This is a genomic window from Micromonospora sp. LH3U1 (assembly GCF_028475105.1).
In the GTDB taxonomy this organism is placed as follows: domain Bacteria; phylum Actinomycetota; class Actinomycetes; order Mycobacteriales; family Micromonosporaceae; genus Micromonospora.
Genome location: NZ_CP116936.1, coordinates 683711 through 740161 on the forward strand (window position 1 = coordinate 683711; position 56451 = coordinate 740161).

The 56451-nt window shown below is 70.1% G+C and carries 56 protein-coding genes, 1 tRNA gene and 1 pseudogene (2 of these 58 only partly in view); 32 read left to right on the plus strand and 26 right to left on the minus strand.

Going from position 1 to position 56451, the window contains the following annotated elements; all coding sequences use genetic code 11:
- Together PCA76_RS03185 and PCA76_RS03190 are read left to right on the plus strand one after the other, a co-directional pair.
- Window positions 1–1820: the 3' portion of a sigma-70 family RNA polymerase sigma factor gene (locus PCA76_RS03185; protein ID WP_272615164.1), read on the plus strand. The gene continues 37 nt to the left of window position 1, outside the view; only the last 1820 of its 1857 coding nucleotides appear in the window; its start codon lies beyond the left edge, outside the window; the stop codon is at window positions 1818–1820.
- A gap of 14 nt (window positions 1821–1834) precedes the next feature.
- Window positions 1835–2506: a DUF305 domain-containing protein gene (locus PCA76_RS03190; protein WP_272615166.1), complete on the plus strand. Its 672-nt coding sequence runs from the start codon at window positions 1835–1837 to the stop codon at window positions 2504–2506.
- Window positions 2507–2586: 80 nt separating this feature from the next.
- Here the strand turns inward: PCA76_RS03190 and PCA76_RS03195 are convergent, their stop codons facing one another.
- Entirely contained in the window at window positions 2587–3147 is a 561-nt protein-coding gene (locus tag PCA76_RS03195; protein ID WP_272615167.1) for a GNAT family N-acetyltransferase, read from the minus strand.
- An 81-nt stretch (window positions 3148–3228) separates the two neighbouring features.
- Here PCA76_RS03195 and PCA76_RS03200 point away from each other — a divergent pair, with 81 nt between their 5' ends.
- From PCA76_RS03200 to PCA76_RS03260, 13 genes are all read left to right on the plus strand, one after another.
- Window positions 3229–3939, plus strand: coding sequence for a siderophore-interacting protein (locus tag PCA76_RS03200; RefSeq protein ID WP_272615168.1), 711 nt, complete (start codon window positions 3229–3231; stop codon window positions 3937–3939).
- Window positions 3936–5195, plus strand: coding sequence for an MFS transporter (locus PCA76_RS03205; protein ID WP_272615169.1), 1260 nt, complete (start codon window positions 3936–3938; stop codon window positions 5193–5195). The genes PCA76_RS03200 and PCA76_RS03205 overlap by 4 nt, the downstream gene beginning before the upstream one ends.
- Complete coding sequence (locus tag PCA76_RS03210) at window positions 5192–6691, plus strand: MFS transporter (RefSeq protein ID WP_272615170.1); 1500 nt, start codon at window positions 5192–5194, stop codon at window positions 6689–6691. Before PCA76_RS03205 ends, PCA76_RS03210 begins: the two co-directional genes overlap by 4 nt.
- Window positions 6692–6742: 51 nt before the next feature.
- The gene (locus PCA76_RS03215; protein WP_272615171.1) at window positions 6743–7912 is read left to right on the plus strand and encodes an ATP-grasp domain-containing protein; all 1170 of its coding nucleotides are present in this window, start codon (window positions 6743–6745) and stop codon (window positions 7910–7912) included.
- Entirely contained in the window at window positions 7909–9534 is a 1626-nt protein-coding gene (locus PCA76_RS03220) for an IucA/IucC family siderophore biosynthesis protein (RefSeq protein WP_272615174.1), read from the plus strand. The genes PCA76_RS03215 and PCA76_RS03220 overlap by 4 nt, the downstream gene beginning before the upstream one ends.
- Window positions 9531–11129 (plus strand): IucA/IucC family protein, encoded by a 1599-nt coding sequence (locus tag PCA76_RS03225; protein ID WP_272615175.1) that lies wholly within the window; start codon window positions 9531–9533, stop codon window positions 11127–11129. The genes PCA76_RS03220 and PCA76_RS03225 overlap by 4 nt, the downstream gene beginning before the upstream one ends.
- Window positions 11126–12280 (plus strand): alanine racemase, encoded by a 1155-nt coding sequence (locus PCA76_RS03230; protein ID WP_272615177.1) that lies wholly within the window; start codon window positions 11126–11128, stop codon window positions 12278–12280. Before PCA76_RS03225 ends, PCA76_RS03230 begins: the two co-directional genes overlap by 4 nt.
- A gap of 330 nt (window positions 12281–12610) precedes the next feature.
- Window positions 12611–13912: a cellulose binding domain-containing protein gene (locus PCA76_RS03235; protein WP_272615179.1), complete on the plus strand. Its 1302-nt coding sequence runs from the start codon at window positions 12611–12613 to the stop codon at window positions 13910–13912.
- A 324-nt stretch (window positions 13913–14236) separates the two neighbouring features.
- Window positions 14237–15298 (plus strand): CapA family protein, encoded by a 1062-nt coding sequence (locus PCA76_RS03240; protein WP_272615181.1) that lies wholly within the window; start codon window positions 14237–14239, stop codon window positions 15296–15298.
- Window positions 15299–15447: 149 nt separating this feature from the next.
- Window positions 15448–17652 (plus strand): HAMP domain-containing protein, encoded by a 2205-nt coding sequence (locus PCA76_RS03245; RefSeq protein ID WP_272615182.1) that lies wholly within the window; start codon window positions 15448–15450, stop codon window positions 17650–17652.
- Between the two features lies 1 nt (window position 17653).
- On the plus strand, window positions 17654–18931 hold the full coding sequence (gene pgsB, locus PCA76_RS03250; RefSeq protein ID WP_272615183.1) for a poly-gamma-glutamate synthase PgsB: 1278 nt from the start codon (window positions 17654–17656) through the stop codon (window positions 18929–18931).
- Window positions 18928–19413: a poly-gamma-glutamate biosynthesis protein PgsC/CapC gene (locus PCA76_RS03255; protein ID WP_272615184.1), complete on the plus strand. Its 486-nt coding sequence runs from the start codon at window positions 18928–18930 to the stop codon at window positions 19411–19413. Before pgsB ends, PCA76_RS03255 begins: the two co-directional genes overlap by 4 nt.
- Window positions 19414–19439: 26 nt before the next feature.
- Window positions 19440–20477, plus strand: a complete 1038-nt coding sequence (locus PCA76_RS03260) for an NlpC/P60 family protein (protein WP_272615185.1) — start codon at window positions 19440–19442, stop codon at window positions 20475–20477.
- Window positions 20478–20491: 14 nt separating this feature from the next.
- Here the strand turns inward: PCA76_RS03260 and PCA76_RS03265 are convergent, their stop codons facing one another.
- From PCA76_RS03265 to PCA76_RS03300, 8 genes and pseudogenes are all read right to left on the minus strand, one after another.
- Complete coding sequence (locus tag PCA76_RS03265) at window positions 20492–21310, minus strand: hypothetical protein (RefSeq protein ID WP_272615186.1); 819 nt, start codon at window positions 21308–21310, stop codon at window positions 20492–20494.
- 150 nt (window positions 21311–21460) lie between these two features.
- A complete protein-coding gene (locus PCA76_RS03270) occupies window positions 21461–22945 on the minus strand; it encodes a mannitol dehydrogenase family protein (RefSeq protein WP_272615187.1) in 1485 nt (494 codons plus the stop codon).
- Window positions 22942–23877 carry a PfkB family carbohydrate kinase gene (locus tag PCA76_RS03275; RefSeq protein WP_272615188.1) on the minus strand — a complete coding sequence of 312 codons (936 nt, stop codon included), beginning with the start codon at window positions 23875–23877 and terminating at the stop codon, window positions 22942–22944. The genes PCA76_RS03270 and PCA76_RS03275 overlap by 4 nt, the downstream gene beginning before the upstream one ends.
- A complete protein-coding gene (locus tag PCA76_RS03280) occupies window positions 23874–24425 on the minus strand; it encodes an SIS domain-containing protein (protein WP_272615189.1) in 552 nt (183 codons plus the stop codon). Before PCA76_RS03280 ends, PCA76_RS03275 begins: the two co-directional genes overlap by 4 nt.
- Complete coding sequence (locus PCA76_RS03285) at window positions 24383–25030, minus strand: orotidine 5'-phosphate decarboxylase / HUMPS family protein (protein ID WP_272615190.1); 648 nt, start codon at window positions 25028–25030, stop codon at window positions 24383–24385. The genes PCA76_RS03280 and PCA76_RS03285 overlap by 43 nt, the downstream gene beginning before the upstream one ends.
- Window positions 25027–25749: pseudogene (locus PCA76_RS03290) on the minus strand (ATP-binding cassette domain-containing protein); the annotation flags it as partial. The gene PCA76_RS03285 and the pseudogene PCA76_RS03290, both read right to left, overlap by 4 nt.
- A 43-nt stretch (window positions 25750–25792) precedes the next feature.
- Window positions 25793–26821, minus strand: coding sequence for an ABC transporter permease (locus tag PCA76_RS03295; protein ID WP_272615194.1), 1029 nt, complete (start codon window positions 26819–26821; stop codon window positions 25793–25795).
- 38 nt (window positions 26822–26859) lie between these two features.
- Entirely contained in the window at window positions 26860–27849 is a 990-nt protein-coding gene (locus PCA76_RS03300; RefSeq protein WP_272615195.1) for an ABC transporter substrate-binding protein, read from the minus strand.
- Window positions 27850–28119: 270 nt separating this feature from the next.
- Between PCA76_RS03300 and PCA76_RS03305 the strand changes: the two genes are divergently transcribed.
- The 3 genes from PCA76_RS03305 to PCA76_RS03315 all read left to right on the plus strand — a co-directional run bounded on the left by PCA76_RS03305 (window position 28120) and on the right by PCA76_RS03315 (window position 30161).
- Window positions 28120–29166: a LacI family DNA-binding transcriptional regulator gene (locus PCA76_RS03305; protein ID WP_272615196.1), complete on the plus strand. Its 1047-nt coding sequence runs from the start codon at window positions 28120–28122 to the stop codon at window positions 29164–29166.
- Complete coding sequence (locus PCA76_RS03310; protein ID WP_272615197.1) at window positions 29147–29797, plus strand: nucleoside/nucleotide kinase family protein; 651 nt, start codon at window positions 29147–29149, stop codon at window positions 29795–29797. The genes PCA76_RS03305 and PCA76_RS03310 overlap by 20 nt, the downstream gene beginning before the upstream one ends.
- A gap of 288 nt (window positions 29798–30085) precedes the next feature.
- A tRNA-Arg gene (locus PCA76_RS03315) sits at window positions 30086–30161 on the plus strand.
- A gap of 21 nt (window positions 30162–30182) precedes the next feature.
- Here PCA76_RS03315 and PCA76_RS03320 read toward each other — a convergent pair.
- From PCA76_RS03320 to PCA76_RS03345, 6 genes are all read right to left on the minus strand, one after another.
- On the minus strand, window positions 30183–30356 hold the full coding sequence (locus tag PCA76_RS03320; RefSeq protein WP_272615198.1) for a hypothetical protein: 174 nt from the start codon (window positions 30354–30356) through the stop codon (window positions 30183–30185).
- A 16-nt stretch (window positions 30357–30372) separates the two neighbouring features.
- Complete coding sequence (locus tag PCA76_RS03325) at window positions 30373–30804, minus strand: tyrosine-type recombinase/integrase (protein ID WP_272615199.1); 432 nt, start codon at window positions 30802–30804, stop codon at window positions 30373–30375.
- Between the two features lie 287 nt (window positions 30805–31091).
- Window positions 31092–31664, minus strand: a complete 573-nt coding sequence (locus tag PCA76_RS03330; protein ID WP_272615201.1) for an AAA family ATPase — start codon at window positions 31662–31664, stop codon at window positions 31092–31094.
- Window positions 31665–32069: 405 nt separating this feature from the next.
- Window positions 32070–32618, minus strand: coding sequence for an isochorismatase family protein (locus PCA76_RS03335; RefSeq protein WP_272615202.1), 549 nt, complete (start codon window positions 32616–32618; stop codon window positions 32070–32072).
- Window positions 32619–33693: 1075 nt separating this feature from the next.
- Window positions 33694–33936: a hypothetical protein gene (locus PCA76_RS03340; RefSeq protein ID WP_272615203.1), complete on the minus strand. Its 243-nt coding sequence runs from the start codon at window positions 33934–33936 to the stop codon at window positions 33694–33696.
- Window positions 33929–34186, minus strand: coding sequence for a hypothetical protein (locus tag PCA76_RS03345; protein ID WP_272615204.1), 258 nt, complete (start codon window positions 34184–34186; stop codon window positions 33929–33931). The genes PCA76_RS03340 and PCA76_RS03345 overlap by 8 nt, the downstream gene beginning before the upstream one ends.
- A gap of 221 nt (window positions 34187–34407) precedes the next feature.
- Between PCA76_RS03345 and PCA76_RS03350 the strand changes: the two genes are divergently transcribed.
- The 5 genes from PCA76_RS03350 to PCA76_RS03370 all read left to right on the plus strand — a co-directional run bounded on the left by PCA76_RS03350 (window position 34408) and on the right by PCA76_RS03370 (window position 39146).
- Window positions 34408–35787, plus strand: coding sequence for a helix-turn-helix domain-containing protein (locus tag PCA76_RS03350; RefSeq protein WP_272615206.1), 1380 nt, complete (start codon window positions 34408–34410; stop codon window positions 35785–35787).
- Between the two features lie 24 nt (window positions 35788–35811).
- Window positions 35812–36279: an NUDIX domain-containing protein gene (locus PCA76_RS03355; protein WP_272615208.1), complete on the plus strand. Its 468-nt coding sequence runs from the start codon at window positions 35812–35814 to the stop codon at window positions 36277–36279.
- A gap of 220 nt (window positions 36280–36499) precedes the next feature.
- Window positions 36500–37336, plus strand: a complete 837-nt coding sequence (locus PCA76_RS03360) for a CPBP family intramembrane glutamic endopeptidase (protein ID WP_272615209.1) — start codon at window positions 36500–36502, stop codon at window positions 37334–37336.
- Window positions 37336–38490: a sensor histidine kinase gene (locus PCA76_RS03365; protein WP_272615211.1), complete on the plus strand. Its 1155-nt coding sequence runs from the start codon at window positions 37336–37338 to the stop codon at window positions 38488–38490. The genes PCA76_RS03360 and PCA76_RS03365 overlap by 1 nt, the downstream gene beginning before the upstream one ends.
- Window positions 38487–39146, plus strand: coding sequence for a response regulator (locus PCA76_RS03370; protein WP_272615213.1), 660 nt, complete (start codon window positions 38487–38489; stop codon window positions 39144–39146). Before PCA76_RS03365 ends, PCA76_RS03370 begins: the two co-directional genes overlap by 4 nt.
- Window positions 39147–39253: 107 nt before the next feature.
- On the opposite strand, the gene PCA76_RS03375 is transcribed toward PCA76_RS03370, so the two are convergent.
- From PCA76_RS03375 to PCA76_RS03385, 3 genes are all read right to left on the minus strand, one after another.
- Complete coding sequence (locus PCA76_RS03375) at window positions 39254–40021, minus strand: hypothetical protein (protein WP_272615215.1); 768 nt, start codon at window positions 40019–40021, stop codon at window positions 39254–39256.
- Between the two features lie 84 nt (window positions 40022–40105).
- On the minus strand, window positions 40106–40705 hold the full coding sequence (locus tag PCA76_RS03380; RefSeq protein WP_272615216.1) for a ClpP family protease: 600 nt from the start codon (window positions 40703–40705) through the stop codon (window positions 40106–40108).
- A gap of 135 nt (window positions 40706–40840) precedes the next feature.
- The gene (locus PCA76_RS03385; RefSeq protein ID WP_272615217.1) at window positions 40841–41338 is read right to left on the minus strand and encodes a helix-turn-helix domain-containing protein; all 498 of its coding nucleotides are present in this window, start codon (window positions 41336–41338) and stop codon (window positions 40841–40843) included.
- A 190-nt stretch (window positions 41339–41528) separates the two neighbouring features.
- On the opposite strand from PCA76_RS03385, the gene PCA76_RS03390 reads away from it, so the two are divergent.
- The gene (locus PCA76_RS03390) at window positions 41529–42542 is read left to right on the plus strand and encodes a potassium channel family protein (RefSeq protein WP_272615218.1); all 1014 of its coding nucleotides are present in this window, start codon (window positions 41529–41531) and stop codon (window positions 42540–42542) included.
- Window positions 42543–42578: 36 nt separating this feature from the next.
- Here PCA76_RS03390 and PCA76_RS03395 read toward each other — a convergent pair whose 3' ends face one another.
- Window positions 42579–43058, minus strand: a complete 480-nt coding sequence (locus PCA76_RS03395) for a MarR family winged helix-turn-helix transcriptional regulator (RefSeq protein ID WP_272615219.1) — start codon at window positions 43056–43058, stop codon at window positions 42579–42581.
- An 82-nt stretch (window positions 43059–43140) separates the two neighbouring features.
- On the opposite strand from PCA76_RS03395, the gene PCA76_RS03400 reads away from it, so the two are divergent.
- A complete protein-coding gene (locus PCA76_RS03400; RefSeq protein WP_272615220.1) occupies window positions 43141–43785 on the plus strand; it encodes an FMN-dependent NADH-azoreductase in 645 nt (214 codons plus the stop codon).
- Window positions 43786–43854: 69 nt separating this feature from the next.
- Here PCA76_RS03400 and PCA76_RS03405 read toward each other — a convergent pair whose 3' ends face one another.
- From PCA76_RS03405 to PCA76_RS03415, 3 genes are all read right to left on the minus strand, one after another.
- Window positions 43855–44922 (minus strand): 2-oxoacid:ferredoxin oxidoreductase subunit beta, encoded by a 1068-nt coding sequence (locus PCA76_RS03405; protein WP_272615222.1) that lies wholly within the window; start codon window positions 44920–44922, stop codon window positions 43855–43857.
- A complete protein-coding gene (locus PCA76_RS03410) occupies window positions 44915–46762 on the minus strand; it encodes a 2-oxoacid:acceptor oxidoreductase subunit alpha (RefSeq protein ID WP_272615223.1) in 1848 nt (615 codons plus the stop codon). Before PCA76_RS03410 ends, PCA76_RS03405 begins: the two co-directional genes overlap by 8 nt.
- 312 nt (window positions 46763–47074) lie before the next feature.
- A complete protein-coding gene (locus tag PCA76_RS03415) occupies window positions 47075–48310 on the minus strand; it encodes a hypothetical protein (RefSeq protein WP_272615224.1) in 1236 nt (411 codons plus the stop codon).
- Between the two features lie 371 nt (window positions 48311–48681).
- Here PCA76_RS03415 and ndhC point away from each other — a divergent pair, with 371 nt between their 5' ends.
- A complete protein-coding gene (gene ndhC / locus PCA76_RS03420) occupies window positions 48682–49059 on the plus strand; it encodes an NADH-quinone oxidoreductase subunit A (RefSeq protein ID WP_272615225.1) in 378 nt (125 codons plus the stop codon).
- 67 nt (window positions 49060–49126) lie between these two features.
- Here ndhC and folP read toward each other — a convergent pair whose 3' ends face one another.
- On the minus strand, window positions 49127–49996 hold the full coding sequence (gene folP, locus PCA76_RS03425) for a dihydropteroate synthase (RefSeq protein WP_272615226.1): 870 nt from the start codon (window positions 49994–49996) through the stop codon (window positions 49127–49129).
- 155 nt (window positions 49997–50151) lie between these two features.
- Between folP and PCA76_RS03430 the strand changes: the two genes are divergently transcribed.
- Complete coding sequence (locus PCA76_RS03430) at window positions 50152–50769, plus strand: DivIVA domain-containing protein (RefSeq protein ID WP_272615228.1); 618 nt, start codon at window positions 50152–50154, stop codon at window positions 50767–50769.
- Complete coding sequence (locus PCA76_RS03435; protein WP_272615229.1) at window positions 50766–51263, plus strand: SRPBCC family protein; 498 nt, start codon at window positions 50766–50768, stop codon at window positions 51261–51263. Before PCA76_RS03430 ends, PCA76_RS03435 begins: the two co-directional genes overlap by 4 nt.
- Here the strand turns inward: PCA76_RS03435 and PCA76_RS03440 are convergent.
- Window positions 51208–52101: a sterol desaturase family protein gene (locus tag PCA76_RS03440; RefSeq protein WP_272615230.1), complete on the minus strand. Its 894-nt coding sequence runs from the start codon at window positions 52099–52101 to the stop codon at window positions 51208–51210. The genes PCA76_RS03435 and PCA76_RS03440 overlap by 56 nt on opposite strands.
- 137 nt (window positions 52102–52238) lie before the next feature.
- Between PCA76_RS03440 and PCA76_RS03445 the strand changes: the two genes are divergently transcribed.
- Window positions 52239–52820 carry a DNA-3-methyladenine glycosylase I gene (locus PCA76_RS03445; protein ID WP_272615232.1) on the plus strand — a complete coding sequence of 194 codons (582 nt, stop codon included), beginning with the start codon at window positions 52239–52241 and terminating at the stop codon, window positions 52818–52820.
- Window positions 52821–52833: 13 nt separating this feature from the next.
- Window positions 52834–53457, plus strand: a complete 624-nt coding sequence (locus tag PCA76_RS03450) for a hypothetical protein (RefSeq protein WP_272615233.1) — start codon at window positions 52834–52836, stop codon at window positions 53455–53457.
- Window positions 53458–53466: 9 nt separating this feature from the next.
- Here PCA76_RS03450 and PCA76_RS03455 read toward each other — a convergent pair whose 3' ends face one another.
- Entirely contained in the window at window positions 53467–54258 is a 792-nt protein-coding gene (locus PCA76_RS03455; RefSeq protein WP_272615235.1) for an enoyl-CoA hydratase-related protein, read from the minus strand.
- 2 nt (window positions 54259–54260) lie between these two features.
- Window positions 54261–55079, minus strand: a complete 819-nt coding sequence (locus PCA76_RS03460; protein ID WP_272615236.1) for a PaaX family transcriptional regulator — start codon at window positions 55077–55079, stop codon at window positions 54261–54263.
- Window positions 55080–55268: 189 nt separating this feature from the next.
- On the opposite strand from PCA76_RS03460, the gene PCA76_RS03465 reads away from it, so the two are divergent.
- Both PCA76_RS03465 and PCA76_RS03470 read left to right on the plus strand, forming a co-directional pair.
- Complete coding sequence (locus tag PCA76_RS03465) at window positions 55269–55436, plus strand: DUF3117 domain-containing protein (protein WP_007455245.1); 168 nt, start codon at window positions 55269–55271, stop codon at window positions 55434–55436.
- A 148-nt stretch (window positions 55437–55584) separates the two neighbouring features.
- A protein-coding gene (locus tag PCA76_RS03470) for a leucyl aminopeptidase family protein (protein WP_272615245.1) crosses the window boundary here: on the plus strand, window positions 55585–56451 show its 5' portion. It continues 630 nt past the right edge of the window; only the first 867 of its 1497 coding nucleotides appear in the window; it begins with the start codon at window positions 55585–55587; the stop codon falls past the right edge of the window.

Genomic DNA, 56451 nt, shown 5'->3' on the forward strand with positions numbered 1-56451 from the left:
TGGTCGTCGCGGCCCGGCAGGGCGACCAGCGCGCTCTCGACGACGTCGTCGCGGCCTCACTCCCGCTGGTCTACAACATCGTCGGGCGTGCGCTCCGCGGTCACGCCGACGTCGACGATGTGGTCCAGGAGACGTTGGTACGGGTGATCCGGTACCTGCCCGCGCTCAACGATCCGGCGGCATATCGGTCCTGGCTCGTGGCGATCACCATCCGACAGGTGCGCGACTGGGAGCAGCGCCGACGCGTCGCGCTCAACCGCGACGCCGGGCTCGACGTGATCCACAACGTGCCCGACCCCGCCTCCGACTTCGCTGGCATGACCATCCTCCGGCTCGGCCTAACCGACCAACGACGCGAGGTCGCCGAGGCGACCCGCTGGCTCGACCCGGACGACCAGGAGTTGCTCTCGCTGTGGTGGCTGGAGGAGACCGGCGAGATCGACCGGACCGAGGTAGCCGACGCGCTCGGGCTGTCACCCGGGCACGTCGCGGTGCGGGTCCACCGGATGAAGGAGCAGATCCAGAGCGCCCGGAGCGTCGTACGCGCGCTCCGCGCCCGCCCCGGTTGCCCGGACCTGCGCGCCGTGTCCGCCGAGTGGGACGGCACTCCCAGCTCGCTGTGGCGCAAGCGACTGGCCCGACACGTCCGCGACTGCGCGGTCTGCGGACGACTGGGCTCCACGCTCCTGCCGATCGACCGGCTGCTCGCCGGCATGCCGTTGCTGCCGCTGCCGGCGGGTCTCAGCGCCCACTTCCCGAGCGCGGCCGTGCCTCCGGCCGCCTCGCAGGCCGTCGGGTTGCCGTCGTCGAGCCCGACGGCCGGACCCACCGATGCGGGCGGCGGCCCGAGCGTCGTCGACCTTGCGGTGAACCGGCCCCGTGGCCTCGTTCCGTCCCTCGCCGCTGGTGTGGTCGCCGCCGTCCTGGCCATCACCCTGGCGGTGGTGATCCTGCCGGAGGATCCGGCCGCACCCTCTTGGGCTGCCCCGCCCACCGCAGCGCCCAGCGCCGTAGCCTCCCCGAGCGCCGCACCGTCGCCGAGCACACGACCCTCGTCGAGGGCTCCGGTCGCGCCGGCGGTCAGCTCCGCGCGTAAGGGCGTCGGGGCGTGGAACTTCGCCGGGGCCAGTCGGGCGTTGGCGAGTTCCAAGGCCGGCTGGTACTACACCTGGGGCACCCAGCACCCGGGGATCAGCACTCCGCAGGGTGTGACGTTCGTGCCCATGATCCGCAGTGCGGAGAACGTCACCGCAGCGGAGTTGGCCCGGGCCAAGGCGGCCGGGCCGTACCTGCTGACCTTCAACGAGCCGGACATGTCCGAGCAGGCGAACATGACCGTCGAGCAGGCGCTGGACCTGTGGCCGCAACTGATGGCGACGGGCAGCAGGCTGGGCAGCCCGGCGGTCGCCTGGGGCGCACCGGACCCGCAGGGTTGGCTGAACAGGTTCATGACCGGCGCCCAGGCCCGCGGCCACCGGGTGGACTTCATCACCGTGCACTGGTTCGGCGCGGACTTCACCACCGCCACCGCGGTCGACCAGCTCCGGCAGTACCTGCAGGCTGTCTACCAGCGGTACCGGAAGCCGATCTGGCTGACCGAGTTCGCACTGATCCGCTTCGACGGCGGCCGTCAACAGTTCCCCAGCCAGGAGCAGCAGGCGGCCTTCCTCACCGCGGCCACCGGCATGCTCGGCCAACTCTCCTACGTGCAGCGCTACGCCTGGTTCGGTCTGCCCGCCACGGACAAGGACCGGTCCGGGTTGTTCAGCGACGGCACCGAGGCGACCCTCGTCGGCCGCGCCTTTCAAGCCGCCCGTTGAGCGGAGGCAGACCTATGGATGAGCACCAGATCATGACCGGACGCGCCGCGTTCAACGTCCGTGCCTGGCGGATCGTCGGCGTCGTCGCGACTCTTGTCGTGACCGTGCTGGCCGTCGGTCTCACCCAGGGTTGGGGCCGCACCGACCAGACCGCCGTAACCCCGCCGGCCGTAACCCCGCCGGTCGCTCCGGCGCCGACCGCGTCCGTGCTGCTCAACAGCACCGATGACGCCTTCATCCAACTGCTGATTCCGATGAACGAGGGTGCGCTCGCGCTGATCAACCAGCTCGACGCCCGGCCAACGGACGCGGATCCGTCGCTGCGGGCACTCCTGGGCGACGTCCGGGTCGCTCACCAGGCGGAGTTGCGGGACCTGCGTGGGCTGTTGGCCGCAGGCAACGTCCCGGAGCTGAACATCCACGAGGGGCATCAGATGCCGGGCATGGTCACCGACGCCAGTCTCGCCGAACTGCGCGCCACGCCCGACGCCGAGGTGCCGTCCCGGGCGGCTGCGCTGATCCGGGCGCACCTCGCGCAGACCGTGGTGCTGTGCCGGGGCGAACAGACCGCCGGGGGCAGTCCGGAGCTGAAGGCGCTCGCCGGCCGGATCCAGCAGGCCCGGGCCGCCGAGTTGCGCGCTCTGGAGAGTCAGCCCGGCGCGACCGAGGCTCCACCGGTCAACTGAACATGCGGTGGACCGCGACCCTCATCGACTTCTGGAACGCCAACAGCTGACGCCCCTCCGGCTGCCGGCCGCGTCGGTGGTCAGGCCGACGTCGGGTGGTTCGCCTCGAACCGGGCGCGGGTCAGGAACGCGAGTTGGGCACGCTTGTCCGGCATGTCGATCTCCGAGTCGAAGGTGAAGCCCTCGATCTCCAGCCGGCGCAGAGCGAGGTGGTTGCGTACGTCCGGCTCGACGACGATCCGTTGGGCGGTCGGGTCACGGAACAGGAAGCGGGCGAGGGCGGGGCCGACGGCGTTGGTGAGGCTGTGGGCGAAGCGCCGGTCGGGGCTGAGTAGCAGGTGCATCCCCACGTCACCGGGCTGCACCGCGTAGCGCTCGCCGACCGGGTCCGCCTCGGGCTGGTAGCTCTGAAAGAGGCCGACGGGCTCCCCGTCGACCATGATCAGGTACGCGTGGTGCGTCGGCAGACTGTCCACGAAGGTGTAGATCTCGCGTACCTGATCCAGGGTGTGTGAACCCATGCCCCAGAAGGAGTTGCGGGGGAGGGTGACCCAGCCGTGCAGGAGTGTGGCGTCCCGGTCGGGCCGCACGGTCACCAACGACAACTCGCCGAGACCGGCGATCTTCTCCTGGTACGTCATGGGGCGCTGTCCTCTGTTCCATCCGGGGCGCGACTTAGGTTAACCTCCCCTAACCAAGGATCACCTTACCTGGAGGGGTGCGTGAAACGGAACTGGGAGGCCCTGGTCCTCAAGGCCATGGGAGGCCGGGACTTTCGGTTGACCGTGCTGAGCACCGAATCGATCGACGGGCACTACCAGAGGCTTCTCCTGGACGGGGGTGGCCTGCTGGAGGCGTGCGGCGTGCACCCCACGATGTGGATCCGGCTGTGGTTCGACAACGACGGCCGGGCACACCAACGCGCGTACACGCTGGTGGACCCCGATCCGTCCACCGGCCGGTTCACCCTCGAATTCGCCATCCACGACGGCCGCGCCGCCCGCTGGGCCACCACGGCCCAGGTCGGCGACACCATCGTCGCGACCGTGCAGGGCAGCGCGTTCGAACTGCCCGACCCCGCTCCCGAGCACCTCTACCTCGTCGGCGACGCGGCGTCCCTGCCCGCGGTGAACAGCCTGCTCGACGCCAGCGCCGACATCCCGGCGACGGTCTGGCTGGAGTACGCCCACGAGGGCGAGAAGGCTCTCGTACCTCGGGCCCGGGCGCACCACGACGTCACCTGGGTGCCTCGGCGCGACGCGGGCCAACATCTCGTCGACACGGTCTGCGCCGCACTGCCGGCCAGCGGCGCGGGTCACTACTGGGTGGCCTGCGAGGCGGCCACCACCCGTGGCATCACCCGGCACATCCGACGGACTCTGGGCGTCGACAAGGACCGGCTGACCTCCCTCGGCTACTGGAAAGCGGCATGAAGGGCCGGCTCGGCACCCTGACCGCTCTGTACGTCACCCAGTACCTCGGCGTCGGCTTCATCACCGTCGGGTTGACCGCCATCCTGCGTGACGGCGGCACCTCGCTGGACACTCTGGCGCTGTTGCAGATCGTCGGCCTGATCTGGCCCATCAAGTTCCTCTGGGCGCCGATCCTCGACCGGTACGGCTCGCGGCACCGCGGCCACTACCGATCCTGGTTGCTCGTGCTCCAGACCGCCCTGGTGCTCGCCCTGTTGGCGCTGCTGCCGTTCTCCCGCCCGGCCGACGCGCTCGGCCCGATCATCGCGATCTGCGCCGCGTATGTCTTCTTCTCCGCAACCCAGGACATCGCCGTGGACGCCGTCGCCGTCCGGATGCTCGCCGAGTCTGCCCGGGGGACCGGCAACGGCATTCAGGTAGCCGCGAGCTACCTCGGCAACCTGCTCGGCGGCGGTGCCTGCGTCCTGGTCTACGACCAGTTCGGCTGGGCGCCGGCGATCGGCCTGCTGGCCGCGATGACGGCGGTCGGCCTGGTGGTGGTGTGGCGGTTCCGGGAGCCGCCCCGTACCGATCGGGTGGAGCGGGTCGGCACGGCCTACCGGGCGCTGCTGTCGGTGTTCGGCCAGCCGGGCTGCCGGTGGTGGACGTTCGGTGTGGTGCCGCTGGTCTACGTCGGCGCGGGCATGGCGTACGCCCTGGTGACGCCTGCCCTGGTCGACGCGGGGTGGTCGTTGGGCCGGATCGGCGTGGTCACGGGGGTGGTCATCAGCGCCCCGGCCATCGTGGCGGGTCTCGTCGCTGGGCTCGGGATCGGACGGTTCGGGCGCAGTGGTGTGCTCGTGGTTGGCGGCGTGGCCCTCACGGTGTCGACGCTGCTGTTGCTGCCGCTGATGAACGGCCGTGCGCCGCTGGGCGGAACGGTCGCCGCGCTCTGCTGCTTCATGGTGGCCTACACCATCGCCAACGTCGTGCTCTACACGGTCAACATGGACTACTCGCGACCCGACACGGGCGGCACCGACTTCACCGTCCTGTCGTCGTTCGGCCTGGTCTGCTCGTTCGTGGCCGCGTCCGTCGGTCTCGCGGCGGCCGACCGGGTCGGCTACCCGGCGGTCGCGGTCGCCGCCATCGTGCTGGTGGCTGCCGGCGTCGCCCTCGGCCTCACCCACCAGCGGCGATTCCCGCACCAGCCCGGTCCGGTCGCCGACCCGGCGGCAGTGCAGCCGTCGGTGGGCGGGGTCAAGGCTGTGGCGTGACGACGGTTCGGCCGGCCACCGACACCACGACATCGGCGCGGCTGCCGCAGCGGTGGCTCATCCTGGCCGTGCTGTGCGTCGCGCAGCTCGTCGTGGTGCTGGACAACACCGTGCTGACCGTGGCGGTGCCGGTGCTCACCACCGAGTTGGGCGCCAGCACCGCCGACGTGCAATGGATGATCAACGCGTACGCGTTGGTGCTGTCCGGGTTGCTGCTCACCGCCGGCAGCGCGGCCGACCGGTACGGTCGTCGCCGGATGCTGCTCGCCGGTCTCGTCCTGTTCGGGCTCGGTTCGTTGGCGGCCGGGCTCGCCAGCACCAGCGGGCAACTGATCGCTGCCCGGGCCGGGATGGGCGTTGGTGGTGCGCTGCTGGTCACCTCGACGCTCGCGGTTGCGATGCAGGTCTTCGACGCCGCGGAGCGGTCCCGGGCGATCGGCATCTGGGCTGCCACCAGCGCGTTGGGCTTCGCCGTCGGGCCACCGATCGGCGGCACCATCCTCGCGCATCTGCCGTGGGGCGCCATCTTCCTGATGAACGTTCCCATCGTGCTGGTCTGCCTGCTCGTCGGTCGCGCGCTGATACCCGAGTCCCGCGACCCGGCCGGTGGCCGCCTCGACGTGGTGGGCGCGGCGCTCTCCACCGCCGGCCTGACCGCGGTCGTCTGGGCGATCATCTCCGGTCCGGAGCGGGGGTGGGCGTCGGCCGAGGTACTAGGTGTGGCGGCTGTCGGCGTACTCCTGCTCGGGTTCTTCGTTCGTTGGGAGCGGCGGATCTCCCACCCGATGCTGGACATGCACTTCTTCCGGGACCGGCGCTTCGTCGGCGCGATCTCCGGGGTCGTGCTGATCACCTTCGGCGCCACCGGTGCGCTGTTCCTGCTCACCCAGCATCTGCAGTTCGTCCGGGGCTACCCCGCCTGGGAGGCGGGCCTGCGGATGGCACCCTTCGCCCTGTCCATCGTGCTGCTCAACGTCAGCGGTGTCGTCGCCATCGTGATCCGCCGGCTCGGCCTGGCGGCCGCCATCGCGGTCGGCATGACGTTGCTCGCGGGCGGTCTCGCGGTGGTCACCGTCTTTCCGTCCGACGGGTACGGGGTGCTGCTGGGTGGGCTGCTCGTCATGGGTGTCGGTTGCGCGTTGGCGAACCCGGCCATCGTCGAGGCTGTGATGAGCGCGATCCCGGCGGAGAAGGCAGGCGCGGGCGCGGGTGTCGACGGCACCATGACCGAGGTCGGCAGCAGCCTCGGCATCGCGGTGCTGGGTGCGGTGCTGAACGCCCGGTTCGCCGCCCTGCTGCCGGCGGCCCTGGCCGGTGCCGGATCGTTTCCCGCGGCCCTCGCCGCCGCCGGTGAGGGGGCCGATCGGGAGGTCGTCACGGTCGCCTTCGCCTCGGCGCTGGAGACCGGGCAGCTGGTGGGTGCCGCTGCGGTGCTGATCGGCGGCTTGGTCGCCGCCGGGCTGCTGCATCGGGCAGACCGCCTCACACCCGTTTAATTAGGATAGGCTACCCTAAACACGACAATCGTCGTAGTCGAGGGAGTCGGTATGCGGCTGTACCTGACCGCGCTCAACCCCACCGACGCCGTCCTGGAAGGGTTTCTCCCAGCGGCGGCGGCGCTCGGGCTCTCGACCACCGTGCTGACCGACCGACCCGCGGAATGGCCGGCGGACGCGCCGGTGGTGCGGTGCGCGGTCCGGGACGCGGCTGCGGTGGTCGCGGCGACGGCACCAACCCGACCGGTGGCGCTACTGTCCAACAGCGACCATCTCCAGGAGGCCACCGCGATCGCCGCACGCAAGCTCGGCCTGCCCGGCAAGGACCCCGACGCCGCCCGTCTCTGCAAGGACAAGGCCGCGGCCCGCCGGGCGATCGCGGCTGCGGGGCTCGATCTGGTACGCACCATCACCCTCGACCCCGGTGTCGCACCGGAGGTGCCGGTCGGGATGTTCCCGGCGGTGGTGAAGCCCCGCGAGGGGGTGGCCAGCGAGGACGCGTACCTGGTGACCGATCATCCCGAACTGGTCGCCCGGGTCACCGAGATCCGCGGCCGGCGACCGGACGTGGCCCTGGTGGTCGAGGAGTATCTCGCCGGGGAGTTGCGGACCTTCGAAACCCTCGGCGACGGCACGGCGCTGGCCTCCCTGGGCGGGTGGCGCACCGGCCTCGGCCCGCCACCGACCTTCACCGAGGAGAGCCTCGCCTGGTCACCCCCGACCGAGCAGGCGAGCACCCAGTTGCGGGCCCGGCTCGACGCGCTCGGGGTCGGCTTCGGCGCCTGCCACACCGAGTACGTCATCTCCGACGGCAGGGTCCGCCTGATCGAGGTGAACTATCGCCTCATCGGCGACCGGATGGACCTGATCCTCGCCGAACTGCTCGGCGTGCCGTTGTTCGAGTACGTCATCCGGCTGCACCTCGGCGAGCCGTTGGCCGCCCTCGCCCTGCCCGCCACCGTGGACAGGTATGCCCAGGTCGATTACGTCTGCGCGGACCGGTCAGGGCGGCTCGCCGCCGCACCGGGCCGGCTGGACACCGTCCACGGCGATGTCCGGCTGGGTTGCCATCCGTTGCGTGCGCTGGGCCACACCGCCGACCACACCGGGACGAACCGCGACTACCTCGCCGTGCTGCACGCGGTCGGCCCCGACCAGGGCATCGTCCGGCAGTCGCTGGCAGCCTTCCGCAGCGGCCTCCAGTGGACCATCGTCGAGTGAGCGACGACTGCGAGCGGGAGGTGTTCGCCCGGGTGCTCGACGCCCTGCTGCGCGAGGATCACCTCGGTCTGCTCAGCGCCGGCCAATCCGACGGGCCCGACTGGTGGCAGGTGCCGCATCACGCCGGCCTGCTGCGCATCCCGGTTCGGGTGGACGGCCTCCAGCAGGCCCTGCGCAGCGCCGCGCCGATGGTGCTGCTGCTCGACAACGACGGCACCCACCGTACGGACACCCTGGAAGGGCTGTTGACACTGCTCACCCCGCACGGCAACGCCGAGGCCGAGGCTGGTTGGCGGGACTTCGGCGCCGAGTGCCGCGCCGACCTCCGCGCCCGGCGGCTCGCAGCCCGAAACCAGCCACGGGTGTTCGCCGAGGTGGCCGCCGAACGTGCGATCACCCCGACCGGTCTTCCGGCGGCGCTCCTGGACGACGTGCTCGCCGCCCACCACGGCCATCCGGTCTACCCCACCGACCGGTGCCGGCACGGTCTCAGTGACGACGAACTGCTCCGGTACGCCCCGGAGCACGCCCCGCGTCTCACGCTGCGGTGGTACACCGCCTCCGCCGAGAACGTCCGGCTCGCGGGCGAACTTCCGGCCTGGTGGCCCCGCGCACAGCGACCGGATCAGCTGTTGCTCCCGGTGCATCCGATCACCGCGGCACGCGACGCGCTACCGGTGACGGACCTGCCGGTGCTCACCGCGCGGCCCACCCTCTCCATGCGGACGGTGGCGCTCGACGACGACCCGTACGTGCACCTCAAGCTGCCGCTGCCGACCGCGAGCCTCGGCGCCCGCAACCGCCGTACGTTGCACCCGGGTTCGCTCGCCGACGGGGCGGCCGTCGCCGGGCTGCTCGACCGGATCGCCAGTGCGGAACCCGCCTTCGCCGGTCGGATCCGGCACGCTGACGAGAGCACCTGGGCGCACGTCGACGGCGACGAGCGGCGCAGCTTCCTGCTGCGCCGATTCCCCCGCGACCTGGCTGGCGTCCACGTGGTGCCGGTCGCCGCCCTCGCCGCGGCCGACCCGGTCGCGGGCACCGTCCTCGAACGGATCAGCCCCGAGCGGCCCGAAGCGCTGCTGGAGTCCTACCTGGACCTGCTGCTCGACTGGCACGTCTTCCTCTGGCTGCGCCACGGGATCGCCCTCGAGGCGCACCCGCAGAACATCCACCTGCTGGTGCACCCCGACGGTACGGTCGGCCTGCTCTACAAGGACAACGACGGCGCCCGACTCGACACGCGCCACGGTGGCCCGGGCGGGCTCGCCCTCGACGACGACCGGATGTGGGCACGCGATCCACAGGAACTGGCCGACGTGTTCATCACCATCACCCTGCACCTGGCCGCCGCCGCACCCCTGGTCGCCCTGGCCGCCCGAGGGCTGCCCGTGCCGTCACCCGCCGAAGCGCTGGCGCCCCGGCTCGCCGCCGCCCGGGACCGTTGGGGCGACGGACCGGCGGTACGAACCTTCACCGAGCGGGTCCTGCGGGCCGCCCACCTGCCCATCAAGGCGATGCTCACCGCCGGCACCCTGCTACCCAAACAGCGGCTGGGCTGCGCCGACATCAACAAGTACTACCTGCGTACCGGCCCGAACTACCTCCGGGAGACACGATGACGAGCGCGCAGGTGTGCTCCCGGCCGGCCACCGACACCGGCCAGCTCGCCGACCTGGCCGCCGCCCACGCCATCTTCGGCTGCCTGATCCGGGAACTCGCCCTGCCGGACGGCACCCCGACCGTGGTCGACGGCGCCGCACGGCTGCTGCTGCGGCACCTCGGCGTCACCGTGCGCTGTGTCGTCACGCGAGCCTCCCCGCTCTGTGCGCACCGCTACGCCGGCCCCGTGCAGCGGATGACCGACGACGGACGGTGGGATGACCTGGACGCGGACGGGCTGGCCTGTCTTGTCGCGGCGGAACTCACCACCCGTACCGGCCTCGCGAACGACGAGTTCATCGAGCAGGTCCGGGCCAGCCGGGACACCGTGGCCCGGCTGCTGGCCGACCGGCCGGCCGAGGATCCGACCCCCACCGGCGAGCCCGCCATCGACGCGTACGTCGACTCCGAACAGTCCCTGGTGTTCGGCCACCCGCACCACCCCACTCCGAAGTGGCGCAGCGGTGACCCGGACAGCTGGCGGGCGTACGCGCCGGAGCTGCGCACGTCGTTCCGGCTGCACTGGCTCGCCGTACCGGACGATCTGATCGCCGGCGACGGGCCGTTCGATCCGCTCGTGGCCGCCCTCGACCCGCCGCGCCCCCCGCACGGTCACCGCGTCCTGCCGGTGCATCCCTGGCAGCTGTCGCTCATCCCACCGACGCACCCGAGGCTGCGCGACCTGGGGGAGGCCGGTGTGCCGGTACGGCCGACGGCGAGCGTCCGCACCCTCTACGCACCGGACGCCGACCTGTTCGTCAAGACCAGTCTGCACGTACGGATCACCAACTGCCTCCGCAAGAACGCCCGGTACGAACTCACCGGCGCGGTGGCCCTGACCGACCTGCTGGCCCGGGTGCCGATGCCGGACGGGGTCGGGCTGCTCGCCGAGCCCGCCTACCGCACGGTCGACGTTCCCGGCCCGGACGAGGCGTACGGGACGATCCTGCGCAGCGGGCTCCGCCCGCACCTGCGTCCCGGTGACACCCCGATCCTGGCGGCGGCGCTGGCCGCCGCACCACTGGTCACAGCGGATCCGGTGGCCTGGTGGCGTGCGTACGTCGGGTTGCTGGTGCCGGCGGTGCTGCGCTGTTGGCTCAGCCACGGCGTCGTACACGAGGCGCACCTGCAGAACGTGGTCGTCGTGCTCGACCGCGACCGCCGCCCGGTACGACTGCTGTTACGCGATCTGGAAGGGGTGAAGCTCGACACCGATCGGTGGACCACCTGGCCGGACGGTGTCCCAGCGCAGGTCCGCTACGGCCCCCACGACGCCCGCCGCCGGATCGTCTACTGCCTGTTCGTCAACAACCTCGGTGGCATCTGCGGGGCCCTTGCCGACGCGCGACCGGGCATCGAGCAGCGGCTGTGGCAGGAGCTGAGGGCCGTCATCGAGGCGGTGGCCGCCGACCTCGACGACCCGCCCGAGTTGCGCGCGCTGCTGAACGGCGAGCCCCTGGTGGCCAAGGCGAACCTCCTGGTCCGCTGGCGGCGTGACGCGGACCGGGCAGCACCGTTCGTGCCGGTGCCCAACCCGATGGGCGGGCCACGGTGACGCGACCCGTGTACGTCCACGACCTCGACGCGCTGACCGCGCACGCCCGAGCCATCCGGGCGGCGTTGCCCCGGCAGGTCGAGCTGCTCTACGCGGTCAAGGCCAACCCGGATCCCGGCGTGCTGCGTACCCTCGCCCCGGTCGTCGACGGGTTCGAGGCGGCCAGCCGTGGCGAGCTGCGGAGGCTGGCCGAGGTTCTGCCGGGGCATGCTCCGGCCGCGTACGCCGGGCCGGGCAAGACCGACGAGGACCTCGCCGCCGCCCTCGCCGCCGGGGTGCACCGCATCCACGTCGAATCGCCCGCCGAGCTTCGGCGACTCGGCGCGCTGGCCGCAGCCTCCGGTGCGCCGGCCCAGGTGCTGCTGCGCGTGAACCTGCCGGTCGACGCGCCCGGGGCGAGCCTGGTCATGGGCGGCGGACCCAGCCCGTTCGGCATGGACCCGGCCGACGCGATCGAGTGCGCCCGCCGCCCGCCCGCCGGCATCGACGTACGTGGAATCCACGCCCACCTGGCCAGCGGACTGGACGCCCCACTCGCCGCCACGGTCGCCGATGCCGTGGTCCGCTGGGCAGTCGCCGAGATCGGTGCCGTCGAGGTCGATGTCGGCGGAGGCATGGCCGTCGACTACACCGACCCGGCGGCACGATTCGACTGGACGGGCTACGGCCGGGCACTGGCGGACGTCCTCGACGCGTACCCGGGCGTGCGGCTGCGCATCGAGCCGGGCCGGTCGGTCACCGCCTACTGCGGGGCGTACCTCACCGAGGTCATCGACGTGAAGCGCTCCTACGGCGAGTGGTTCGTCGTGGTGGCCGGCGGCACCCACCACCTGCGCACACCGGCGGCGAAGGGGCACGCACAGCCGTTCCGCGTGCACCGGCGGCGCGGCCTCGACGGCCCGCGCACCGACGGAGGACCGGTCACCGTGGTCGGGCAGCTCTGCACCCCGAAGGACGTACTGTCCCGGTCGGCCAGCGCCGGGCCGATCGGCGTGGGTGACGTGCTGGCCTTCGCCATGGCCGGGGCGTACGCCTGGAACATCAGCCACCGCGACTTCCTGCTGCACGAGCCGCCGCTGTTTCGCACCGGTGACCCGGACGCGTTCGCTGCCGAGTGGGCGGCTCCGCCGGCTGCTGCCAAGCCCTCCTGAAGGGCCGATCTGGATCGGCGTGTTATCGATAACATGCTATCTTTGGCGCGGGAGCGAAGGGCACGCTCCAGGTCACCTCAGCCAGCCGGCGAAGGCATGCCAAGGGCGCGTTCCTGGCGCCGCCTTCCCGGTCGGTGACCAGTCCGGGCCACTCCGTCGACGCCAGGCGACCCCAGATGGTCGCCGGACGACTCCGCCCCGGCCCCATGCCCTGCTCCTGACACCCCGCCGCAGGCAGTCCGGTGCGACCCGTCCCTCGGTCCGATGGACCGAGCGCGATCGACGACGCAGTACCACCGGCACGAGACGCCCACGGCAAGGAGTCAAGCAATGCTGAAACGTAGGCATCTATTACCGACCATCGCAGCGGCGGCGGTTCTCCTCGCGGCCACCGGCGGCGCGCTGAGTGGCAGCTTCCGCGGAGCGGCGGTGGCGGCGACAAACGGCACCCTCGCGGCGACCGCCGGCTGCGGCAAGGCCCCCACCCTGACCAGCGGGACGCGCACGATCCAGAGCAGCGGACAGAGTCGCACCTACAACCTGCGGATCCCGGACGGGTACGACCGGAATCACCCCTACCGACTGATCTTCGGATTCCACTGGTTGAACGGCTCGGCCAACAACGTCACCTCGGCCGGCTACTACGGGCTCCAACCGCTGTCGAACAACAGCACCATCTTCGTCGCGCCCCAGGGCCTCAACGCCGGTTGGGCCAACACCAACGGCCGGGACCTGACGCTCTTCGACGACATCTCCGGGCAGATCGAGAACGACCTTTGCGTCGACACGACCCAGCGCTTCGCCCTGGGCTGGAGCTATGGCGGAGCAATGAGCTACGCGGTGGCGTGCGCCCGGCCCACCGTCATCCGCGCGGTCACCGTCCTGTCCGGGGCGAACCTCAGCGGATGTAACGGCGGCACCCAGCCGGTCGCCTACTTCGGCATCCACGGCATCTACGACAGCGTGCTGAACATCTCCCAGGGTCGGCAGATCCGCGACACGTTCGTCAGGAACAACGGCTGCACCGCGCAGAGCCCGCGCGAGCCGAGCCGGGGCAGCCTCACCCACATCACCACCGCCTACTCGGGATGCCGAGCCGGGTACCCGGTGCAGTGGGCGGCGTTCGATGGTGACCACACCCCCAGCCCGGTCGACGGGTCTTCGAGCCCCAACGACTCCCGGACGTGGACGTCCGGTGAGATCTGGCGGTTCTTCAGTCAGTTCGAGTCCACCCCGCCCCCCACGACCCCGCCGCCGACCACCCCACCGCCGACCACCCCGCCCCCCACGACTCCGCCGCCGACCACTCCGCCGCCCACCGGTGAGCCGGGCACCTGCGCCGCCACCTACCGGGCGATCAACAGCTGGCCCGGCGGCTTCCAGGGTGAGGTGACCGTAGCCAACAACACCACTACGGCACTCACTGGCTGGACCGTGGGACTGACCCTGGCGAGTGGCCAGGCCATCAGCAGCCTCTGGAGCGGAACCAACACGGGCACCACCGGTAACGTCACCGTCAAGAACGCTGCCTACAACGGCACAGTGAACCCGAACGCCTCGACCACGTTCGGGTTCACCGCCACTGGCAACGGCGCCACCCCACCCAGCAACGTCACCTGCACCAGCCCCTGAGCGTGGCAGAAACCGGGCCCGGAGCCAGTTGGCTCTGGGCCCGCGGGTGACTGAGGAGTCAGCTCGCTTCCGTGGCCGGGCCACGACAGCCGGGTGTCACGGCCATGGAAAGGGCGCAAGTGTGGCTCCGGCGGCCAAGGGCCCTTGCGAACGTACTAGCCTGGCGCGGTGGCGAGCAATTCTCACTCGGGTGGGCGTGGGCTCTCGGGCCCGGTGCGGGCGGTTGTCAGCAGTGTGACCGTTGTGGTGGCCGCGTTGGGCGCCATCTATGCCCTCGGGCCCTGGTCTGCGGGAGCGCACCCGTCGGGTGGTGTCCCCCGTCCGGTGGGCGCTCCCGTGAAGGTCGACGGCCGTACCGTTTCCGTGCTCGGTGCGGGCGACATCCTCGTTCACCCCGAGCTGTGGGACCAGGCCCGGCGGGACGGCGGTGGTCAGCTGGATTTCGAGCCGATGCTGGCTCCGGTGCGTCAGGCCGTCAGCGGTGCCGACCTGGCCCTGTGCCACCTGGAAACTCCGCTCGCCCCGCCGGGAGGCCCCTACATCGGCTTCCCCAAATTCAGCGTCCCCCGCGAGGTGGTGCAGGCCATCAAGAGCGCCGGATACGACGGCTGCTCGACCGCGTCGAACCACAGCATCGACCAGGGGCAGGACGGCATCAAGCGGACTCTCGACGAGCTCGACCAGGCAGGCCTCGGGCACACCGGCACCTACCGGACGAAGCGAGAGTCCGACGTTCCCAAGATCTACCAGGCCAAAAACGTGAAGATCGGCCACCTCAGCTACACCAAGAGCTTCAACGGCCTGCGCCCGCCGGCTGGTAAGGAATGGGTGGCGAATCTGATCGACGTGGAGGCAGTCCGGCGCGATGCCGCAGCGTCCCGGAAGGCCGGCGCCGAGATCGTCGTGGTCAGCCTGCACTGGGGCACGGAGTACGAGCACGAGCCCGACGTCGACCAGCAGACCTGGGCGCGCCAGGTCGCCGCCATCGAGGACGTGGACGTTGTCTTCGGGCACCACGCGCACGTCGTGCAGCCGATTGAGCGGATCGGCGACACCTGGATCGTCTACGGCATGGGCAATCAGATCGCCCGGCACGCCGAGCCGCTGAACGTGAACCGGGACGGCGCGATGGTCCGATTCACCTTCGGCCCGGCACCGGAGACGAAGAGGTGGAAGGTGGTGGCTGTTGAGGCGCTTCCGACCTTCGTTGACCTGAATCCGGAGATCCGCTTGGTGGATCTTGAGCAGCGGTTGGCTGATCCGACACTCTCTCCCGGTCGGCGCAGGATCTACGAGGCGGCCGTCGAGCGGATCCAGGGAAACCTGCTGACCAGGGCGGCGGACTCGGCGGGCCTCGTGGTGCGCGGGATCGCCCCGCCTCGCTAGCCGACGGCGTCCCGCCAGCGGCGGCCGAATATCGCCGGCCGCCATCCATCAAACTCTTTGCTAGCATCTCGCGGCGACCGCCTGCCGGTCGACAGGTCAGGCGGTCGCCGCGAGATCTGGCGGGGCTGCACCGGGGAAGGTTGTCGTTCATGTCAGGCAGGTCGGCGCCGCTCGCCTTGCGGGACTTCGATGCGGGGTCCGTCGAAGATCAGAGACAACTGGTGGCCTGGCGGCTGCGGGCCTTGGATCAGCAGTTGCCGGCGGCGGCGTTCCCGGCCGGGACGAGCGCGCCGTCCCTGGTCTTCCTCTGGACCACGATGTTCGTGGTCGCCGTGGCCGTCCTGGGCTTCGCGCTCAACGAGCAGCGCGGTGTGCTGCCGGCCGTGGTCGACTCGCAGCGCGACGTCGTGACGAAGCTGGCCAGCGGCCTGCAGCTCGACGCCGGCCGCACCATGGCTGAACTGGAGCGCTTGGTGTCGGCGCGGGGGAACGCGACCGACGCGGAACTGCTGGCTCGGGTGGTCGGCGACGGCACCGGGACCAGCGGCGCGGCGGTCGTGGAGACGACGTCCCGGCAGACCCTGGCCGTCAAGGGTGCAGCGCCGCCCATGGACCTGCTGCCACCGGTGCTTCCGACCGATCATGTCTTCGCGGTCACCACGGCGGACGGCCCGCTACTGGTGTATCCCACCGTTCTGGACGGCACGCGGGTCGTCCTGGCGACGCGGCCCGTCACCATGCGCAACCTGCGGCTGAACCCGGACGCGGGACACGGCGTCCACATGCTCACGGCCGACGGCCGCAGCAGCCTCATGCAGGGAGCGAACACGGTCGACCCCACTCACCTGCCGAGGGTCTTCGAGGGGTTGTCCGGGGCCGACTCGCGACAGAGCCGTGAAATCGTGGTCAAGGAGTGGGCGGATCGCCGGCTGCTGGTCTCGTCCGCGCCGGTCGGCAACACCGGGCTCGTGGTCGTCTCCCTGCTCAAAACGGAGGTCAGCGAGGGGACCTCGGGTGTCGGCGGGATCCTGCTCGGGGCCAGCCTGCTGGCCACCTCCCTGGCCAGCTTCGTGCTCATGCGCAAGTCGTTGGTCCGCCCGGTGCGGGCACTGCTCAGCCAGGCCAGGGCCGATGCCTGCGGAGCCCAGACGCCGCACCGCGCTCCGATGCGGATCCGCGAGGCCCACCGGATCGCGCGGGCGCTGGCGCTGACCTCCGGCGATCAATTCCCGTCAGCCAATCGGTGGCGGCCGACTGTGCTCCAAGGACTGACCGTCGCCGTCGTGGTCGCACTGCTCTGGCCGGCGGCGGCCACGACTGTCGCGTTCCTGGCCGCCGAACCGACGGTCCCCCTCCAGCTGGTACGGGACGAGGAGAGCCGGGCCGAGGAGGCCAGCAGCGCCCTCGGCAACCTGCTCAACGACGGGCTGGCGACGGCCACCCGTGTCTCCCTGGCGGTCGACGTGCGAGACGTGGCGAAAACCAGGCGGATTCTCGACCGGGAACTTGGCGATGAGCGCCGGTTCCGGGCGCTCTACCTGGTGGATCGGGACGGAAAGTTGGTGACCGGGGCCGGCCGGGAACCGCTACGTACCGTCGAGCCGGTACCAGGCGAGGTGGGCGTCCACCTCGACGACGCGGTGGACCGGCTGCCGGTGGTGTACGCCGTCAACCAGCTCGACGACGGCCACGCGGTGATCGGGGAGTTCGACCCCGACCGCCTCCTCGGTCTGGTCCGCCGGGTGGACGGTCGGGTCCGGGTCGTCGACGCGGAGCTGCGCACGATCCTGGACTCCGAGGGCTTCCAGGTCTTCCAACCGCTACAGGGCGACCTGGCGCGGGACGTCGCCGTCGAGGTCTTGCCGGGCACGACCTCCGGCCGGTCGACCACCGCGGACGGAAAGCCCGCGCTGATCGCCGGCACTGGTCTGACCACGCCGACGACGGTCGCGCACCTCGAGTGGGCCGTCGTGGTCGAACAGGACGTCGCGGCCCTGCGCCTGCCGGCGTCGGTCGAGCGGCGCTGGACGCTGTTGCTGGCAGGCGCGGTGCTGGGCATCATCCTGCTCACGCACGTCTGGCAGCTCTACATCTTCGTCCGGCCGCTGCGGCGTCTCGCGTCCTTCTCCGACCGGATGAGCGAGGGGAAGCTCGACCTGCCGGTGCCGCCGCAACGCCATGACGACATCGGCGCGATCGCGATGTGCACGGAGATCTGCCGCCAGGTTCGCCACACCGGGTCCGTTCGGTTCGGCGGGGCGCTGCGCCTGCGCGGTGCCGGAACCGACCGCACCACGGTTCTGCCGCGTGTCCGGCGAACTGCGGGGGCTCATAGCCGGGCGACGAAGGGCTGACATGTTCTACCTCTACACCGTCTACAGCCTCTGCTGCCTCGCGCTCGTGGTGGCGGGGGTGATCGAGCAGCGCAACCACTACCGCAACCTCAACACCATCCCGCACCGGGTGCTGGTCAACGGGATCCGGGGCAAGAGCTCAATCACCCGGCTCTGTGCCGGCGCGCTGCGCGGCGGCGGGAAGGTGGTGGTGGCGAAGACCACCGGCACCGCCGCCCGGTTCATCTTTCCCGACGCCAGCGAGGAACCGGTGCACCGCAAGTTCGGGATCGCCAACGTCGTTGAGCAGATCGGCATCGTCCGGCGGGCCGCCGTCTACCACCCGGATTCCCTGGTGATCGAGTGCATGGCGGTGATGCCGGCGCTTCAGGAGATCAACCAGAGCAAACTGATCCGGTCGAACCTCGGGGTGTTGTGCAACGTCCGGGAGGACCACCTCGCCGAGATGGGCCCCACCCTCGACGACGTCGCGCGGTCGCTGAGCAGGTCGATGCCCGAGGGCGGCATCTGTATAACCGCCGAGAAGGACAGGCTGTCGATCCTGGAGCAGGAGGCCGCCAAGCGGAACTGCCGGCTGATTGCGGTGGACCCGGAGTCGGTGACGGATCAGGAGATGGCCGGCTTTGGGTGGATCACGTTCAAGGAAAATGTGGCCATCGCGCTCGCCGTCGCCGCTGAGCTCGGGGTTGACCGGCGCAGCGCGCTGACGGGTATGTGGTCGGCGCCGCCCGATCCCGGGGTGCTGTCGGTCGCCCGGGTCCTGCACGGCAGCCAGCGGGTCCGGTTCGCCAACATCTTCGCGGCCAACGACCCGGAGTCGACGTACATGAACATCGAACAGCTTGAGAAGCAGCAGCTGATCGGCCGGCCGTTGTCAATGGTGATCAACTGCCGGCCAGACCGGATGGAGCGGAATGGACAGATGGGTACGCTCGCCGGTCGGGTGCAGCCCCAGAGCGTCGTGCTGATCGGTGAGATGACCCGCAGCGCCCGGGTCAACGTGCCTGCGGAGCTGCAGAACCGGGTTGTCGACCTGGGAGGCAAGCTCCCGCCGGAGCGGCTGCTCGCCGAAGTCATGGCTGCGGCGGGGGAGAACGCGTCCGTGGTGGCCGTTGGCAACATCCACGGACAGGGCGAGGTGCTGTTGCACGAACTGGCCGCGCTGCCGAGCTGGGAGCCGCAGGACGGCGCCCGCGGCGAGTCGATGCTCCGGACGCAGACGTCGCCCGGTTTCGAAGTGGACGGCAAGACCGTCTTCCTGGATTGGAGCCGTCGGTGACGTTCGGAGGAGAACTGAGTGCACAGCTCGCTACCGCCTGCCTCGGCATCGGCCTGGTCTTCGCGCTGCTCTGCTACCTGACCACCAACCTGTCGCCCGGCGGCATGATCACACCTGGTTGGATCGCGCTGGCACTGATCGAGGACCCGTTGCAGGCCGGGGTGATCGTCGTGATGACCGTCGTCACCTACGGCCTCACCCAGCTGATGCAGCGGATGGTGATCCTCTACGGCAAGCGCCTCTTCGCCGCGATCGTGCTGCTCAGCGTCTTCCTCCAGCTGACGCTTTTTGTGATCGTCCAGCGTGACCTGCCGCTGCTCTTCGCGCACCAGACCCTGGGCTTCGTGGCACCGGGGCTGATCGCGTACCAACTCGTGCGGCAGCCGCCGAAGGCCACCGTACTGGCCACTCTGATGGTCACCGCCATCACCTACGGCGTAGCTTTCAGCGGCGTCGTGGCCGGCTTCGTGCCGGTCACCTGACTGAGGTCCATCTACGAAGGATCGGCATGAACTACCGAACCTATTCCCGTACCCAGGCGATGCTGATGACCGTCGCCGCCTTCACACTTCTGGCGGGTGGCAGCACCTTCACTTACGTGGCCATTCGCCACGCCGCCCCCGAGCCGGTCGAGCTCAGTCTGGGCGAGCAAGCCTTGGTCAGCACGACCGCCGGCAACAGTTACCGCCGGTTGACCAGCCCGGACCGGACCCAGATGCTCGATGCGGAGGGTCAGACGGTCGCGATCATGACCGATGGTGCCCGCACGGTGCACATTGCCGGCCCACGACGCACCTTCGCCGAGCCACGGTTCACGAAGGCGAAGGTGGAAGCCGATCTCTGGGTGCGGCTCGCCCCGAAGGAGTGGCGGGCGGGCGCGGAGAAGGAGAAGTGGTTCGTCGACTGGCTGGCGAAGGCCCGCAAGGACCGTTCACCGGATGTGCTGGCGGTGGCACGGGAGTACACGTACGTGGCGCAGTCGAAGAAGGACTCCGAGGGTCGTCAGTACTCCGGCGATGCGGCCTTCGGGCCGCTGTCGGACAAGGACCCGGACGGGCGCGCGGAGAACTCGGACTTCTACGACTACCTCGGATTGCCGTGGACGTTCCCCGACAAGAAGGAAAAGCCCTCCGCGTCGCACATCCGGAGCCTGGACTGCTCGGGCTTCCTGCGGATGGTCTACGGCTACCGGCTCGGCTACCCCCTGCGCGGCACCAACACCGCCGGCCCGGGTCTGCCCCGCCGCGCGTTCGCGATGGCCGCCGTGGGACCGGGCGCTCTGCTGATGCCGAACACCGGCAAGCGGGCGCGGGAACTCGACCGGCTGCTCCCCGGTGACCTGCTCTTCTTCAACGCCGGCCCGGTGCAGGGCGCCAACATCGAGCACTCCGGCATGTACCTCGGCGTGGACGACCGGGGGCACCACCGGTTCGTCTCCAGCCGTACCACCGCCAACGGGCCGACCATGGGCGACCTCGGCGGCGAGTCCATCCTGGACGGTACGGGCTACTGGGCGCTGCGCTGGCGGACCGCCCGCCGAATCTGACGCGGCCGGCGGGGTCAGACCGAGGTGAGCTGCTCCGCCAGCGCGGCCGCCACCCGGTCCCTAGCCTCCCCGTCCTGCCGGATGGACCAGCTCAGCTCCAGGTGCACGAAGGCGCTCTCCAGCTCGGCGGTGGCGAGGCCCTGTTCGTTGCGCTTCCCCTCCAGTTGACCGCACCGGTTGACCCACGCCTGGCAGACCTTCAGGCCGGCCTCCGAGAGGCCGCTGGCGATCCGTCGGGCGACCGGGCGCACCGGGGCCGAGCCGGTCGACACCACGGCATCAGAGGACGGCAGGTTCCGGTCGGCGAAGCCGTGCAGTTGGACCTGGTCGAGGCCGTTCTCGGCGAACTCGACCGCGAGGGCGTGGAACAGGGATTTGTTGTTGTGCGCCACGTCGGCATCGCCGTTCCCGGCCTCCCGATGGGCACCGGCGATGAGAAGTACGCTGGCGGGCACCTGGCGGTGCAGCGACAGCCCCAGCTTGTCCGTGTTGATGTCAAACCCCGGATGCGGTACCTCGATCACCGTGCGTGGCGTCGCGCTGCGGTCCACCAGTACGGCACCCCACGCCCGGTCGTCGGAGCCAGTGGCGAGGTAGAGGCTGAACGGCCTGCCGGTCGCTGGGTCGGCCCCGTGGTGGGTGTCCAGGCCCAACGCCTCGAAGAGCGGATCCACGTCGGCGGTGGTGCTCCGATCGTCGAGCAAGGCGCGCGCCGCCTGCCGGGCCGCTGCGCGTTCCCTGGCGTCCGGGTCGCGGTAGCGGTCCTCGGGAGACATCCCCTGAACCAGTTCGCCGATCAGGAACTCCGGATTCGGGCCGGGCTGCCGAGGCACCGGAGGGGCGTCGGTACACGCCCCCGCGCCGAGGAGCACGACGGTTGCCGCCGCCAACACCTTCCGGCGGTTCGGACTCGCGCTCGGAACCGATCTTCGCACCCGTGCAGGTTAACGGACCCTCGCGCCTGCGCCGCCAGCCGACCTCGCTCAGGAAGAAGGTGCTGCCACGATCTGCCGGAGGGCGGCCCGGACGCCGTCGGCACGGATCAGCCGCAAGGCCTCGGTATAGGCCTCGACGAACCGGGCGGACTGCGCGAGGGTGCCGAACAGCGACCGGTCCTCGATGAACGCGGTGGGGTTGTCGCCGTTGTGTCGGGCGGTCGCCATGAGACGGTCCCGGCGCGGATCCACCACCTCGATGGGCCGGCCCTGCTCGTCGACGCCCTCGGCGTACCGGGCCCAGGCCGCCACGACCGCGGCGGAGATGCCCACCGGTCCGCCGCTGTTCAGCTGTGCCGTGACCACCGGCAGCAGGAACTTCGGGATGCGGTCCGAGGTGTCAGCGCAGATGCGGGTCAGCGGATCGCTCATCTCCGGGTTCGAGAAGCGCTCGATCACGGTGCGGCCGTAGGCGCGGAAATCGACCCCGGGGATGGGCTTGAGGGTCGGCACCGCCTCCTCGTCGACGTAACGCAGCAGCATCGCTCGGACGTCCGGATCGGTGATGGCCTCGTGCACATACTGGTGTCCGAGCAGGAAACCGAAGTAGCACAACGCCTGGTGAGTGCCGTTGGCCAGCCGCAGCTTCATCAGTTCGTAGGGTTCGACGTCCGCCACGATGTCAACGCCGACGTCCTCCAACGGGGGGCGGCCGGCGACGAACGTGTCCTCCAGCACCCACTGGTGGAACGGCTCACAGGTGACCGGCCACCGGTCCCGGTAGCCGTAGGTGCGCTCCAGGTAGGCGCGGTCGACGTCCAGGGTCGCCGGCGTCACCCGGTCGACCATCGAGTTCGGGAAGGAGAGCTCCTGCTCCATCCAGCGGGCCAGTTCGGGGTCCTTCATGCGGGCGAAGCCGAGGAACGCGGTGCGGGACACGGCACCGTTCTCCTGGATGTTGTCGCAGGACATGATGGTCAGTCCGCCCGCACCGCGGTCGCGCCGCAGGCGCATCGCCTGGAGCACCAACCCGAAGGGCGTTCCGTTCGGCACCTCAGCGCGCAGATCCGATTGAATCTCCGCGGATTCCCCGGTGAACTCGCCGGTCACCTGGTCGATGCCGTAGCCGCCCTCGGTGATGGTCAGCGACACCACGCGGGTTGCCGGGTCGGCGATCCGCTGTGCGACGCCAGCCGGGTCCTCCGGGGCGTACCGGACGTCGAGGAGCGAACCGATCACGCGGTTGCGCCGGTTGCCGTCGGGTTCCTTCACCGTCAACGTGTAGAGGTGGTCCTGGGCGGCGAGCCGGTCCCGGCCACCCTCGTCGGCGGGTCGGACGCCCACGCCGTGGATCGCCCAGTCCGTGGCCTGGCCGCGGCGCATCAGCTGGTCCAGGTACATCGCCTGGTGCGAGCGGTGGAAGTGCCCCACACCGAAGTGCACTATCCCGCCGCGCAGCGCCGTCCGGTCGTACCGGGGCGCGTCCACCCCGGCGGGCAGCGCGGCGAGGGTGGCGTTGCTCAGTTGCTTCATCGCTCTTCCCGTTCTGTGAGCCGCAGGGCGGCCAGGTTTCCGCCGGAGATCCGGCAGACGTCGGCCGCGAGGTCCATCGCCTCGCGGGCCAGGTCGCTCCACTGGGATGTGTCCAGGTCGATCCCGTACTCGGCAAATCCGCAGACCAGTCGGGCGAGCGTCGCATCTCCCGCGCCCATCGTGTCGACGACCGGCCCGAGCCGTACCGGCACCGGCGCGGTCGCGACCACCCCGTCCGCGGTGTGCACGGAGACTCCGTCGGCGGCCCTGGTCAACACGACCGCCCGCACGCCCGAGCGCAGCAGGTCGGCCACGAACTCCGCCGGGTCACCGACGTCCAGGCCCGCGATGTCCTGCAAGCTCAGTTTGACCACGTCGGCGACGTGGGCGAGCTGGCGGAATCCCGACCGGTACGCCGGCACGTCCCGGACCAGTGAGGGCCGCACGTTGGGGTCGACCACGAAGGTCCGTCCGGTTCGGCGGACGACATCGACGAGCGCCGCCACCTGGTCGGGGTCGTGCATCGGGAACGAGTTGACCACCACGACGGAGCCGGCGGCGATGGCCGCGACGTCCCCCGGGGTGTACGAGTAGCGCCGTTCGTGGATCGCGGCGGAGAACTCGTAGACCGGCTCGGCGGCCACCCGTCGGGAGATCGCCGTCCCGGTCGGCAGCGAACAGGCGAGCGGCACCAGGGTGACGCCCGCGTCGGCGATCGCGTTCCGTAGCCACCCGCCGAGGTGATCGGCGGAGACCGGTGCCGCCAGCACCGCCGCCGTCCCGAGCCGCCGTACGCCGACGGCGAGGTTGAGCCCCGCACCGCCCGGATGACGGGTGCGGGTCCCGTCCGCGTACTCGATGATGTCGACCAACGCGTCGCCCACCACGACCACGCCGGGGGCCGGCGACCTGGGCCCTACTGGCGTCGTCATTGCAGGTTGGTGTGGTTGTAGCTCATCGTGACGTCCGGGTCGGGCAGCGTTCGCATCAGCTCCAGCACGACGGAGTCGAGCAGGATCAGCGCCGACTGCTCGAACAGCGTCCCGCCGAACTGCTGGCTGGTGGCCGCGGGGAGCACGATCGAGGAGTCCGCCAGGTCCCGCAGCGGGCTCTCCCGCTGGTGGGTGACCAGCAGCACCCGCGCGCCTTGCGACTTGGCGATCCGCGCGAAACCGACGCTGACCGGCGTACGCCCGCTGCCCGACACGATCACCAACGTGTCGCCGGAGCGCACCGACGGTGCGGTGGCCTCGCCGACGAAGTGCGACGCCAGGCCGAGGTGCATGAAACGCATCGCCGCCATCTGCGCGGCGAGCCCGGATCGGCCCTGCCCGGAGAGGAACAGCCGACCGCTCGTCACCTGGTCGAAGCCGGCGACGAACCGGTCGTACTCGTCGGCCGGCAGCCCGGAGAGGACCGACCTCAGTTCGGTGCCGCTCAGATGCCAGGAGTCAACGCGTCGACCTGGGTCCTGATCCATGCCGCTTCTCCTTCCGGGTCGGTGGCCTCGGTGACGCCGGAGCCGATCACCACGATCTCGGGGGCCACGGCGAGGGCACGGGCCAGGTTGGCGCGTCGGATCCCGCCGGCCAGGGAGACCAGGAACCCGCGCTGCCGCCGCTGGGCCACCCGGTCGATGTGGTCCTCGGTCCCGACGCCGGCCCGCCTGGCGTCCGACGGGGCGTGCAGGGCCAGCCAGACGTCCTGCGGCGGGCGCCCGTCGAGCAACGGTTCGACGTCCAGGTCACCGTCGAGGATGGTGTCCAGCACCACCTCTCCTCCGTACCGCCGGGCGACCTCGTCGGCGTTGCGGCGGGTGGCGAGCGAGGCGTGCGCGAGCACCGTCATCATGGCGGCCCCGGCGGCGAAGATCATTTCGGCCTCGAACGCCCCGCCGTCCGCCGTCTTGGTGTCGGCGAGCACCGGCTTGCCGCCACCCAGTTCCCGTACGGTGCTGATGGCGGCGAGCCCGAAGCGCTTGAGCACGGGCGTGCCGACCTCGATGACGTCGAAGTATCGACCAACGCGTGGGATGAGTGCGAGGTGCTCCGGTGCGTCGATGGCGAGTTGCAGTCTCACGGTCATGTCGTGGGCCCCGTCCCGGTGGCTTGCAGTCCGGTGATCACCTTCAGCAGCGAGTCGGGGGTGAAGGAGGACGTCGGCTCGTCGGCGACCACCCGGCCGAGCCGCAGTACGACGATCCGGTCGGTGACCTGGAGTACGTGCGGGAGCGTGTGGGAGATGAAGACGACGCCCAGGCCACGTTCCCGCGCCCCCGCGACCACCTTCAGCACCTCGCCCGACTGTCGCGCGCCGAGGTGGTTGGTCGGCTCGTCCAGGACGATCACCTTGCGGGCCCAGGCGACGGCGCGGCCGATGGCCACGGCCTGCCGCTGCCCACCGGAGAGCTGGTTCACGTTCCGGCGTACTCCGGTCAGGCCAATTCCGGCCCGTTCCAGTTCCTCGTGCGCGACGCGGGCCATGGCCTTGTTGTCGAGAAACCCGAGCTTGCCGAGCAGCCCCGACCGCAGCTTCTCCCGACCGAGGAACACGTTGCCGCTGACCGTCAGGTCGGGGCAGAGGCCGGAGTCCTGGTACAACGTCTCGATGCCCGCCTCAAGCGCCTCGTGCGGCGACTTCCACGCCCGCGCCTCGCCGTCGAGGTAGACGCTTCCGGAGTCCGGCTGGTGTGCGCCGGAGAGCACCTTCACCAGGGTCGACTTGCCGGCCCCGTTGTCGCCGACCAGTCCGACGATCTCGCCGGCCCGGATGGAGAGGTCGACGTCGGTCAACGCCTGCACGCTGCCGTAGGACTTGGTGACCCCGCGGGCCTCGTAGATGGGCGCGTCAGCCACGGCCAGCTCCCTTCCTGGTACGAACGTTGATCTGCTGGACTCCGACCGCCACGGCGATCAGGAGGCCGATGACCACCTGCTGCCAGTTCGGCGCGACGCCGATGAGGATCAGGCCGCTCAGCACCGCGGTCGTGATGAGCGCGCCGAGCACGGTGCCGGACATCCGGCCGCTGCCGCCGATCAGGCTGGTGCCACCGATCACGGCCGCCGCGATCGCGGCCAGCTCCTGGCCCTGCCCGGAGGTGGGCGAGCCCGAACCGAGCCGGAAGTAGACGAAGAGACCGGCCAGGCCGGCCATCAGCCCGGCCAGCATGTAGACCTTCAGCAGGTGCCGGTCGACGCCGATCCCGGCGCCCCGGGCGGCGAAGCCGTTGGAGCCCACCGCGTACGTCCAGCGACCGAACCGGGTGAAGCTGAGCACCAGCCAGGCGACCGCCAGGACGGCGAAGACGATGACCAGTGGGATGGTCAGCAGGTTCAGGTACTGCGTGTTGCCGAGCCGGATCACCTCGGCCGGGCCGCCGGCGACCTGGACCCCACCGGTGAGCACCAGGGTCAGGCCGGCCCCGGCGCCCATGGTCGCCAGCGTGGCGATGAACGGTGCCAGCTTGGCCCGGGTGATGAGCAGTCCGTTGACCAGGCCGACCGCGAGACCGGTGGCCAGGGCCACCACTACGCCGACGGCGATCGTCGCGCCGGTGGCGGTGCCGCCCTCGTTCAGGGATCTCATCGTCATGGCGGCGGCGACGCCGCTCAGCCCGAGCGTCGACCCCACCGACAGGTCGATGCCGCCGGTGATGATGACGTACGTCTGCCCGATCGCCAGCAACATGACAGGCGCCCAGTCCTGCAGGATGTTGGCGAAGGCGAAGCGGGTGAAGAAGAGCGGGTTCATCGTCGTGAAGAAGGCCACCATGACGACCAGCACGCCGAGCAGGATCACGTCCTGCCGCAGTAGTACCGCCCTCAGGCGCGCGCCTCGGGTTTCAGTCGCGTCCTGCTGCATCGTGTCGGCCGTCATGGCAGTCCCTCCTCGTGACGATTCGCCGCTGTTGCCGATTACTTGGCCGGGTACTGGTACTGCTCTGTCTCGGCCAGGTTGTCGCTGGTCATCACCACGTTCGCCATCACGACGTTCTTCTCGATCTTGTCGACGTTCTGGTTACGGATCGTGTCCACCAGGTTCTGCAGCGCGAGTGCGGCCTGGTCGCCGGGCTTCTGCGCGACGAGGGCGCTGAAGGCTCCGGCCTTCAGGTCGGCCACCTGGTTCTCGTAGGCGTCGTAGCCGATGAGCTTGACCTGGCCGGGCTTGCCCGCGTTGCGCAGCGCGGCGACGGTGCCGGTGCCGGACGTTCCGTCCACGGCGAAGATGCCCTTGAGGTTCGGGTGCTTCAGCAGGATCGTGTTGACGGCGGAGGTAGCCTTGGCCGGCTGGCTGTTGGCGTACTCCTTGCCGACGAGCGTGATGTCCGGGTAGTTCTTCAGCTCCTCGGTGAAGCCCTTCTCCCGCAGCTGGTTGGTGGTCGCCGTCGGCGAGCCAGACATCAGGAAGACCTCACCGGACTTGCCGATCTGCTCGGCCAGGGTCTTGGCCGCCTGTCGTCCACCCTCAACGTTGTCGCCGGTGATGGCCGAGGTGAGGTAGCTCTGGTCGGTGACCGTGGTGTCGACGGTCACGACCGGGATCTTGGCCGACTGCGCCTTGGTGACGCTGGGCTGGAGCGCGTCCGGATCAGTGGGGACGAGGACGAGCCCGTCCACCCGCTGGGTGAGCATCGAGTCGACGAACGGGAGCTGCGACTGGGGCGAGTACTCGTCCGGCGCTCCCTGCCACAGCAGCTTGATGCCCAGCTCCTTGGCCTTCGCCTCAGCACCGATCTGCATCGCCTTGAAGAACGGGTCGGAGGCGATGCCCGGGACGAACCCGATGGTCAGCTGCTTCCCGTCGCCACCGTCGTTCGCGGTCGAGTCGTCGCCGCAGGCGGCCATCGAGAAGGCGAGGGCGCCGGCCATGGTTACGCCGATAACTGTCCGGAGGGTTCTCTTCATGCCATGTGCTCCTTTGTCGGTTGATCTGGCCGACCGCAGGGAGTTCGGCCCCCCTTGTCCATGCGGGCCGGACTGAGCCGTCGGATAGCGCCCCCACCAGCACTTCTCTTCTGCGCAACCGCTTGCGCGCCGAGATGATGGCGGAACTCTATCCACGCGCAACCGCTTGCGCAAGGGCTTGCGCTTGGCTAGATTGAGGCTCCTCGCAGTAAGCCGGCATCCGCAGGACCGGTAGCCGCACGGAGAAGAGGCAGAGCGCGAGTGGCAACGATGGCAGAGGTCGCACGGATCGCCGGGGTGTCGACGACGACCGTGTCGCATGTGCTCAACAAGACCCGGAAGGTCGCCCCGGAAACCGAGGAACTCGTCCGCAAGGCGCTGGAGTCGACCGGGTACCGACACAACCTCGCAGCCCGAGCCCTGGCCACCCGGTCGACGGACACCATCGGGCTGGCGATGTCCGTGGTCACCAACCCGTACTTCGCCGCGCTCATCCGGGACATCGAGCGGCACCTGCGCCGGGCCGGGTACACCCTGATCCTGGCCGACACCAACGACGACCCCGAGGTCGAGTTGGACGTGATCAACCACCTGCTGGCGCGGCGGGTGAGTGGGCTCATCGTGAATCCACTCGAAGGCAACGAGGAACTAACCCAGTGCCTGCGAAAGCTGCTTGACGACGAGTTGCCGACCATCTTCCTCGACCGCCGGTCGACCCTGCCGGGCGATCAGGTGTACTCCGAGTGCGTGGACTCGATCCACCACCTCACGGCCCACCTTGCGACGCAGGGACATCACCGGATCGGCTACGTCAGCGGCGCCATGAAGGAGATGTCCGCCCAGGACCGGCTCACCGGGTACCACAAGGCCGTAGCGGAGCTGGGGTTGGCGACCGATCCGGGCCTCGTCATCGCCGGTGAGTCCGACGAACACGTCGCGGAGCAGCGTCTCGTAGAACACCTCGCCTCGGACGAACCCGCCACCGCCCTGGTCGTCTCGAACAACCAGATGACTCTCGGGGCGATGCGAGCCATCCGCCGTGCCGGACTGAAGGTGCCCCGGGACATCGCCGTGATCTGCTACGACGACTTCGAGTGGGCCGACCTGTTCGATCCCCAGATCTCGGCGATGGCGCAGGACGCCGCCAGTCTTGCGTCGAGCGCCGTCGAGCTTCTGCTCGCCCGGATCCGGCAACCAGACCGCCCGCCGCAGTCCGTGGTGGTGCCGGCCACCTTCCGGCACCGAGACTCGTGCGGCTGCGGACGCGAGAAGCACCAGGAACACGGGAACGTGGAAAATGTCCAGGCCACCCGCTGAGACGCTCACGCTCGCCGGACTCGCCGACCGCGCCCGGGCGTTGTCGGCGGGATCCGACCGGACGCTCATCGGGATCGTCGGACCACCCGGTGCCGGCAAGAGCACCGTGGCGGAGGCCCTCGTACATCAGCTCGGTTCGGACGCCGTCCTGGTCCCGATGGACGGCTTCCACCTGAGCAACGAGGTTCTCGAAACGCTGGGACGCCGGGACCGCAAGGGCGCTCCGGACACCTTCGACGCGGACGGCTACATCGCTCTCCTCCGCCGGCTGCGCCAACAGGTCGACGAGATCGTCTACGCTCCGGCGTTCCGGCGCGACATCGAGGAACCGATCGGTTCGAGCACCCCGGTGCCCCGGGCGACACCGATCGTGGTCACCGAGGGCAATTACCTGCTGCTCGACACGCAGCCGTGGAAGCTCATCCGCGACCTTCTCGACAGCACCTGGTACCTGGAGGTGGACGAGACCGTACGCCTCGAACGGCTCATCGCCCGCCACGTCGCCTTCGGAAAGGCCCCCGACGCGGCCCGAGCCTGGGCCGAGGGCAGCGATCAGGCCAACGCGGCCACCATCGCCGAATCGAGCCGGTACGCCGACCTGCTGCTCCGCCTCGCGCCGACCGCCACCTGACGACGCGTCATCCTGCGTAGGGCCTCCAGCCGAGGTAGTGCCCAGGACCAACAGGTCGGATTATCGGGGCTGGGCAGCCGAGGCATCCCTCGCTCTCCAGCGGATGCCAATTAGGGTCAACCGGTACCAACGCGGGCCACTGCGGCCAACCGCCGGTCGCAAACATGGGTTTGTGTGTTCGGGTTTTGGTCCTGGGCTGGGAGAACAGGGGCCCGGGTGATGTGGGCCAACGTGGGCCACTCCCTGCCACCCCAGGTGTACGCCCAGGTCGCTAGACTAGGCCCTCGCGCCCCCGTAGCTCAGGGGATAGAGCATCGGTTTCCTAAACCGTGTGTCGCAGGTTCGAATCCTGCCGGGGGCACCAGGTCACAGCCTTGATCACCGATCACTGTTCCGTCTTCCGGGGCTTGCGTGCCCGCTGCGTGCCCGATCGCTTCGCCACCTTCGCCCTGCTCGCGTCCAGGTACTGAGCGACCTCCGCGTCCCGGCCGTCGACGGCACGGGCGTAGTGGCGAGTCGTCACGCTGGCATTGGCGTGCCCGAGACGACGAGCTGCCACCAGGACGCCGTGTGAGTCAGCGACCCAACTCGCGTGCGTGGCCCGAAGGTCGTGAGGCGTCACGTCGACCAAGCCCAGCCGAGCGCACCGCCACCAGGAAGCGGCGGCGGAAGCCGTGGTAGCTCTGCTGCCGGTCGGCGGTGTGCGCCTGGTGCCCGGGGAAGACGAACACGTCCGGCCCGTCAGGCAGCGTCGCAAGGCGCTCCCGGAGCAGCTGCACGACGAACGCCGGCACGGCCAGCTCCCGCCGTTGATGGTTCTTCGGGGTATCGATGACCGGACCACCGGGCACCTGCGGCATCGCCTCGGCGACGGTCAACCGACCCGAGCTGACGTCAATGTGACGACGGCGCAGCGCGAGGGCTTCCCCGATCCGCAGCCCGCCGTCGGATAGGTCACCGGCCCACCGCGCCACGCCGCTGTCTCGACGGGGTGGGCGTTCGGGCACCGGCCGTCGTGGCTGCGGTTCGGCTGGTGGCCGGTCCTCTCGCGCTACCGGCGGATGGTTCAGCCGTCGATCTTCGGTCCCTGCTTGCAGTGACCCTCCGCCAGGCACACGAAGCGATATCTGAGTTTGACGAGGTATTCGGAGGTCGAGCATAGGTTGGTGGCGTACTGGCCGAATTGCGCTCTTATGAATCAAGGCAGCCTGCAAGCGGGCCGCGCCGGCCCGGCCGGCCACGCTGACTGGCAACCTTGCGTATTCGTGTAATGCGAGTTCGATGGTCTGTGGCCTCAGCAACAGCCGTCTGTAACCGTCTTCAGATCTCGGCAGGACAGAGCCTGAGCTTCCCCGCTAGCTCGGAGGACGATCTGCAGAGCGGCTTGGGCAGGGGTGACGTGCGTGGTGTCGATGACCTCGGCCTCGGCATGCAGCCACGTGCGGGCCGCCTCGGCGTAGGGCTCGAGGTACTTGAGGCGGAACGGGGAGGGGACGGGGTGTTCTCCCTCGATACGCCTGCGGAGGGTCTCTTGGTCAGCGTGGAGGACGAAGTGCCTTACCGGGATGGCATGGTGGGCGAGGCCCGTGCTGATTTCGCGCCAGTACTGCTCGACCAGGACGGTCATGGGTATCACCAAAGTGCCGCCGGTGTAGTCGAGCACGCGGCGGGCGGTCTCGACGACGAGCTGCCGCCACGGCGGCCAGTGCTGGAAGTTGTCCGTCTCGGGCAGCCCTGGCGTGATGTCCATGAGTGTCTCGCCGACCTTCTCGGCGTCGAATACCCGTGAATCCGGGATCAGTTGCTGCACGAGCGCGCTGGTCGTCGTCTTGCCCGCGCCGTGGGTGCCGTTGAGCCATACGATCACGGGACACATTAACGCGCGTGAGCAACCGGACGGCGTTATGGACGAGATCCTGAGGCGGGACGATCGCCGTCGGGGTCCCATTATGAAGCTGAATGTGATCAGTCTGGCCAGTGGGTTGTCCAACTGTCGTTCGAGAAAGATGCTGTGGAATCGGTTGTTGTGCTACCTGCGCTGGTCGCGCAACCCGAATCGATCTCTGTGCTTTTGCGGAAGAGTGAGTAAACCTCGGCTCGCCAGGGAGAAGGCGAGACTTGAAAGCGTGGAGAGGGCGCAGCGATGATGGCAGGGCGGAGCGATCCACTTTGGCCGATCAAAGCGATGGGCTGGACGAGATCCTCGGGCACAAGCCGGTGAGCGTGTTCCTGCCGGCAAGCAAATAGGCCTCTGCGTGAGCCGGGAGCCGGTCTAATCTCGCGAGATCGGTTCCGGTGCCGCGAAGTCAACCTCCATCGCTGACAGAACCCGAACGCTGCGATCGGGGAAGTCGATGTGCCGGTAAATCTCGTTGTGGTGGGCGATCGATTGGTTTGGCGGAACGAAGTCTGTCGGTTCGGAGCGAATGGATGTCGTGTGCCCGTCCGCCACGAGTACCAGGTCGTAGCCGTGGCTGAGAGCCTGGCGCGCGGTCGTCTCCACACAGTTCTCCGTGGCGAAGCCCGTGACCAGAACCTCGGTCACGCCAACACGACGCAGCATCGCATCGAGTTCGGTGCCCAGGAAGGCGTCCGCGGTCGTCTTCGTCACTATCGGCTCACCTTTCTGTGGCGTCAGTTCGGGCAGGACGCCACCGCATTGGTGCTGCTTGATGGTGACAACAGGAACGCCCGAGGCGCGCGCCCTGGAGCTAAGGCTCGCGATGGTTGCGACGGTGCGGTCAGGGCAGTGCATGATCGACAGCATGTCGTCCTGCATGTCGATGACGAGGAGCGCAGGGCGGTGTGGCTGCGGCGGCATGAGCACACCGTAGCTTTGGAGAGTTGGCCGCAACCAACATCAGAAGCCGCCAATCTCCGAGCGGGGGAGCCAGGTGCCACAGCCCTAAGTTCCTTCGCCGCCTGGACGGCGAGCGCTGGACTGACGAGATCATCTGGCACAAGCCGGGCACAACCGCCGCCAACAGGGGCTGTCAACCGCTGTGAGGCAACGCAAGGTCTCGCCTCGCCCAGTTGAGGACGGCGAGCCGCCCGATCTGACATGGTCGACGCCTCGCCGGATGAGTTCAGGGTTCAAGTCTCAGCATTGCCGAAACGTTCTCTCTTAATTCAAGGCGGCCCGCAAGCGGGCCGCGCCGGCTCGGCCCCGGCCTGCTGGCGATCTCCGGCCGGCATCGGCCGGGCCGGCCGGCCGCACTGACGGACGAGAAGACCTCGGGGCTCCGCCGAAGAACCCCGGCCTGGGCCGGATATCCGAAACGATGGGCAGTCGCCACCGCGTACACAGGTGAGGCGCTGAACGACGACCCTGAGATCGACTTGGCTGTCCGTGACTCCGCTAGCTGATCGCGGTGTGCTCAACGCTCAACGCGCTAGAGCCGTTGCCATGGGGCGAGCGCCCTGCGGTGGCCACGCGCGGGTCACAAACTCGGTCGAGCGGTTCGCCTATGCGGGCCTGGAGGCGCACCGCGTCCACTCGATGCCACGGAAACGGATGATGCGCATCGGTCACGGTGAGCCTCCACCACAGACGGGCAACGTTGGTCCATTCCGGTCTGAGCGTCAGCACCTGACTCGACTCATCATGCGTCTGCGAAAGCGGTCTGACTGACCTTCCGTGGAAGCCAGCGAAGGCGGCGACGGGGCGGGCACCCGTCAGTAGAAAGTCAGCAAACGCCACGACAGCGGTTGTTAGTCGACGGCATCCCGCCTTCCTAAACCGTGTGTCGCAGGTTCGAATCCTGCCGGGGGCACCTCGAAGATCAGCCAAAACGCCAGCTGAGCAGCCGATACATCACCGCGTCGATCGGTCGACCTGATCGCGCTGCGCATGTGCCGCCCGACGCTGATCAATACGGCGCTCAACAGATTGGCGCTCACTGAGCAGGCCCTTCGGGCGGGAGCTTGTTCGCGCGCACCAGGATCTGCGTTTGCGCACCCCGATGACTAGACGGACCGAGCCTGATCCCCTCGACCCAAATCCACTCATCGCGCGGAGGGCGGTTGGCCACCAGCCGAACCCCGGTTACCCACAACCGCACCGGCCCGTCCGCCGGCAGAAGACGGTCGGCCGCGTCGATCTCCAGTACCGCGCCGAGTCGTACCCGAACGTCAAACACCGCGTCTCCTCATCACCGGCGCCGCATTGCTCGGCGGCGCGCTGTCGGTCGTGCCTGGCTGGATCTGAAGGCCGCCGATCTGCACGAAGACCTCCCGCCGCGTCAGCGCCTTGCCGCTTGCCGGGTCGATGGAGTAACCGGTCAGCCATACCCAGCCGTGGTACGTCGGCTTGTCGCAGACCGTGGTCACCCGCAGCCACAGCGCCCGATCGCTGCCGAACTGCACCGACGCCCGTCCGTCGATCAACACCAGGTCACCCGGTACGGGGACACCCGGCCGGCGTGTTGCCGGTGCGCGAAGTGCCGAGGCGGACGGGCCATTCCCAGGCCGTCGTTCGGATCGCAGCCCCACGCCAGCACCCACCCCGGGCCGGCCTCAGCGGGTCGTCGAGCGACCGGAAGCCACGCCGTGCAGGCAGGTACAGCGGGACTAGGGGTCGAGTTCGCCCTCGGCCCACCCTCGGGATGGCCGTGCGGGCAACGGTGTACTTCCTGCCCGTGCATGAGCAGGATTGGCAGTTGCTAGATACGTTCAGCATCGTCATGAGCACAGGCTGTGACACATTCAGCCCAGCGACCCGGAAAATCCTTCCAGGGTCGCTGCCAGCCGAGGGAGACAGTGAACCGGTGCGGGAAAGAACCAGCAACCTGACCATCGGCGAACGCGTCGCCTGGTACCGCTACCGACGCGGCCTGTCGCAGGAAGTCCTAGCCGGACTCATCGGCCGTACCGCCGGCTGGTTAGGCAAGATCGAGAACAACAGAATCGAGCTGGATCGGCTCTCCGTTATCAAATCCCTCGCCGACGTCCTGGACATCTCCCTCGGCGACCTGCTCGGCGAACCCTCACTGCTCGACTGGACCGGCGATAGCGGCACCGAAACCGTCCCCACACTGCGCGCCGCCCTGATGAACTACCGCGCCCTCGGTCCGTTCGGTGGCGACACAGACGCGGAGCCGACGAGCGTCGCTGTGCTCAGGAAGGAGGTAGGCGCCCTCTGGGACGCCTACCAGGACTCACGATTCGGGTACGTCACCGGCCGCCTACCCGACCTGCTGCACCGCGCCCAAGCCGCCGCCGACCACCGCCACGGCGACGACCAGGATCGGGCCCGCTGGCTCCTCGGCCTGGCGTACCAACTCGCCGCCACCCAGCTCACCAAGCTCGGCGAGAGCGACCTCGCCTGGATCGCCGCCGACCGCGGACTGGCCGCCGTTCGCCCCACAGGCGACCCGCTCATCACCGGCTCCTTGTTCCGCTCCGTCGGCCACGCCCTGCACGCCACGGGCCGCTACGCCGAAGCAGTACGCCTCACCGAAGACGCCGCCGGTTACCTTGAGTCACACCTCAAGCACGCCACCCCAGCGCTGCTCTCTGTCTACGGAACCCTGTTCCTGTCCGGCTCGATGGCCGCCGCCCGATCCAACGACGCCGCCACCACCCGCACCTTCCTCGCCGCCGCCGATCACGCTGCCGATCTGCTCGGTGCCGACGCCAACCACCTTTGGACCGCGTTCGGCCCGACCAACGTCGCCATCCACCGCGTGGCCACTGCCGCTGAGTTGGGAGACCTGCAAGTCGCCATCGACCTCGGCCCGCGAGTCGACACCGCCGGCCTACCGATGGAGCGTCGGGTACGGCACGCCCTCGAACTCGCCCGTGCCTATAGCTCGTGGAACCGGGTCGATGACGCCCAAGCTTTGCTGTTCGACGCCGAACAGATGGCACCCGAGCAGGTTCGCCACCACTTCCTCAGCCGACAACTCGCCCTGACCTGGATCCGCCGACAGCGGGGCAAGCCCTCGGTTGAACTTGTCGTACTGGCCCGGCGGCTCAACGTGCTCGACTGAACCCAGCCAATCTAGGCTGGCTTGGTGACGGCAAACGAGATGCCACCCATGGCAACCCCACATGTTGCCGCAGGCGCCCTCTTCTTCGACAACGAAGGCCGCGTGCTCCTCGTACGCCCCAGCTACAAGGACCACTGGGAAATCCCCGGCGGCTACGTCGAACCCGGCGAGTCACCGCATGCGGCCTGTGTACGTGAGATTGAGGAAGAACTCGGCCTCACTACTGGCGTGGGGCCCATGCTCCTGGTCGACTGGGCACCGGCAGAGCACGAAGGAGACAAGCTCCTCTTCATCTTCGACGCTGGTTCTCTCACTACGGAGCAAGAGCAGGCCATCCGCTTCGCGGACGGTGAACTCACCGAATGGCGTTACGTGGCAGCAAACGATCTGGAGCATTACGGACCGCCTCGACTCACTCGCAGACTCCGCGTAGCGATCACCGCACGTAACAGCGGCAACGCCACTTACGCAGAGCACGGTGACGCCGCCTAGCCCGGAGTTCCGACACGAGTTAGGGCGGCCCTGAACGGAGGGCCGCATGTGCGGCTCGGACGGGCTGGTGGCGACCGGCCCGAACAGGTGCGCAGGTGCTTGCCCCCCGTGCGAGCTACCCGCAAGTGTCCACCGCACGGTGACGATTCCTGACCGGCGACTCCATAGCGTTTGACGTGGCCGCTGCGCTCTCGCCGCGGACCTCGTTGAAGGAGTCGTCATGCGTTTGTTGAAGCAGTTCGTGGCCGTTTTGGCGGTCGCCTTCGTCGGTAGTCAGGCCATCGCCGCGGTGGAGGGGAACGCCTGGCTCACCCTGGCCCTGGGTGTGTTGACGGCGGTGGCGGCGATCCTCGTGTATGCGTGGGTGGTGCGGCGTACCGAACGCCGTTCGCCCACGGAGGTGTCCCGGGCCGGGGCCGGCGCCCGGATCGCCCGGGGGGCGCTGATCGGGGTCGGGATGTTCGCGGCGGTCATTGTCAACATCGCCCTCATCGGCGGCTACCACGTCAACGGCCTGGGCTCGGTGTCGGGCGCGGTGGCGCTGTTCGGGTTCATGGCCGCCGCTGCGGCGACCGAGGAGCTGATCTTCCGCGGCGTCCTGTTCCGTGTCGTCGAGGAACGCATGGGCACCTGGATCGCGTTGTTGCTGACCGGCGTGGTGTTCGGCCTGATGCACCTGCTCAACCCGGACGCCAGCCTGTGGGGCGCGGTCGCCATCGCGGTCGAGGCCGGGTTCATGCTCGCCGCCTGCTACGCAGCCACCCGCAACCTGTGGGTGCCGATCGGCCTGCACTTCGGTTGGAACTTCGCCGCCGGCGGCATCTTCAGCGTCGTGGTCTCCGGCAACGGCGAGTCCAAGGGCCTGCTGGACACGACGATGTCGGGCCCGACCCTGCTCACCGGTGGCGACTTCGGGCCGGAGGGAAGCCCGTATACGGTGGCGGCGGGTGTCGTGCTGACCGGAGTGTTCCTGTGGCTGGCCCACCGCCGCGGTCACCTGGTCCCGCGTCGCCGCCGCGCGGTCGGCGTCGAGCCGGCGACCGCTACGGTTTCCTGATGGTCGGCCTTCGGATGGTTCCGGACTCGTGGCGGCGGTGGGACGTCACGGTCCGGGATCTCCCGTTGGCGCTGCTGTTCGCCCTCGCGTCGGTGGTGCCGGCGCTGCACAACCACGGTACGCAGCTCGGCGACCTGCCGGGGCGCCCCTTCGACGCGCTGACCGTCGTGGTGGTCGCCCTGGAGTGCCTCCCGCTCGCCGTCCGCCGGCGCTGGCCGGCCCTCTGCCTCGCCCTGGTGTCGGTCGGCTTCGCGGTCGACCAGCTCCGCGGCTATCACACGGTCGCGGGCTCCGCGCTGGCCATCGCGCTGCTGAGCGCGGGCGTCCACCTGGAACGTCGTCGGCGCACCACCATGGTCCTGGCCTCCGTCGCGTACGTGGCGCTGGCCGTCGCTCTCGACCGGCACGGGTCGACCGAGGGCGTGACCGGGTTCGTCACGTTCTACCTGGCAGTGGCCCTGGCGTGGGGCATCGGAGCCTGGCTGCGGCAGTCCCGGGCCGTCGAGGCCGAACGCCGCCGCCACGTCGCCGTGACCGCACGCGCCGCCGAACGCACCCGCATCGCCAGCGAACTTCACGACATCGTGACCCACCACGTGACGGCGATGGTCGTGCAGGCCGAGGCGGCCCGCTACCTGACCGCCGCGCCCGAGCGCCTCGACACGACCCTGACCGCCATCACCGACACCGGCCGCCGGGCCATCACCGACCTGCGTCACCTGCTCGACCTGCTCAACCCCGACCACAGCACCGATCCGCGTACGCCGTCCGTCGGCGAGCTCCGCGCTCTCGTGGAGCAGACCCGACAGGCCGGGCAGCCGGTGGAGTTCACCGAGGAGGGCAGCCCGGAGGACACGACCGGCGGCGCCGAGGTGACGGCCTACCGAGTGGTGCAGGAGGCGCTGACGAACGCCCTCAAGTACGCCCACGGCAGCCGCACCATTGTTCACGTGCACCACGGCGAGAGGGAGACCACTGTGCGGGTCAGCACCGAAGGCTCCGACTCGTACGCCGGGGCCCCCGGCGGGAGCGGACGCGGCCTCGCAGGGCTCAGCGAACGGGTCGGCGCGCTCGGCGGCGAGTTCAGCGCAGGACGGCGGGCCGACGGCGGCTTCGTCGTGCATGCCCGCATTCCTACCGGGATCCGGTCGTGACGGCCCCGATTCGGGTGCTGGTCTGTGACGACCAGGCGCTGATCCGCACCGGCTTCGCGACCATCATCGGCGCTCAGCCCGACCTCGAGGTGGTGGGCGAGTGCGGCGACGGACGCGCTGCGATCGACCTCGCCAACCGGCTGCATCCGGACGTGGTCGTGATGGACGTACGGATGCCGGTACTCGACGGCATCAAGGCAACACGCCTGCTGGCCGGCGCGGGGGTGGCCCACCCCGTCAAGGTGCTCGTGGTGACGACGTTCAACCTCGACGAGTACGTGTACGAGGCGCTGCGCGCGGGAGCGAGCGGGTTCCTGCTCAAGGACGCTCCTCCGGCCCAACTGCTGCACGGTATCCGCACCGTCGCGACCGGCGGTGCGCTGCTGGCGCCCGAGGTGACCCGGCAACTCGTCGGCAGGTACGCGGCACGGATCCGTCCCGCCGAGGGCACACCGCACGACGTCGGGCTGACCCCGCGCGAACTGGAGGTGTTGCGCCTCATCGCCGACGGCCTGTCCAACAGTGAGATCGCCGCGACCCTCGTGATCAGCCAGGAGACCGTCAAGACGTACGTGTCACGCATCCTCACCAAGCTCGACCTGCGCGACCGCGTGCAGGCGGTGGTCTACGCCTACCGCGCAGGCTTGGTGACCTAGCGTCCACCTCGAACCCCTGGAGGGTGTCGCTGATCGGCCCGGCGGGCGTGGGCTACGAGGAAGCGCAGCCCACGCCCGACCGGTGGCGCCGGGGACCTACGGGCCGGTCAGAGGAACTTGTACATCTCCTCGGAGGCGGCCTCGGTGTCCTTGGCGGGCGGTGCGGTGACCGAGACCGGCTCGCCGAAGCCGCTCATCTTCATGTCGGTGACGAGATCACCCAGGCTCTTCGTGGCGATCGTGTAGGACAGGGCGGTGAGCCGGCCGTCCTTGTCGACGGTCGCCTCGAAGGGGACCGCCGTCGGGTCCTTCGCCAGCTTGGCGGTCGACTCGAGGCCGGCACGCGTTCCATCGGTGCCGGCGGCCTCTGCCGCCTTGCCCAGGTCGGCGGTGCCGCTGTATTTGCCAGGGCTCACCTCCTGCGCGGAGACGACGCCGCCGATGATGCCGGTCTGCGACTTCATGTCGAACGACTGGCGCAGGGAACTGGTCGGCTTGAGCTTGTTGAGGTCGATCTTCATCCAGGGCTTGTCGCCGTCGAGGGAGTCGGACTTGATGTAGGCGACGTCGCCGATCAGCCGGGCCTCCATCGGTTCCGGGGTCTTCCCGGTGACCTGGATCGCCTTGGCGGCGGGGTCCATCTTTCCGGTCAGGTTGATCGACTGGTTGCCGGCCTTGACCGAGGCGTCCATGGTGACCGTGCCGGCGAGGCTGCGATCCATGCCTTGCCGGACGGCGGCCACCGGCTCGAGTTTGGACGTCGCGGGGGCGGCGGCGGAGGGTGCGCTCGCCGCCGGCTCGTCGGAGTTGGTGCCGCAGCCGGCCAGGAGGGCGGCGGCGAGGGCAATCGAGAGGGTTGGGATCAGTCGACGCATAGACGAGACCCTAACGGGCGTCCGCTACCCGGTTTCCCCGAGTGCGGTGGTGCCGCGCTGGTCAGAGCGCGGCAACCGCACGTGTCAGTCGGCCGGCAGCTGGTCGGCTCGGGTAATCACTTCGTCGATGAGGCCGTAGTCCCGCGCCTGCTCTGCGGTGAACCACCGGTCCCGGTCCCAGTCCCGCTGGATCTCGTCGAGTGTCCGTCCACTGTGCTGGGCGATCAACTCCTGCATCGTCCGCTTCACGTGCAGCATGTTCTCGGCCTGGATGGTGATGTCGGAGGCGGTGCCGCCCATTCCGCCGGACGGCTGGTGCATCATGACCCGCGAGTGCGGCAGCGCGTACCGCTTGCCGGCCGCGCCCGCGCAGAGCAGGAACTGCCCCATCGAGCCGGCGAACCCGAGCGCCAGGGTGGCCACGTCGTTGCGGACGTAGCGCATCGTGTCGTAGACCGCCATCCCCGCGCTCACCGACCCGCCCGGCGAGTTGATGTAGAGGTAGATGTCCCGGTCGGCGTCCTCGGCGGCGAGCAGCAGGATCTGCGCGCAGATCTGGTTGGCCGACTCCTCCGTCACCTCGGTGCCGAGGAAGACGATCCGCTCCCGCAGCAGCCGCTCGAACACGTGATCACCGAAGGATGGCTGCCCGCCGTCCAGCATCCGCACGCCGTACCCGATCATGTGCCGCCGCCTTCCACCGTGCCGGCGGGCGGTGGGACCGCCCGGTGAGCCGACCCTTCCAGCGTGCGGTCGGTGGTGCCGTCGGGCCCAGGGATTCTGCCGCCGGCAGATCCGCCGACAGCAGAACCACGCGGCCTACGCGGCGGTCAGCCGCCGCGCACCAGTCTGGGCCGCGCCGCTGCCGGCCAGGAAGGGGGTACGCGGACCGGTGCGCGAGCCACCAGCGGAGGCCGTCGCGCCGACACTGAGGGTTGGGTCGCTCGCCCCCGACCCGTGGTGCAGGACGAACCCGCTGATGCGTGGGCCCACCAGCAGGGTGGCGTTGCCGATCTCGCGTCGAGCCGCGTCGACCCGCTCCAGGTGGGTCAGCGCGGCGCGCGGCGCGGCCGGGAGGCGGGGCTCGACCCGACGCATGTCGTCGCGGGCCTCCCCGAGCAGGTCGGCGAGGCTGATGCCGAGCGCCCGGCAGATCGCCGCGAGCACCTCCGAGGAGGCCTCCTTGCGGCCCCGCTCCACCTCCGACAGGTAGGGCACCGAGACGTCGGCCGACTCGGCCACCTCGCGCAGCGTGCGGCCCTGACGCTGGCGGTGGCGGCGCAGCACCCCGCCGATCACTCGTCGCAGCAACGACATGCCGGCCTCACTCTCGCGGTCGTCGTCGGGGGACAACCCCATCATGCCCGTTTTCGGCCGTCGCGGCGGCCCCGTGCCCGCCGAGTCGGCGCGGGCTTGGTGCCTTCCGCTGCGCAGCCCCGACGTGCGGTGTGCGGCGTACCCGCTATGTTGTGGGCGTGCAGGCGACGGTGGGGGAGCAGGTTCGACGGTGATCCATTTTCCCGCGCAGCGCCGGGGTCCGCTGAGCGCGCTGAGCCTACGGCTCGCCGCCGCGCTGGGCCTGGTCTTCGCCGTGGTCGCCGCGGTCTACCTGGGCCGGGACGGCTACCGCGACGTCAACGAGGATGGCCTCACCCTCCTCGACTGCTTCTACTACGCGGTCGTGTCGCTCTCGACGACCGGGTACGGCGACATCACGCCGGCCGCACCGTCGGCCCGGCTGGTCAACGTCCTCTTCATCACCCCGGCCCGAGTGATCTTCCTGATCATCCTGGTTGGCACCACCCTGGAAGTTCTGACCGAGCAGTACCGGACCGGCCGTCGCCTGTCGCGGTGGAGGAGAAGCGTGAAGGACCACGTCATCATCTGCGGCTACGGCACCAAGGGGCGCAGCGCGGTCTCCGCTCTGATGGAGAACGGTCTGGACCGGTCGCGGATCGTGGTGGTGGAGCGCAGCGCCGCCGCCCTGCGGCAGGCAACCTCCGCGGGGCTGGTGGCCATCGAGGGTTCGGCGACCCGGTCGTCCGTGCTGAACGAGGCGCACGTCAAGAACGCGAAGGCCGTGATCATCGCGACCGACAGTGACGATGCCTCGGTGCTTGTCGCGCTGACGGTGCGGCAGCTCACCGCTGGGCAGGTCCGGATCATCGCGGCGGCACGGGAGGCGGAGAACGCCCCGCTGCTCAAGCAGAGCGGCGCGCACCACGTGATCGTCTCGTCGGCCACCGCGGGCCGGCTGCTCGGCCTGTCCACCTCGGCTCCGCCGCTGATCGACGTGGTGGAGGACCTGCTCACTCCCGGCCAGGGCATGGCGCTGGCGATGCGTTCGGCGGAGCGGGACGAGGTGGGTCGCTCGCCGCGCGAGCTGGAGTCGTTGGTGATCGCCCTGGTGCGGCGGGGCAAGGTGGTCAGTCTCGCCGACCGGGCCGGTGCGGTGATCGAGACTGGCGACATGCTCGTGCACGTACGCGACGACCGCCCCCAGTCGGCTACGACGGCCTGACCGTCCCGCCGCTGCGGCGGCGTCAGAGATGCAGCGTCAGAAGGTGTCGTCGGCTGCGCAGATCACTTCGGTGCAGGTGATCGGCGTCGTGGTGGCGGCCCGCCGAAGCAGCTCGTAGAGCGTCTCCCGCTCGGCGGGATCCAGCGCTCCCAGCACCTCGTTCTCGGCGCCGGCGAGGGCGCATTCGGCCTCGCTGAGGCGTTTTGCCCCATTTGTGGTGAGTTCGACGACGTGTCGGCGACGGTCCTCGGGCGAGCGGCGACGCTCGATCAGCTGCTTCGCTTCCAGGTCGTTGAGCAGCCCGACGATGTTGGTGCTGTCCATTTCCAGGATCGTGGCGAGCGCCTGTTGGCCGGTGCCGCCGCCAGCGCGCAGCACGGTGAGCGCGACCAGATGCCGGGGGCGTAGGCCCAGTGGCGCCAGCACCGACTCCGACCGCAGTCGCATCCGTCGGGCCAGGTGGTCCAGGAGTGCGCCCGAGCGGTGCTCCGAGGTGTCGAGCGGCTGCGCGGACATGTGACCCAGTCTACCGACTCAGCGGAACATCGGCCTGCTATAAATAGTTGGTGCTTCACAGACGATTACTGGAGGGGGAATAATGCATCTGCTGCATATTGACTCGAGCATCCGCGGTGACTGGTCGATCAGCCGGCGGCTCACCGCCCGCGCGGTCGACGCATGGCGTGCGGCCCACCCGGACGGCACCGTGGCCTACCGAGACCTGGGCGCCGAACCGCTGCCGCACCTGGACGCGGACGGTGGGCTGGCGCGGATGACGCCTCCGGACCAGCACACGCCCGCCCAGCGCGACTCCTGGGAGCTCAGCGAGCGGCTGGTCGACGAGGTGAAGCAGGCCGACGTGGTGCTGCTCGGCCTGCCGCTCTACAACTTCGGCGCGCCCAGCAGCGTCAAGTCCTGGGTCGACCACCTGATCGTTCCCGGGCTGTCGTACGACCTGACGACGCAGGAGGGCCTGCTCGGCGGACGCCAGTTCGTGGTGCTGGCCACCCGGGGCGGCGGCTACGGCGAGGGCACCCCCCGCAACGGCTGGGACCACGCCGAGCCGTGGCTCCCGCACGGACTGTCGATGACCGGCATGCAGCCGCGCTTCATCAGCGCCGAGCTGACCCTGGCGCCGTCGGTGCCGGCGATGGCCGAGCTGATCCCGCTGCACGAGGCGAGCCTCGCGGCAGCCGAGAAGGAGATCGACAACCTGTGGACGCCGGCCACCGCCCAGCGCTGAGGTAGCCGGTACGACGAGAGCGGCCGCCCCCGTTGCCAGGGACGGCCGCTCTCGTCGTGAACGTACGGGTCAGAGAATGGTCCAGGTGTCGCCGCTGCCCAGCAGGCCGGCGAGTTGCTGCTCGGGCGTCTCGGTGACTGTCGCCTTGGCGGCGGCGAGCTGACTCTGCACCACGCTGTCGTAGGACGGTCGGTCCACCGAGCGGAACACCCCGATCGGGGTGTTGCGCAGGTCCAGGCCGGGCAGCCGGGACAGCGCGAAGGCGTACGCCGGGTCGGTCACCGTCGCGTCGTGCACGACGATCTCCTCCGGGCGGACCGAACTGGTCTCCCGGACCTCCAGGCCGAAGCCGCCCGGCGGGTGCACCACGCAGAACCGCCCCTCAGCACCGCCGAGCTGGCCGTTCGGCTCGCGAGCAGCGCCGAAGGTGATGGGCTGCCCGTGCTCCAGGCGGATCAGGTAGTCGTCCCGGGTGGCCGGGTCCTTGAGCTGGTCGAACGCCCCATCGTTGAAGATGTTGCAGTTCTGGTAGATCTCCACGAAGGCCGAGCCCTCGTGCTCGGCGGCGGCCCGCAGCACCGACTGGAGGTGCTTACGGTCGGAGTCGATGGTCCGGCCAACGAAACTGGCCTCCGCGCCGAGGGCGAGCGAGAGCGGGTTGAACGGGGCGTCCGCCGAGCCGGCCGGGGTCGACTTGGTGACCTTGCCGACCTCGGACGTTGGCGAATACTGACCCTTGGTCAGGCCGTAGATCCGGTTGTTGAACAGCAAGATCTTGAGGTTGACGTTACGCCGCAAGGCGTGGATCAGGTGATTGCCGCCGATGGAGAGCGCGTCACCGTCGCCGGTGACCACCCAGACCGACAGGTCCGGCCGGGACACCGACAGGCCGGTCGCGATCGCCGGGGCGCGACCGTGGATCGAGTGCATCCCGTACGTGTTCATGTAGTACGGGAAGCGGGACGAGCAGCCGATCCCGGAGACGAAGACGGTCCGTTCCCGGGGGATGTTCAGCTCCGGCATGAACTGCTGGATGGCCGCCAGGATCGCGTAGTCACCGCAGCCGGGGCACCAGCGCACCTCCTGGTCGGACTTGAAGTCCTTCGCGGTGAGCTTGAGGGCGACGGGCTCAGACATTCTTCAGGACCTCTTCCAGCGTCGTCTCCAGCTCGGCCGACGTGAACGGCAGGCCGCGGACCTGGTTGTAGCTGATCGCGTCGACCAGGTAGCGGGCCCGGATGACGTGGGCGAGCTGGCCCAGGTTCATCTCCGGGATGACCACCTTGTCGTAGGAGCGCAGCACCTCACCGAGGTTGGCCGGCATCGGGGCCAGGTGCCGTAGGTGCGCCTGGGCGATGGACAGGCCGCGCTGGCGGACCCCGCGGCAGGCCGCGCCGATCGGCCCGTACGTCGAGCCCCAGCCGAGGACCAGCACCCGGGCGTCACCGTCCGGGTCCTCCACCTCGATGTCCGGCACCGGAATTGCCTCGATCCGGGCCGCCCGGGTTCGCACCATGAAGTCGTGGTTGGCCGGGTCGTACGAGATGTCCCCGGTCTTGTCGGCCTTCTCCAGACCGCCGATCCGGTGCTCCAGCCCCGCCGTGCCGGGAATGGCCCACGGGCGGGCCAGGGTCTCCGGATCACGCAGGTAGGGCAGGAAGGTGGTGCCGTCCTCGCCATTGGGCTCGGTGGCGAAATCGACCCGCAGGTCGGGCAGCGATTCCACGTCGGGCAGCAGCCACGGCTCCGAACCGTTGGCGACGTAGTTGTCCGACAGCAGGATCACCGGCGTGCGGTAGGTCAGCGCGATCCGAGCCGCCTCCAGCGCCGCGAAGAAGCAGTCCGACGGCGACCGGGGCGCGATCACCGCGACCGGCGCCTCGCCGTGCCGACCGTAGAGCGCCATGTTGAGGTCGGCCTGCTCGGTCTTGGTCGGCATGCCGGTCGACGGGCCGGCGCGCTGCACGTCCACGATCACCAGCGGCAGCTCCAGTGCCACCGCGAGCGAGATCGTCTCGCTCTTGAGTGCCACGCCCGGACCGCTGGTGGTGGTCACACCGAGGGACCCGCCGTAGGACGCGCCCAGCGCCGCGCCGACCGCGGCGATCTCATCCTCGGCCTGCACGGTGAGAACGCCGAAGCGCTTGTGCTTGCTCAGCTCGTGCAGGATGTCCGACGCGGGCGTGATCGGGTACGCGCCGAGGAAGACCGGCAGCCCGGAGCGGACCCCGGCAGCCACCAGCCCCAGCGAGAGCGCCGCGTTGCCGGTGATGTTGCGGTACGTGCCCGGCTTCATCTTCGCCGGCTTGACCTCGTAGCGGACCGCGAAGTCCTCGGTGGTCTCGCCGAAGTTCCAGCCGGCCCTGAAGGCGGCGACGTTTGCCGCGACCAGCTCCGGACGGGACGCGAACTTGCGCTCCAGGAAGCGCAGTGTCGACTCGTAGGGCCGGGAGTACATCCAGGAGAGCAGGCCGAGGGCGAACATGTTCTTCGACCGCTCGGCGTCCTTCTTGGACACCGCGTACGTGGCGAGCGCGCCGACCGTCATCGAGGTCAGTGCCACCGGGTGCACGACGTAGCCGGCCAGCGAGTCGTCGTCCAGAGGGCTGGCCTGGTAGCCGACCTTGGCGAGGTTGCGCTTGGTGAACTCATCGGTGTTGACGATGATGTCCGCGCCGCGCGGCAGGTCGGCCAGGTTGGCCTTGAGGGCCGCCGGGTTCATTGCCACCAGCACGTTGGGCGCGTCGCCCGGCGTGAGGATGTCGTAGTCGGCGAAGTGCACCTGGAAGCTCGACACACCGGGCAGGGTGCCGGCGGGAGCTCGGATCTCGGCGGGGAAGTTGGGCAGCGTGGAGATGTCGTTGCCGAGCTGCGCCGTCTCCGAGGTGAATCGGTCGCCGGTCAGCTGCATGCCGTCGCCGGAGTCACCGGCGAACCGGATGACCACCCGGTCGAGTTGACGGATCTGCTTGGTCACGCCTGCACCTCGCTTCGCTGCGCGTGGTCGCGCGGGCGGCTGAACATGATGGTGACCTCGCCTTGCCCGGCCACTGGACCTCCTTGACGCGACGTTTCACCGCACCGCCCCAGGCTGGTCCGGCCGCTGTCGTACCTCACCTGAGAGCCTACGTCTAAGGGAGCCCTAACCATCCCCGGAGGTCCGCCGACTGGGACCGGACTGAGCTGATAAATGCCCGGGTTTGAGGCGTTACGCCACGCCCGCCGTAATTCAGATCACCAACGGTTCACCCCGGCGACCCCGGTCCGGCGCGGTCGGGGTCGCCCTCGATCAGTCGGCGGGGTTGGGCGCAGGCTTGGGCACCGGGCCGGTGAGCCGGCGGCGCAGCGAGGTGGTGGCCAGCGTGAGCGCCAGCGCCACCAGCAGGACGGACACCGCGATCAGGATGATCGCGGTGCGCTGCACCGAGGTCATCCCGCCGTCGCCGTTGGAGGCACCGGCAGGGAGTACGCCCTGGGAGCCGGTCGGCGCGGGCGGCGAGACCACCGGCGTGGCCAACGCGGCCGCAGCGGTGATCCGGAAGCTCATCTGCACCCGCCGGGTCGGGCCGCTGCGCGGATCGAGCTGGCCGATCACGGCGCCGGACAACGGTGCTTCCCGCTGGGCCTGCGGCGTCGCCTCCACCGGCAGCCGCAACTCGGCGCTCCTGCCCGCCAGCACCAGGCCGGCGTCGCAGCGGGTCCGGGTCGGGTCGACCGCCACGCAGCCGGGCGGTGGGGTCGGGATGGTCACCCCGGCCGGCAGGACGACTTCGACCTGACCGGCGGCGTCCACCGTCCCGGTGTTGCCCAGCCGGAGCGTGAAAGCGCTGGCGGCACCGCTGATGTCGAAGGCCACCTCGTCGGCGGCCAGGGCGATCCCGGGCACCGGCGGACCGGGCGGGAAGAGCACCGCGAAGCCCTGGTCGTCGGTCGCTTCCCCGGGCACTCCCGGCGCGTCCGCGATGACCTGGACGGAGCCGGCGAGTGGCATCTGCTTCCACGCGGTCCCGGCGACCCGCAGTCGGAGCAGGGTGCTGAACCGGACGCCCGCCTCGGCCGTCCAGGCCCCACAGCGGTACGCGCCCCCACCGGCGGCGGTGCAGCCCTTCGTCCCGGCGTCGGTCAGCCCGGCCGGGAGCGTGTACGAGAGCCGGATCCGTTGGGCCGTCGTGCCGGTGTTGTTCACCGTGACCTGCAAGGTGGTGGCCGTGCTGGCCGTGTTCCAGTACGCCTCGGCGAGCGTGACGTCCTGGGTGGTGACCTGGACGCCCAGCGGGTTCGCCGGCGGTGCTGCCGACCCCGGAGCGGGCGGGCGGACCGGCGGGACCGTGGGCACCGGCGGCACCGGGATGACCGTGGTCACCGGGGGTGCCGGTGGTGCCGGCGTGGGCGGTCGGGTCGTGCCGGCCGGCACGGGCGCGGCGCTGGTCGGCGCCGCCGGCACCTCCGGGGCGGTGGTCACCGGTGCCGGCGGCGTCGTCTCCGGCGGCGGCGCGGCGGTCTCCGGTGCCGGGTCGGTCGGCACCGGATCACCCGGCCCCTCGGTCGGGGTGGGTTCCTCCGCCGGGGTGGTCTCGGGCTCTCCCCTGGTTCGCCGACCGGGTCGAGCAGCACCACGACCGTGTCCGCGTCCGGCGCTGCCGCGCTGGCCCAGGCCGGCCCGACGGCAAGCGCCGCGAGCAGACCGAGCGCGAGCGCGGTCGCCAGCCGGGGCGTGGAACGCCGCCCCTCCGCCCGGTTACCGGGCGATGCCTTCACGCGGGCCATCTGTCCTCCGGTGACATGGGTGAGTGTCCAATATTCGGTAACAGTTGCCCCAGTGCACTAGTCCCAACCGGAAACAAGTCCGTAACGTGTTCGGGACCACCCTTCTGGGCGGACGGTAGGCTCCCGACTGTGACCGGTTACCTGGGCTCGTACGCGACGCTCGGGCTGTTGCTGCTCGCCAGCGTTCTGTTCTTCGTTACGGCGTTCTCGGCCAACAGGGTGTTACGCCCCGCGCGTCCGGCCGATCCGCCCGGCAAGCGGGCCAACTACGAGTGCGGGATCGACCCGGTCGGCACGGACTGGGCGCAGATGCAGATCCGCTACTACGTCTACGCGTACCTGTATGTGCTGTTCGCGGTCGAGGCGGTGTTCCTCTTCCCCTGGGCGGTGGTCTTCGACCGGCCGGGCTTCGGTCTGGTGACGGTGGTGGAGATGGCGGTGTTCGTGGCGGTGCTCGCGCTCGGCATCCTCTATGCCTGGCGTAGGAACATCCTCCGCTGGACCTGAGCGTCGCGACCTCCGGCGATCGTGCCGGTGCGCCCGGCCGTTCGCGGTCGGTTACGGCGACGACCGGTCAGGCCATACCCCGGCGGGTGGCCGCGGGCGGGCGGTCGCCTCGGATCGAGGCCACGATGTCCAGCACCCGGCGGGTCGGACCGACCTGGTGAGCCCGAAACACCCGGGCGCCCAGCCAGGCCGAGACCGCCGTCGCGGCGAGCGTCCCCTCCAGCCGTTCGGCCACCGGCAGGTCCAACGTCTCACCGATGAAGTCCTTGTTGGAGAGCGCCACCAGCACCGGCCAGCCGGTTGCGGTCAGCTCGTCCAGCCGACGCGTGATCTCCAGAGAGTGCCGGGTGTTCTTGCCGAAGTCGTGCGCGGGGTCGATGAGGATGCCGTCGGGGCGTACCCCTGCCGCGACCGCGCGCTCGGCGAGCCCGGTCACCGTCGCGACCACGTCGGCGACCACGTCGGAGAAGGCGGCCCGGTGCGGCCTGGTCCGCGGGACCAGGCCGCCGGCGTGCGAGCAGACCAGGCCCGCGCCGGTCCGCGCGGCCACCCGGGCCAGCGTCGGGTCGGCACCTGACCAGGTGTCGTTGAGCAGGTCGGCGCCGGCCGCCACGGCCTCCGTGGCCACCTCGGCACGCCAGGTGTCGATGGAGATCACCACCTCGGGAAACGCGGCCCGGACGGCGGCGATGGTGTCCACCGTGCGCCGGATCTCCTCGGTGACGTCGACCTCCACGCCGGGGCCGGCCTTGACCCCGCCGATGTCGATGATGGCCGCGCCCTCGTCCACCGCCCGCTCCACGGCGCGCAGAGCGCTGTCGGCGGCGAAGGTGGCCCCCCGGTCGAAGAACGAGTCCGGTGTGCGGTTGATGATCGCCATCACCACCAGTTCGCCGGGGGCGAACGTGCGCCCACCCAGCCGAAGCGCCCCGGCCATGCCCGCCTCCTGAGATTCCGCGCCGTCGCCGCCGCGTCGGCCGAGCCCGACGCTAGTCGGTCGTCGGAGCGGAACTCCGCGCGGGCGTCGGCACAGATCGTGATCGGGCGGGTGGCGGGGTCGCTCCTGGCCGGCTGTCATGCCACGATCAGTACATGGGTCAGCTTCTGCTCCTCCTGGTCGTGGCGTTGACCGTCGCGGCGGTGATATTCGGCGTGACGGTGCTGGTCAGCGGCCGTGATCCCGGCCTGGTGCCCGCCGAGCCGGATTCGCAGGCCGTGGCGTTGCCGGGCACTCGGCCGTTGCGCGAATCCGATGTGGGGGCGGTCCGTTTCGACACCGGGTTGCGCGGGTACCGGATGGCTCAGGTCGATCAGGCGATGCGCCGCGCCGCCTACGACATCGGCTACAAGTCCGAGCTGATCGACGTACTGGAGTCGGAGGTCATCGCGTTGCGTGAGGGGCGCACCGACGACGCGGACCTGCTGCGTCAGGCCCGTGAGCAGTCCGCCAGCAAGGCGACGAACGCCGACGCGGCGGAGCCGGGCCTGGATGGGCCGCTGACTGACGACGCGGGCGTCGGAGCGGCGCCCGTCGGGTCGACCACCGCAGGCCCGCTGCCCGCCGCCACCTCATCCCCGGCGGACTCCGACGGCGTGGCACCGGCCGTGGCGCCAGCCGATGACGAGCCGGCCGACGGTGAGCAGACCGACGACGCGCCCGCCGACGGCACCGGGAAGCACGACGCGGTGGTTCGGTCGGAGTCGGCGTGACCGACCCGGAGGGCGCTGACGATCTTCGGCAGGCAGCCCGACCCGGTGCCGGTGAGGTGACCGCCACGGTGATCGTCGACGCCCCGGCGGAGCGGGTCTTCGCCGCGTTGCTCGCCTGGGAGCGTCAGTCCGACTGGATCCCGTTCACCCGCGTCCGGGTGGTCGAGGGCGACGGGCGCGAGGGCAGCCGGATCGAGGCGGTCACCGCGCTCGGCCGGGCGACGCTGCGCGACGAGATGCAGGTGGTCCGGGTCGACGAGCCGTACGAGATCGCCGTGGTGCACCACGGCCAGTTGCTGCGCGGCCCGGGCGTGCTGCGCTGCACCCAGCTGGGCCGGGACCGCACCCAGGTCGTCTGGCACGAGTGGTTCCACCTGCCGGGTGGCCGGGCCGGTCGACTGGCGTGGCCGTTGCTCTGGCCCGGTTCCAAGCTCGGTCTCACCCAGGCGCTGAAGAGGTTCGCCCGTCTGGTCGAGCAGGGCCGGCTGCCCTGACCACGCCCGGCGCCGGCTGCCAGCCCGGCGCTCGGAAGAGATACCCGGCGCGATGCCGCCAGGTCATCGCGGCGCGGAGGTCCCGAGCGATCGAGGCGTACTCGTGGAAGGCCACCCGCACCGGGTTGTAGCTGCCGACATTCTTGGTCAGGCCGTACACGCACCGCTCCCGCTCCGGCGCGAACGAGCCGAAGAGCCGGTCCCAGACGATCAGGATGCCGCCGAAGTTGCGATCCAGGTAGCCGCCCTGCGAGGCGTGGTGCACCCGGTGGTGCGACGGCGTGTTGAACACCGCCTCGTACCAGCGCGGCATCTTCTCGATCCGTTCGGTGTGGATCCAGAACTGGTAGAGCAGGTTGACCGAGCCGCAGAACGCGACGACCGCCGGGTGCACACCGGCCATGATCAGCGGGATGTAGAAGACCCAACTGGTCAGGCCGGTCCACGGCTGGCGCAGCGCGGTGGAGAGATTGAAGCGCTGCGACGAGTGGTGCACCACGTGCGAGGCCCAGAGGATCCGGATCACGTGGTGGCCACGATGGGACCAGTAGTAGAAGAAGTCCTGCGCGAGCAGGATCAGCGGCCAGGTCCACCAGACCTCGGCCACCCGCAACGGGGTGAGCGCGTAGAGCAACGCGTACGCGGCGGCGATCGGCACCTTCCAGAGCAGGTCGGTGAAGACGCTGCCCAGCCCCATCGCCATGCTGGTCGCGGTGTCGGCGCCGCCGTAGCCGACCTCGTCGTCGTCGCGGTGCAGCAGGTAGGAGACCCGCTCCAGCACGACGAGCAGCACGAAGGCCGGGATCGACCAGGCGATGACGTCCGGGAACTCCTTCATCGCGCGGCCTCCGCTCGCCGTCGCCGGCCGGGGCGCACCGCTGGGTGACCCCGACCTACCGGTCGGTAACAAGCACCATAGGCAGCCGGAGGGCCGGTGGCAATGGGCTGTCGGTGCGATGCCCTAGCGTGTACGAGGTGACTGACCTGGTGATCGGTGCCGATGGGCTTGCTCGCTGCGCCTGGGGGTCGAGCACCCCCGACTACGCGGTCTACCACGACACCGAGTGGGGGCGGCCCCTGCACGGCGACGACGCGCTCTACGAGCGGATGACGCTGGAGGCGTTCCAGTCCGGGTTGTCCTGGCTGACCATCCTGCGCAAACGCCCGGCGTTCCGGCTGGCCTTCGACGAGTTCCACATCCCCACCGTCGCCGCGTACGGCGAAGCCGACGTGACCCGGCTGCTCGCCGACGCGGGCATCGTCCGCAACCGGGCCAAGATCGAGGCGGCGATCGCCAACGCCCGCGCCGCACTGGAGCTGCCGGACGGGTTGTCCGCGCTGCTCTGGTCCTTCGCGCCGGAGCCCCGGCCGGCCCGACTCGCCTCGTTCGCCGAGCTCGCGCCGATCACCCCCGAGTCGACGGCGATGGCCAAGGCACTCAAGAAGCGCGGCTTCCGATTCGTCGGCCCGACCACCGCGTACGCGCTGATGCAGGCCACCGGCATGGTCGACGATCACATCGTCGGCTGTCACGTCACGCTCCCACCGGCGACATGATGGGATAGCAGGCATGACGACCGAGACCGCGCACCGGGCCGGTGGGTCCGGCCGCGCCGACGGGGTGGGCACCTGGGCCGTGCTGCTGCCAGCCGAGCGGTACGAGGCCGAGCGGCTCGTCCACCACGACACGTTGGAGCTGACCGGTCTGGCCGACGTCGCCCGGCCGGGGCCGGGAGACCAGGTGGCGGTGCTGGTCGACGCGCCACCGCGGCTGGTGGCTCTCGGCCGGGTCAGCGCGCCGGGTCAGCGCCACCGGGACGACCCGGACGACCCCCAGTCCCCGGTCGAGCCGGAGGCGCTCGTCGTGGCGTACACCCGGCGGGCCTTCGACGAGCCGGTGCCGGCCGACCTGCTGACGCTCGACGGCCCGGTCACCGCGCTGGAGCCGGCGGCCTTCCGGGCGCTGGCCGACCAGCTCGGTCCGCCCCCGACGCGGCGCACCTGGCTGGTCAGCCTCGACCTGCCGATCGAGGCCGGCACACCGGCCGAGGCGGTCCGGCTGTTCTGGTCGTACGTGCAGGAGTTGGGCCCGCGTGAGCTGCCCACCTTCGTCTCGCCGTCCGGCGACGAGCTGGCCATGCAGGCGTTCGTGCTGGGCGCCGAGGCCAACCAGGACCCGGAAGAGGACGACTAGGCGCGCCGTTCAGCGTCCCTCGAAGACCGGTTTCTGCTTGCCGACGAAGGCGAGCGTGGCCGCCCGGTGGTCAGCGGTGGCACCGCAGATCGCCTGGGCCTGCGCCTCGGCCGCGAGGGCGTCAGCGAGGGTGCCGGCGTCGGCGATGGAGAGCTGCCGCTTGATCGCCCCGTACGCGACGGTCGGGCCGGCGGCGAGGCGGGCGGCCAACTCCTGGGCGGCCGGCAACACCTGCTCGTCGTCGTCCGTGATCCGGTTGAGCAGGCCCAACCGGCAGGCCTCCTCGGCGCGGACCGGCTCGGCCAGCATCAGCAGTTCCACCGCCTTGGCGTGGCCGACCAGCCGGGGCAACGTCCAGGAGGCGCCGGTGTCGGCGGCGAGGCCGACCTTGGCGAAGGCCATCAGGAAACTGGTGGTCGGGCCGCCGATGCGGATGTCGGCGAGGAACGCCAGCGACGCGCCCGCCCCGGCGGCCATCCCACGGACCGCGGCGATCACCGGCTTCGGCAGGTTGGCGAGCCGGGCGGCGATCGGGTTGTAGTGCGCCCGCACGGTGCCCAGGGGGTCACTGGCGGAGTTTTCCAGGGTGGAGACGTGCTCGCGCAGGTCCTGACCGGCGCTGAACGACCCGCCGGCCCCGGCCAGCACGACCGCGCGGCAGGACCGGTCGGTCTCCAGCTCCGCCAGGGCGTCCCGCAGCGCCTCCTTCAGCGCCACGTCGAGCGCGTTCATCGCGCTCGGCCGGTTCAGCGTGAGGGTGACGACGGCATCGGTCCGGTCGACCAGCAGCGGCTCGGTCACGTCTAACGACCCTTCTGTCGGACGATGCGGTTGCCGGCGTCGACGCACTGTTCGACGTACCGGTCGGCGGCCGGACGCAGGCGGGCCGCGTGCCGGTCGAAGAAACTGGCCGCGGCGGTGCCGGGCCAACGCTCGGGCAGCAGCGCCGGAGGCAGCTGCGGGTCCCGGAAGAGGAACGTACGCCACGCGTGCACGAGCCGGAACCGGGCCGCGTACGCCTCCTCGTCGCTGCTGCGCACGGTGACCGCGGCGAGCAGCGGACGCTGGTCCGCGACGAACCGCTCGTAGGCCCGGCCGATCTCGGTGAGGTTCCACGCACGCCGGACCACGCCCATCGCGCCGGCTGTGCCGGAGAAGTGTGAGGCGTTGAACCGCTCGAACCGGATGCCCGCCTCGGCGAGAAACAGGTCGACGTCCTCGCCGGGGCGGGTGGCGACCCAGGTCTGCTCGTCGAGCGTGCCGTAGCCGAGGAAGCTCAGGTTGGCGGCGAGCCGCTGCCGGTCCCGTCGGGAGCCCGGGGCCTCCAACACCAGCAGATCGAACCGGCCGTCCCAGGTGACTCGGCCGGTCCGGTAGATCCGGGCCGCTGCCTCGTCGAGTCGCCGGGCGGCTTTTGGTGTGATCGAATACCCCGGTCCGGAGACCAACCGGAGTGGCTCGAGCCAGCCCTGACGCACCATCCGGGACACGGCGGTGCGAACGGCTGGCGGTGCGATTCCCAGCGGCGCCAGTAGCTTGACCAGGGCGGCAACCGGTGCGCGGCCACCCCTCGGACGGAGGTGGTCGCCGTACAGGTCGAAGAGTGCCGACCGTGCCTGCATGACCGCACATTGTGACAGGCCTTCTCAAGATAAGCTAGATGCTGTTACATCAATGCTGCTCCGGTTTGGGTCCGGCGGTGTTCATCAGGGAAAATCGTTGGTCGACACCCCCGCGACCGTTGCGGGTGGTCGTGAGAAGTGGCTGTGGGGCAACCCACCGACCCTGGTGTAGGTCTGAGGGGAGACAACATGGCGGCGATGAAGCCGCGGACTGGCGACGGTCCGCTGGAAGTCACCAAGGAGGGTCGGGGCATCGTTATGCGAGTCCCGCTGGAGGGCGGTGGCCGGCTCGTCGTCGAGATGACTCCCGACGAGGCCAACGCACTCGGTGACGCGTTGAAGGCAGCGGCCGGCTGAGTAAGGAGTGGTCCGGGCGGTTGACACCGCCCGGAGCGTTCATCGGACCCTGAGCCACCGGGAATCGCCGGTGGCTCAGGGTCTTCATCGGTGCGGGCAGGCCGGCCCGGTCCCGCTCCGCGACGCTTTCCTGGAGGTACGGTTCCGCGTGCTCGCTATCCGCCTGATCACCGAGCCTGACCGGCTCGACGTCCTCGTCCTGCCTGTCCGTCCCGCCGATCAGGCAGCGGGAGGTGACACCTCGGCCGAGCCCATGTCGGCCGCCGTGGCGCCCCCGGACGGCACAGCCGACGAGGCCGCCGCCCTGGTGCCGGCGGCCCGACTGACCGGCCGAGCCGGCGAGATCCACACCCAGCTGCGCCCCGGGCGTACCCCCGGCCGGCTGCTGCTGCTCGGCATCGGTGACGGCGACGAGGCGGCCTGGCGGACGGCTGGCGCGGCACTGGCCCGCTCCGCCGCCGATGAGACGCATATCACCATTGGGCTGCCGGCCGAGGTGACGTTGGCCGCAGTCCGTGGGTTGACCGAAGGGCTGCTGCTCGCCCCGTACCGGTTCCGGCTGGCCCAGGCCGGCGACCCACCAGCTCTGAGCAACGTCGATCTGCTGCTCGCGGATCCGACCGCGTACGAGGCCACGGTGGCCACGGCCCGGACCACCGCGGCGATGACCCATCTCGCCCGTGACCTGACCAACACCCCCTCGTCGGTGAAGACCCCGCAGTGGTTCGCCGACCAGGTGGCCTCCGCCTCCGCCGACCTGCCGGACCTGCGACTGCGGGTCCGTGGCCCGGCCGAGCTGGCCGCCGAGGGCTTCGGCGGGATCCTCGCCGTGGGCGGTGGCTCGGCCAGCGGCCCCCGGCTCGTCGAGCTGGACTGGCACCCGGCCGACGCGCGCACGCACGTGGTGCTGATCGGCAAGGGCATCACCTTCGACACCGGCGGCATCTCGATCAAGCCGGTGCCGGCGATGAAGCTGATGCGCAAGGACATGGCCGGCGGGGCCGCGGTCGTCGCC

Bases quoted from the DNA above. Each gene is read 5' to 3' on its own strand.
- PCA76_RS03190 (WP_272615166.1), top strand. From the start codon at position 1,835: ATGGATGAGCACCAGATCATGACCGGACGCGCCGCGTTCAACGTCCGT.
- PCA76_RS03195 (WP_272615167.1), bottom strand. From the start codon at position 3,147: ATGACGTACCAGGAGAAGATCGCCGGTCTCGGCGAGTTGTCGTTGGTG.
- PCA76_RS03205 (WP_272615169.1), top strand. From the start codon at position 3,936: ATGAAGGGCCGGCTCGGCACCCTGACCGCTCTGTACGTCACCCAGTAC.
- PCA76_RS03215 (WP_272615171.1), top strand. From the start codon at position 6,743: ATGCGGCTGTACCTGACCGCGCTCAACCCCACCGACGCCGTCCTGGAA.
- PCA76_RS03225 (WP_272615175.1), top strand. From the start codon at position 9,531: ATGACGAGCGCGCAGGTGTGCTCCCGGCCGGCCACCGACACCGGCCAG.
- PCA76_RS03235 (WP_272615179.1), top strand. From the start codon at position 12,611: ATGCTGAAACGTAGGCATCTATTACCGACCATCGCAGCGGCGGCGGTT.
- PCA76_RS03245 (WP_272615182.1), top strand. From the start codon at position 15,448: ATGTCAGGCAGGTCGGCGCCGCTCGCCTTGCGGGACTTCGATGCGGGG.
- pgsB (WP_272615183.1), top strand. From the start codon at position 17,654: ATGTTCTACCTCTACACCGTCTACAGCCTCTGCTGCCTCGCGCTCGTG.
- PCA76_RS03260 (WP_272615185.1), top strand. From the start codon at position 19,440: ATGAACTACCGAACCTATTCCCGTACCCAGGCGATGCTGATGACCGTC.
- PCA76_RS03270 (WP_272615187.1), bottom strand. From the start codon at position 22,945: ATGAAGCAACTGAGCAACGCCACCCTCGCCGCGCTGCCCGCCGGGGTG.
- PCA76_RS03275 (WP_272615188.1), bottom strand. From the start codon at position 23,877: ATGACGACGCCAGTAGGGCCCAGGTCGCCGGCCCCCGGCGTGGTCGTG.
- PCA76_RS03280 (WP_272615189.1), bottom strand. From the start codon at position 24,425: ATGGATCAGGACCCAGGTCGACGCGTTGACTCCTGGCATCTGAGCGGC.
- PCA76_RS03285 (WP_272615190.1), bottom strand. From the start codon at position 25,030: ATGACCGTGAGACTGCAACTCGCCATCGACGCACCGGAGCACCTCGCA.
- PCA76_RS03295 (WP_272615194.1), bottom strand. From the start codon at position 26,821: ATGACGGCCGACACGATGCAGCAGGACGCGACTGAAACCCGAGGCGCG.
- PCA76_RS03300 (WP_272615195.1), bottom strand. From the start codon at position 27,849: ATGAAGAGAACCCTCCGGACAGTTATCGGCGTAACCATGGCCGGCGCC.
- PCA76_RS03305 (WP_272615196.1), top strand. From the start codon at position 28,120: ATGGCAGAGGTCGCACGGATCGCCGGGGTGTCGACGACGACCGTGTCG.
- PCA76_RS03310 (WP_272615197.1), top strand. From the start codon at position 29,147: ATGTCCAGGCCACCCGCTGAGACGCTCACGCTCGCCGGACTCGCCGAC.
- PCA76_RS03335 (WP_272615202.1), bottom strand. From the start codon at position 32,618: ATGCCGCCGCAGCCACACCGCCCTGCGCTCCTCGTCATCGACATGCAG.
- PCA76_RS03360 (WP_272615209.1), top strand. From the start codon at position 36,500: ATGCGTTTGTTGAAGCAGTTCGTGGCCGTTTTGGCGGTCGCCTTCGTC.
- PCA76_RS03365 (WP_272615211.1), top strand. From the start codon at position 37,336: ATGGTCGGCCTTCGGATGGTTCCGGACTCGTGGCGGCGGTGGGACGTC.
- PCA76_RS03375 (WP_272615215.1), bottom strand. From the start codon at position 40,021: ATGCGTCGACTGATCCCAACCCTCTCGATTGCCCTCGCCGCCGCCCTC.
- PCA76_RS03380 (WP_272615216.1), bottom strand. From the start codon at position 40,705: ATGATCGGGTACGGCGTGCGGATGCTGGACGGCGGGCAGCCATCCTTC.
- PCA76_RS03385 (WP_272615217.1), bottom strand. From the start codon at position 41,338: ATGTCGTTGCTGCGACGAGTGATCGGCGGGGTGCTGCGCCGCCACCGC.
- PCA76_RS03395 (WP_272615219.1), bottom strand. From the start codon at position 43,058: ATGTCCGCGCAGCCGCTCGACACCTCGGAGCACCGCTCGGGCGCACTC.
- PCA76_RS03400 (WP_272615220.1), top strand. From the start codon at position 43,141: ATGCATCTGCTGCATATTGACTCGAGCATCCGCGGTGACTGGTCGATC.
- PCA76_RS03405 (WP_272615222.1), bottom strand. From the start codon at position 44,922: ATGTCTGAGCCCGTCGCCCTCAAGCTCACCGCGAAGGACTTCAAGTCC.
- folP (WP_272615226.1), bottom strand. From the start codon at position 49,996: ATGGCCGGGGCGCTTCGGCTGGGTGGGCGCACGTTCGCCCCCGGCGAA.
- PCA76_RS03430 (WP_272615228.1), top strand. From the start codon at position 50,152: ATGGGTCAGCTTCTGCTCCTCCTGGTCGTGGCGTTGACCGTCGCGGCG.
- PCA76_RS03440 (WP_272615230.1), bottom strand. From the start codon at position 52,101: ATGAAGGAGTTCCCGGACGTCATCGCCTGGTCGATCCCGGCCTTCGTG.
- PCA76_RS03450 (WP_272615233.1), top strand. From the start codon at position 52,834: ATGACGACCGAGACCGCGCACCGGGCCGGTGGGTCCGGCCGCGCCGAC.
- PCA76_RS03460 (WP_272615236.1), bottom strand. From the start codon at position 55,079: ATGCAGGCACGGTCGGCACTCTTCGACCTGTACGGCGACCACCTCCGT.
- PCA76_RS03465 (WP_007455245.1), top strand. From the start codon at position 55,269: ATGGCGGCGATGAAGCCGCGGACTGGCGACGGTCCGCTGGAAGTCACC.